General features: G+C 47.4%; 49 protein-coding genes, 13 tRNA genes and 1 rRNA gene (1 of these 63 running past the window's edge). 6 read left to right on the top strand and 57 right to left on the bottom strand.

Features of this window, described 5'->3' with window-relative positions:
• The 8 genes from NO352_RS03095 to cymR all read right to left on the bottom strand — a co-directional run.
• Nucleotides 1-3,209, bottom strand: partial view of a SwmB domain-containing protein gene (locus tag NO352_RS03095; protein WP_289354881.1) — the 5' portion only. 130 nt of this gene lie to the left of the window's left edge; only the first 3,209 of its 3,339 coding nucleotides appear in the window; the start codon lies at nucleotides 3,207-3,209; the stop codon falls past the left edge of the window.
• Between the two features lie 223 nt (nucleotides 3,210-3,432).
• Nucleotides 3,433-4,497: an AI-2E family transporter gene (locus NO352_RS03090; protein WP_005547498.1), complete on the bottom strand. Its 1,065-nt coding sequence runs from the start codon at nucleotides 4,495-4,497 to the stop codon at nucleotides 3,433-3,435.
• Between the two features lie 68 nt (nucleotides 4,498-4,565).
• Nucleotides 4,566-5,099, bottom strand: a complete 534-nt coding sequence (gene nrdG / locus NO352_RS03085) for an anaerobic ribonucleoside-triphosphate reductase activating protein (RefSeq protein WP_289354880.1) — start codon at nucleotides 5,097-5,099, stop codon at nucleotides 4,566-4,568.
• The gene (locus tag NO352_RS03080) at nucleotides 5,048-6,928 is read right to left on the bottom strand and encodes an anaerobic ribonucleoside triphosphate reductase (RefSeq protein ID WP_262866978.1); all 1,881 of its coding nucleotides are present in this window, start codon (nucleotides 6,926-6,928) and stop codon (nucleotides 5,048-5,050) included. Before NO352_RS03080 ends, nrdG begins: the two co-directional genes overlap by 52 nt.
• 256 nt (nucleotides 6,929-7,184) lie before the next feature.
• Complete coding sequence (locus NO352_RS03075; protein ID WP_040735985.1) at nucleotides 7,185-7,400, bottom strand: hypothetical protein; 216 nt, start codon at nucleotides 7,398-7,400, stop codon at nucleotides 7,185-7,187.
• A 47-nt stretch (nucleotides 7,401-7,447) separates the two neighbouring features.
• The gene (locus tag NO352_RS03070; protein ID WP_005547490.1) at nucleotides 7,448-7,930 is read right to left on the bottom strand and encodes a PRC-barrel domain-containing protein; all 483 of its coding nucleotides are present in this window, start codon (nucleotides 7,928-7,930) and stop codon (nucleotides 7,448-7,450) included.
• 149 nt (nucleotides 7,931-8,079) lie between these two features.
• Complete coding sequence (locus NO352_RS03065) at nucleotides 8,080-9,264, bottom strand: cysteine desulfurase family protein (RefSeq protein WP_289354879.1); 1,185 nt, start codon at nucleotides 9,262-9,264, stop codon at nucleotides 8,080-8,082.
• Between the two features lie 83 nt (nucleotides 9,265-9,347).
• Complete coding sequence (gene cymR / locus NO352_RS03060) at nucleotides 9,348-9,767, bottom strand: cysteine metabolism transcriptional regulator CymR (protein ID WP_005547485.1); 420 nt, start codon at nucleotides 9,765-9,767, stop codon at nucleotides 9,348-9,350.
• 303 nt (nucleotides 9,768-10,070) lie between these two features.
• Between cymR and mnmA the strand changes: the two genes are divergently transcribed.
• Complete coding sequence (gene mnmA / locus NO352_RS03055) at nucleotides 10,071-11,177, top strand: tRNA 2-thiouridine(34) synthase MnmA (RefSeq protein WP_005547481.1); 1,107 nt, start codon at nucleotides 10,071-10,073, stop codon at nucleotides 11,175-11,177.
• Nucleotides 11,178-11,267: 90 nt separating this feature from the next.
• Here the strand turns inward: mnmA and NO352_RS03050 are convergent, their stop codons facing one another.
• The 10 genes from NO352_RS03050 to NO352_RS03005 form a co-directional block, all read right to left on the bottom strand.
• Nucleotides 11,268-12,620: a hemolysin family protein gene (locus tag NO352_RS03050; RefSeq protein ID WP_262866977.1), complete on the bottom strand. Its 1,353-nt coding sequence runs from the start codon at nucleotides 12,618-12,620 to the stop codon at nucleotides 11,268-11,270.
• Between the two features lie 230 nt (nucleotides 12,621-12,850).
• A complete protein-coding gene (locus NO352_RS03045; protein ID WP_005547475.1) occupies nucleotides 12,851-13,159 on the bottom strand; it encodes an ArsR/SmtB family transcription factor in 309 nt (102 codons plus the stop codon).
• A 179-nt stretch (nucleotides 13,160-13,338) separates the two neighbouring features.
• On the bottom strand, nucleotides 13,339-13,896 hold the full coding sequence (locus tag NO352_RS03040; RefSeq protein ID WP_289354878.1) for a PCYCGC motif-containing (lipo)protein: 558 nt from the start codon (nucleotides 13,894-13,896) through the stop codon (nucleotides 13,339-13,341).
• A gap of 56 nt (nucleotides 13,897-13,952) precedes the next feature.
• A complete protein-coding gene (locus tag NO352_RS03035) occupies nucleotides 13,953-15,281 on the bottom strand; it encodes a replication-associated recombination protein A (RefSeq protein WP_040735984.1) in 1,329 nt (442 codons plus the stop codon).
• A gap of 14 nt (nucleotides 15,282-15,295) precedes the next feature.
• Nucleotides 15,296-16,039, bottom strand: a complete 744-nt coding sequence (locus NO352_RS03030) for a tRNA threonylcarbamoyladenosine dehydratase (protein WP_289355164.1) — start codon at nucleotides 16,037-16,039, stop codon at nucleotides 15,296-15,298.
• Nucleotides 16,040-16,324: 285 nt separating this feature from the next.
• Complete coding sequence (gene aspS / locus NO352_RS03025) at nucleotides 16,325-18,133, bottom strand: aspartate--tRNA ligase (protein WP_268620193.1); 1,809 nt, start codon at nucleotides 18,131-18,133, stop codon at nucleotides 16,325-16,327.
• 60 nt (nucleotides 18,134-18,193) lie between these two features.
• The gene (hisS, locus tag NO352_RS03020) at nucleotides 18,194-19,444 is read right to left on the bottom strand and encodes a histidine--tRNA ligase (RefSeq protein ID WP_268599149.1); all 1,251 of its coding nucleotides are present in this window, start codon (nucleotides 19,442-19,444) and stop codon (nucleotides 18,194-18,196) included.
• A gap of 705 nt (nucleotides 19,445-20,149) precedes the next feature.
• Complete coding sequence (locus NO352_RS03015; RefSeq protein WP_005547463.1) at nucleotides 20,150-20,293, bottom strand: hypothetical protein; 144 nt, start codon at nucleotides 20,291-20,293, stop codon at nucleotides 20,150-20,152.
• Between the two features lie 73 nt (nucleotides 20,294-20,366).
• Nucleotides 20,367-20,813, bottom strand: a complete 447-nt coding sequence (gene dtd / locus NO352_RS03010; RefSeq protein WP_005547461.1) for a D-aminoacyl-tRNA deacylase — start codon at nucleotides 20,811-20,813, stop codon at nucleotides 20,367-20,369.
• Nucleotides 20,814-20,981: 168 nt separating this feature from the next.
• On the bottom strand, nucleotides 20,982-23,162 hold the full coding sequence (locus NO352_RS03005; protein ID WP_163977437.1) for a RelA/SpoT family protein: 2,181 nt from the start codon (nucleotides 23,160-23,162) through the stop codon (nucleotides 20,982-20,984).
• A gap of 356 nt (nucleotides 23,163-23,518) precedes the next feature.
• Here NO352_RS03005 and uraA point away from each other — a divergent pair, with 356 nt between their 5' ends.
• Nucleotides 23,519-24,781 carry a uracil permease gene (gene uraA / locus NO352_RS03000; RefSeq protein ID WP_005547458.1) on the top strand — a complete coding sequence of 421 codons (1,263 nt, stop codon included), beginning with the start codon at nucleotides 23,519-23,521 and terminating at the stop codon, nucleotides 24,779-24,781.
• Between the two features lie 99 nt (nucleotides 24,782-24,880).
• Here the strand turns inward: uraA and NO352_RS02995 are convergent, their stop codons facing one another.
• The 6 genes from NO352_RS02995 to NO352_RS02970 form a co-directional block, all read right to left on the bottom strand.
• Nucleotides 24,881-25,399, bottom strand: coding sequence for an adenine phosphoribosyltransferase (locus NO352_RS02995; RefSeq protein WP_005547456.1), 519 nt, complete (start codon nucleotides 25,397-25,399; stop codon nucleotides 24,881-24,883).
• Between the two features lie 39 nt (nucleotides 25,400-25,438).
• A complete protein-coding gene (recJ, locus tag NO352_RS02990; protein WP_268599150.1) occupies nucleotides 25,439-27,868 on the bottom strand; it encodes a single-stranded-DNA-specific exonuclease RecJ in 2,430 nt (809 codons plus the stop codon).
• Between the two features lie 19 nt (nucleotides 27,869-27,887).
• The gene (locus NO352_RS02985; RefSeq protein WP_005547453.1) at nucleotides 27,888-28,841 is read right to left on the bottom strand and encodes a cation diffusion facilitator family transporter; all 954 of its coding nucleotides are present in this window, start codon (nucleotides 28,839-28,841) and stop codon (nucleotides 27,888-27,890) included.
• Between the two features lie 142 nt (nucleotides 28,842-28,983).
• A complete protein-coding gene (gene secF, locus NO352_RS02980; RefSeq protein WP_005547451.1) occupies nucleotides 28,984-29,895 on the bottom strand; it encodes a protein translocase subunit SecF in 912 nt (303 codons plus the stop codon).
• Nucleotides 29,885-31,165: a protein translocase subunit SecD gene (gene secD, locus NO352_RS02975; RefSeq protein WP_005547448.1), complete on the bottom strand. Its 1,281-nt coding sequence runs from the start codon at nucleotides 31,163-31,165 to the stop codon at nucleotides 29,885-29,887. Before secD ends, secF begins: the two co-directional genes overlap by 11 nt.
• Nucleotides 31,166-31,269: 104 nt before the next feature.
• The gene (locus NO352_RS02970) at nucleotides 31,270-31,527 is read right to left on the bottom strand and encodes a post-transcriptional regulator (RefSeq protein WP_005547446.1); all 258 of its coding nucleotides are present in this window, start codon (nucleotides 31,525-31,527) and stop codon (nucleotides 31,270-31,272) included.
• 127 nt (nucleotides 31,528-31,654) lie between these two features.
• Between NO352_RS02970 and spoVB the strand changes: the two genes are divergently transcribed.
• Entirely contained in the window at nucleotides 31,655-33,343 is a 1,689-nt protein-coding gene (gene spoVB, locus NO352_RS02965; protein ID WP_289354877.1) for a stage V sporulation protein B, read from the top strand.
• Nucleotides 33,344-33,345: 2 nt separating this feature from the next.
• Here the strand turns inward: spoVB and NO352_RS02960 are convergent, their stop codons facing one another.
• Together NO352_RS02960 and NO352_RS02955 are read right to left on the bottom strand one after the other, a co-directional pair.
• Complete coding sequence (locus NO352_RS02960) at nucleotides 33,346-34,107, bottom strand: YetF domain-containing protein (protein WP_268599152.1); 762 nt, start codon at nucleotides 34,105-34,107, stop codon at nucleotides 33,346-33,348.
• 141 nt (nucleotides 34,108-34,248) lie between these two features.
• Nucleotides 34,249-35,562, bottom strand: a complete 1,314-nt coding sequence (locus NO352_RS02955; RefSeq protein ID WP_005547439.1) for an ArsB/NhaD family transporter — start codon at nucleotides 35,560-35,562, stop codon at nucleotides 34,249-34,251.
• Between the two features lie 172 nt (nucleotides 35,563-35,734).
• Between NO352_RS02955 and NO352_RS02950 the strand changes: the two genes are divergently transcribed.
• Together NO352_RS02950 and NO352_RS02945 are read left to right on the top strand one after the other, a co-directional pair.
• Nucleotides 35,735-36,133, top strand: coding sequence for a TIGR04086 family membrane protein (locus NO352_RS02950; RefSeq protein WP_268599153.1), 399 nt, complete (start codon nucleotides 35,735-35,737; stop codon nucleotides 36,131-36,133).
• Between the two features lie 112 nt (nucleotides 36,134-36,245).
• Complete coding sequence (locus NO352_RS02945) at nucleotides 36,246-37,103, top strand: phosphatase PAP2 family protein (RefSeq protein ID WP_289354876.1); 858 nt, start codon at nucleotides 36,246-36,248, stop codon at nucleotides 37,101-37,103.
• A gap of 114 nt (nucleotides 37,104-37,217) precedes the next feature.
• On the opposite strand, the gene yajC is transcribed toward NO352_RS02945, so the two are convergent.
• From yajC to NO352_RS02860, 17 genes are all read right to left on the bottom strand, one after another.
• A complete protein-coding gene (yajC, locus tag NO352_RS02940; RefSeq protein WP_005547434.1) occupies nucleotides 37,218-37,532 on the bottom strand; it encodes a preprotein translocase subunit YajC in 315 nt (104 codons plus the stop codon).
• A 103-nt stretch (nucleotides 37,533-37,635) separates the two neighbouring features.
• Nucleotides 37,636-38,772: a tRNA guanosine(34) transglycosylase Tgt gene (gene tgt / locus NO352_RS02935; RefSeq protein ID WP_163977342.1), complete on the bottom strand. Its 1,137-nt coding sequence runs from the start codon at nucleotides 38,770-38,772 to the stop codon at nucleotides 37,636-37,638.
• A 20-nt stretch (nucleotides 38,773-38,792) separates the two neighbouring features.
• The gene (queA, locus tag NO352_RS02930) at nucleotides 38,793-39,839 is read right to left on the bottom strand and encodes a tRNA preQ1(34) S-adenosylmethionine ribosyltransferase-isomerase QueA (RefSeq protein ID WP_268599155.1); all 1,047 of its coding nucleotides are present in this window, start codon (nucleotides 39,837-39,839) and stop codon (nucleotides 38,793-38,795) included.
• 12 nt (nucleotides 39,840-39,851) lie between these two features.
• Nucleotides 39,852-42,038: a SpoIID/LytB domain-containing protein gene (locus NO352_RS02925; RefSeq protein ID WP_289354875.1), complete on the bottom strand. Its 2,187-nt coding sequence runs from the start codon at nucleotides 42,036-42,038 to the stop codon at nucleotides 39,852-39,854.
• Nucleotides 42,039-42,102: 64 nt separating this feature from the next.
• Nucleotides 42,103-43,113 carry a Holliday junction branch migration DNA helicase RuvB gene (ruvB, locus tag NO352_RS02920; RefSeq protein WP_005547426.1) on the bottom strand — a complete coding sequence of 337 codons (1,011 nt, stop codon included), beginning with the start codon at nucleotides 43,111-43,113 and terminating at the stop codon, nucleotides 42,103-42,105.
• Nucleotides 43,114-43,127: 14 nt separating this feature from the next.
• Nucleotides 43,128-43,754, bottom strand: coding sequence for a Holliday junction branch migration protein RuvA (gene ruvA / locus NO352_RS02915; RefSeq protein ID WP_268620197.1), 627 nt, complete (start codon nucleotides 43,752-43,754; stop codon nucleotides 43,128-43,130).
• A complete protein-coding gene (gene ruvC / locus NO352_RS02910) occupies nucleotides 43,751-44,254 on the bottom strand; it encodes a crossover junction endodeoxyribonuclease RuvC (protein WP_289355163.1) in 504 nt (167 codons plus the stop codon). Before ruvC ends, ruvA begins: the two co-directional genes overlap by 4 nt.
• Nucleotides 44,255-44,392: 138 nt before the next feature.
• Complete coding sequence (locus tag NO352_RS02905) at nucleotides 44,393-45,568, bottom strand: cation:proton antiporter (RefSeq protein ID WP_040735981.1); 1,176 nt, start codon at nucleotides 45,566-45,568, stop codon at nucleotides 44,393-44,395.
• Between the two features lie 170 nt (nucleotides 45,569-45,738).
• The gene (locus NO352_RS02900) at nucleotides 45,739-46,479 is read right to left on the bottom strand and encodes a BofC C-terminal domain-containing protein (RefSeq protein ID WP_005547418.1); all 741 of its coding nucleotides are present in this window, start codon (nucleotides 46,477-46,479) and stop codon (nucleotides 45,739-45,741) included.
• Nucleotides 46,480-46,650: 171 nt separating this feature from the next.
• Entirely contained in the window at nucleotides 46,651-46,857 is a 207-nt protein-coding gene (locus NO352_RS02895; RefSeq protein ID WP_005547416.1) for a hypothetical protein, read from the bottom strand.
• Nucleotides 46,850-47,284 (bottom strand): YxlC family protein, encoded by a 435-nt coding sequence (locus NO352_RS02890; RefSeq protein ID WP_005547414.1) that lies wholly within the window; start codon nucleotides 47,282-47,284, stop codon nucleotides 46,850-46,852. The genes NO352_RS02895 and NO352_RS02890 overlap by 8 nt, the downstream gene beginning before the upstream one ends.
• A complete protein-coding gene (gene sigY, locus NO352_RS02885) occupies nucleotides 47,277-47,801 on the bottom strand; it encodes an RNA polymerase sigma factor SigY (protein WP_005547411.1) in 525 nt (174 codons plus the stop codon). Before sigY ends, NO352_RS02890 begins: the two co-directional genes overlap by 8 nt.
• A gap of 181 nt (nucleotides 47,802-47,982) precedes the next feature.
• Nucleotides 47,983-48,059: transfer RNA gene (locus tag NO352_RS02880), tRNA-Pro, on the bottom strand.
• Nucleotides 48,060-48,065: 6 nt separating this feature from the next.
• Nucleotides 48,066-48,148: transfer RNA gene (locus NO352_RS02875), tRNA-Leu, on the bottom strand.
• Nucleotides 48,149-48,175: 27 nt separating this feature from the next.
• Nucleotides 48,176-48,252: transfer RNA gene (locus tag NO352_RS02870), tRNA-Arg, on the bottom strand.
• Nucleotides 48,253-48,260: 8 nt separating this feature from the next.
• Nucleotides 48,261-48,335: transfer RNA gene (locus NO352_RS02865), tRNA-Gly, on the bottom strand.
• Between the two features lie 214 nt (nucleotides 48,336-48,549).
• Nucleotides 48,550-49,569: an asparaginase gene (locus NO352_RS02860; RefSeq protein WP_005547409.1), complete on the bottom strand. Its 1,020-nt coding sequence runs from the start codon at nucleotides 49,567-49,569 to the stop codon at nucleotides 48,550-48,552.
• A 163-nt stretch (nucleotides 49,570-49,732) separates the two neighbouring features.
• Here NO352_RS02860 and NO352_RS02855 point away from each other — a divergent pair, with 163 nt between their 5' ends.
• Complete coding sequence (locus NO352_RS02855) at nucleotides 49,733-50,599, top strand: AraC family transcriptional regulator (RefSeq protein ID WP_005547407.1); 867 nt, start codon at nucleotides 49,733-49,735, stop codon at nucleotides 50,597-50,599.
• Nucleotides 50,600-50,659: 60 nt separating this feature from the next.
• On the opposite strand, the gene NO352_RS02850 is transcribed toward NO352_RS02855, so the two are convergent.
• The 14 genes from NO352_RS02850 to rrf form a co-directional block, all read right to left on the bottom strand.
• Complete coding sequence (locus NO352_RS02850) at nucleotides 50,660-51,943, bottom strand: MFS transporter (protein ID WP_268623171.1); 1,284 nt, start codon at nucleotides 51,941-51,943, stop codon at nucleotides 50,660-50,662.
• Between the two features lie 45 nt (nucleotides 51,944-51,988).
• On the bottom strand, nucleotides 51,989-53,689 hold the full coding sequence (locus tag NO352_RS02845) for a ribulokinase (protein ID WP_289354874.1): 1,701 nt from the start codon (nucleotides 53,687-53,689) through the stop codon (nucleotides 51,989-51,991).
• A 16-nt stretch (nucleotides 53,690-53,705) separates the two neighbouring features.
• The gene (locus tag NO352_RS02840) at nucleotides 53,706-54,815 is read right to left on the bottom strand and encodes an MDR/zinc-dependent alcohol dehydrogenase-like family protein (RefSeq protein ID WP_268599161.1); all 1,110 of its coding nucleotides are present in this window, start codon (nucleotides 54,813-54,815) and stop codon (nucleotides 53,706-53,708) included.
• Between the two features lie 252 nt (nucleotides 54,816-55,067).
• Entirely contained in the window at nucleotides 55,068-56,189 is a 1,122-nt protein-coding gene (locus NO352_RS02835) for an ROK family protein (protein ID WP_289354873.1), read from the bottom strand.
• 248 nt (nucleotides 56,190-56,437) lie between these two features.
• Nucleotides 56,438-56,513 (bottom strand) — tRNA-Lys (locus tag NO352_RS02830).
• A gap of 14 nt (nucleotides 56,514-56,527) precedes the next feature.
• Nucleotides 56,528-56,602 (bottom strand) — tRNA-Glu (locus NO352_RS02825).
• Between the two features lie 33 nt (nucleotides 56,603-56,635).
• Nucleotides 56,636-56,712 (bottom strand) — tRNA-Asp (locus NO352_RS02820).
• 5 nt (nucleotides 56,713-56,717) lie between these two features.
• Nucleotides 56,718-56,793 (bottom strand) — tRNA-Met (locus tag NO352_RS02815).
• Between the two features lie 6 nt (nucleotides 56,794-56,799).
• Nucleotides 56,800-56,875 (bottom strand) — tRNA-Val (locus NO352_RS02810).
• A gap of 62 nt (nucleotides 56,876-56,937) precedes the next feature.
• Nucleotides 56,938-57,013: transfer RNA gene (locus NO352_RS02805), tRNA-Val, on the bottom strand.
• 3 nt (nucleotides 57,014-57,016) lie between these two features.
• A tRNA-Glu gene (locus tag NO352_RS02800) sits at nucleotides 57,017-57,091 on the bottom strand.
• Between the two features lie 7 nt (nucleotides 57,092-57,098).
• Nucleotides 57,099-57,191: transfer RNA gene (locus NO352_RS02795), tRNA-Ser, on the bottom strand.
• Between the two features lies 1 nt (nucleotide 57,192).
• Nucleotides 57,193-57,268 (bottom strand) — tRNA-Asn (locus NO352_RS02790).
• A 5-nt stretch (nucleotides 57,269-57,273) separates the two neighbouring features.
• A 5S ribosomal RNA gene (rrf, locus tag NO352_RS02785) occupies nucleotides 57,274-57,390 on the bottom strand.
• Between the last annotated feature and the right edge of the window lie 281 nt (nucleotides 57,391-57,671).

Genomic DNA, 57,671 nt, shown 5'->3' with positions numbered 1-57,671 from the left:
CTTACGCCGTCGCGCGCATAGCCGCTTACCTGATTGCGATCGTTGAACTTATTAAGCGAACTTGGATTGGAAGCAACATCGCGTCCTGTATATTCCATCGCTCGAACGAGCATAACAGCCATTTGTTCACGGTTGATCGACTCATTTGGACGGAACATGCCATTTTCATAACCGCCAATAATTCCCGCTTTGGTTGCAGCCCCAATATAAGGAGCCATCATGCTGGACAGATTCACATCACGATAGGCGGAAGCTCCAGACGCATCAGCTTGAAGCCCAAGCGAGCGTGCCAGCAAGATCGCGAACTGTCCGCGTGTAATGTTGGCATTCGGTGCGAATGCGTCATTACTAACACCCTCAATAATATACTTTGATGCCAATTCGCGAATAGCGTCGCGTCCCCAGTGGCTTTTAATGTCAGAGAAATCTTTCGTACGATCCATCATGGCCACAGAACGATTGCCTTTGAACTGGAAAGCGTACACCGTAACGCCAAGTTCCTGCTTCGTTACCGTTGGCACATATCCCGCCTTGTTCAGCACGGAATCATAACGGACGGCTGATGCATTTCCTCGTTGTACCAATTGTACGTTGCGCACCTTGTATTTCAAATTCGCCTCAATCGTACGCGGCGTGGCGGAGCCTGCGAATGCCGACAAGCGGAATTCAATCGGATTGACTCGTACGCGTGCACCTGTATCATTCAGGCTGCGCAGCAATGCACGAGAATCCGATCCAGATTCCGATTCTGCTTGGAGCAGCAGGTATGCCTGATTGTTCCCCCACTCCCGCTCGAGAGCACGAAAGTCCAACTCTCGCAACGGAACCGACATCAGGATATCTCCATAACGAATAGAGAATACCGCATCATTTGCCTTACTGTATACCTCATTCAAGGTTTGCAATGGAACAGCGACCACCGCTCCGCGTTCGGATGTCGGAACATCGAACGCCAGATGATTGCGCGTACCGTTTTGGAGTACATATTCAAAGGATGATTTCAACTTGTTTGCCGGTATCGTATAACGCTTAACAGAACTGCCGCTTAATGAACGATCAGAGCTAGTGTCCGCTGACGAGCTCGAGAGCAAATACCAGCCATCATCCAAAAACCAACGGAAGGAAGCAGGTTGTATATCGCCCGGGCGTGTGGTGGAACCATCCGTTTTATTGGTCACAGCGGTAGATGCGAACGACTGCAAGGAATTGCCTGCCAAATCTTTAATCGGGTTTTTCCCTTGCAAATAAGCAACGGTTACCGTGCTGTAGGCATTGACCGCTTCGTCCAGTGTCAAGGTAACCTCTTCGTTGCGAGTAGAAGCACGCTTTACTTTAATTGTCCGGTTGTCTGACTGTACCACAAATTGTGATGCGTCAGGAGAAGGAAATTCCTTCAGCCGCTCGGAAAAGACAAGCGTTATCGCACTGCCCTTCACTGAAGCCGAACGCAACGTTGGCGCGGTTCGGTCAGAACGGTTATCAGCCTTCATCAATGCGAATCCGGATGCCTTATTTCCAGCCAAATCAGAAATTCGAGGCTCCCCTGGCAAGTACGATACTGTGACATCATCGTTGTCGCCAACACTGGAGCTTAAGACGAGATGAACCTCATTATTTCGCACTTGAACAGAATCGACACTTTGGGATGAACGATTGACATACACCGAGAAATGAGTGCGAGGCGGTACCTTGCTCGTATCCAATGATTCATTATAAGTCAACGTCAGCAGGCTCCCGCTAACCTCTGCCCTTTGAACCACAGGCGCCTTCGTATCTGCATCATTTCGCGCCAAAAGATCCGTAAATGCCTCAAGCTGGTTGCCACTGCGATCTTTCAATGGATAACGATCCGGCTTATAGCTCACTCTTACCGTTTGATTGTCGCGGATCAGATAAATAAGCGACAATGTAACTCTAGAACCATCCACTGAAATACGGCTTACCGACTTTTCCTTCCCATCCACGGTAACCTTGAACTGTTCATATGCACGGGCAGATACGGTATCCATCGGATTCGACATGTCCAGAATTACCTTCATTCCTTCCGCACTAGCCTGTTTAACGATAGGTGGAGTACGGTCAACATCATTACTGACTGCCGCCTTCTCGAATGCGGCTGCTGGATTGCCTGCCGTATCCTGTATTGGCTTGCGTTCAGCGCTCGGACGATAGGAGATGAGCACATTTTGCCCGGCTGCAATCCCGCTTTCTACGCTGACATCGACATAATTGTCCCCCATAGCTGTCCCCGTAACGCGGCGTAAATTTCCATTCACCGTTACTTCGAAGCTGGCGGCTGGCGGCTGTGAGTTCTTATTCAAACTCTTATTGAACGTTAAACAAACGGTATCCAGCTTACTAAGTGCAGCAGACTTCAAAGTAGGAGCCCCTGCGTCCTCATTGCCCGTTGTGAACTTCCATGTATTCAATCCCGGGTAAGACTTTCCGCTTGCATTGCGCAGGGAATCTGCCGCGATTTCTATCGTATACTCTGTGCTCGGCTTCAATTGCTGTACCGGATCAATCGTAATCGTATTTGTGCCGTCACCAGCAACACGATTGGAGGACATCGGCAGCGCCTCAAACACTTTGCCATCCTTCGCCTGCTTCATGATGATACTTCCGCCGGATTGCTTCCATACCTTCTCCTTGAAGGTCAACACTAGCTTAGAGTCCACACGGACATCTCGCTGCCCAATCGATGGCGCCAGTACATCCAGTTGAGGGGCACCAACATCGGCTGCAGTCGTGAAGGTCCACTCCGTTGGATCATAAACACCGAGGAACTCTGAAGTGCCTGATTTGAAAGTACCGAAATCAACCTGTACCCGGTAAGCATTCCCAGCCTCCAACGGCTTTGATAACGTAATCGTCGCTTTTTTCTTCGACTCATCCAAGCGAACTTGGTTGCTGTCTACTGCAATATCCTCAACCTTGTCACCATTCTTCTTCCGCAAGGTGATGTTTCCGCTTCCTTTTTCTACTTCAGTATTGAACGCAAGAATCAACTCAGTTCCGACGTTGACATCTGTCGCCCCTGCGGCAGGGATCATGGACGACACCTTAATTGTTTTCAAGCCTTCTATTTTGTCTTTCCATGCATCTTTAAGCGTTGTGCTTGATCCCGTCTGCGGCAATGCCATCGCGGCATTCGCAGAAAGTTCCATTGCTAAAGCAATAGTCAATAATATCGCAAGTGTTCGTTTCACGTAAGAACTCTCCTCCTAATCATTCCTATTTCATTTCGCAGGACGCGACATCTGCAATCATTCACGAATAAAATAACGGCGTCCAATATCCTTAAACGCCGCATCCACTTCTTTAAACGCGCCTGACAACGAATTTGTTGTTCAAGATTGCGAAACTTTCTGAAAAATAGGACTAAAGTAGGGGTTTTTATCTTTAACATTTTCCTTGATTATCCAAATTGATTTACACGGTTTTGCGGCGAATCTGATAAGCTACAATGTGCTGACAGATTACTTTAATCACTGCAAAAAAGGGTACTGCAAGGATAAGCCCTACAACGCCAGCAAGCTCGCCGCCGACCAGCAGAGCGAAAATAATTGTGAGTGGATGCATATGCAGGGTTTTGCCTACTACCTGAGGCGAAATAATATTGCCCTCCACGATTTGACAGATTGTATTGACCACAATGACCAAAATAATCATCTTGATCGATACAGTCGCTGCAAAAATAAGCGCAGGGGCTGCACCGAAATATGGCCCGAGATAGGGAATAATGTTGAACACCGCAACACATAAGGCAAGCAGCAGTGCATAAGGCATGCCGATGATCCAGTAGCCAATATAAGCAAGCACGCCAATAATGACGCATACAAGGAACTGTCCCCGTATGTAGCTGCCCAACGCCTCATCGATTTCCCGGAACAGCAGTACCGTGTGTTTCCGATGCGAGCGCGGCACATAGGCGATAACAGCACGCTCGAACACATCGAAATCCTTTAATATATAGAAAATGAGAAAGGGAACGATAAGCGCAATGAAGAGCATATTAATGGCAGCTCCGATATTTTCCATAAAGTCTGAAATCGTCTTGCCGATGCGCTCCTCAAGCGCGTAAATCGAGTTGTTTAATCCAGAACGTACGGAAGGCGGCATCGTTTTTCCTACACCATCCATCATCTGCTCCGCCTTCGCATTCAGATGGGGCATCTGATTGTTAAGCTCTGCAAGCTGCTTCACCAGCATCGGGATCATATTGACTAAAATGACTGTCACGACTGCAATGAATACCGCATAAATAAGCAAGACCGCCATTGTGCGGGGAACTTTACGCTCATTGAGCAGGGTTACGATCGGATTGAGCACGTAAGCAATAATCATCGCCACGAAGAAAGGGGCAAGTATAGCTTTAAGAAAGCCATAGACATGCCCAATTAGAGGTTTCATCATAAACAATAAATAGAGGATGATAAGACCTAGCAGACAATAGATGCTCATGACGAATAGACGGTTTTTCCAAAAACGCTCCACTGTACCATACACTCCGTTCCAACTAGCTAGTATGTAGAATGCTTGCAATACAGTAAAGTATGTGTAGCCTAGGGAAAAATTAATCCAACAGGAGCTCCATCTTCTATTCGCCAGATACGCTGATTGTCGCTGCCGCGGAAAGGGAGTCCGGGACAACGGCGCTCTGCTATGAAAGGCCCGTCGACCAGGACATCAATACTGTGAAGCAGTTCCTGTTGATCTGGAGTACCGTGCTCCATCAACCGCTCGACCGTATACCCTGTATATGACCATATATGTCGGCCAGACTGACGCAGCAGCCGGGCCAACTCCGACACTTCCTTTGCCTGCATGAACGGTTCTCCGCCGGATAGGGTTACATCTGTAAGCGGATTGGACAGCACCTCGGCTGCCACCTCCTCTACAGTCATCTCCGTACCGTTCATCATGTTCCAGGATTGCGGATTATGGCATCCTTTGCACTGGTGGGGACATCCGCTGAAGAAAATGACTGTGCGCAGACCCTCCCCGTCAACAACACTGTCGTGCAAAATGGATAGAACGCGCAGGCTCATTGATGCTTCACCCGCTCCGACTCCTCTGTCCGCTTTGCGGTATTCCATTTGTTCATATCCCCAACCAGATATCCAGTAATGCGGCGAATGCGCTCGATTTGGTTGCCAGAGCTTCCGCATACCGGACAGCTGTCCTCAATTGTATCTTGATGGCCACAAGTGCGGCAGCGGTCGACAGGATGATTAAGAGAGCCATAGCCAATTCCGCTGGCCGCCATCGCACGCACGATTCGGTCAAGCGCCTTTGGATTAGCCTTGGCACTGCCGTCCAGTTCCACATAAGTAATATGTCCTGCATTGCACAGCTCATGGAAAGGCCCTTCAATCCGGATTTTATCGATCGCCTTCACGGAGCAATATACAGGCACATGAAAGGAATTGGTGTAATACTTCCGATCCGTAATGCCCTTTCTTACACCAAAATCAGCCCGATCCCGGCTTGTAAATTTCCCAGATAGTCCTTCTGCCGGTGTCGCGATCAATGAGAAATTAAGACCTGTCGCTGTAATTGCCTCATCCATTCGCATACGCATATGAGTCACGATCCGCATTCCTAGCTTGCGTGCTTCCTCAGACTCGCCATGATGGGTACCTGTAAGCGCGACCAGAGCTTCTGCAAGTCCGATAAAGCCAACGCTAAGTGTCCCTTGCTTAAGGATTTCCCCAAGCTCATCCTCTGGCTGCAAGTTTTCACTGCCACGCCATACACCCTGCTTCATCAAAAATGCAAAGTCTCTTACCTGCTTCTTTGATTGATACTCCAGCCGCTCCGTCAGCTGCTTGACCGTCAGCTTCAATATAGTGTCCAAGCGAATAAAGAAATCATCTATACTGCTTGACAGCATAGCAAGACGAACGAGATTCAACGAGGTGAAGGACAGGTTCCCTCTGCCGATCGCCGTTTCCTCTCCGTTCACATTCCCCATGACGCGCGTTCTGCAGCCCATATAGCAGGCCTCACTTTCTGGCGTACCGTTATCGTACTGTGCATTAAACGGAGCATCGAGAAAGGCAAAGTTCGGGAATAACCGCTGCGCTGTCGTTTGCAGTGCAAGCTGATATAAATCGTAATTCGGATCAGATGAGTCAAAGTTGACTCCCTTTTTCACTTTGAAAATTTGAATAGGGAAAATAGGCGTCTCCCCTCTGCCTAGTCCAGCTTGTGTCGCCAGCAGAAGCTGCTTCACAAGCATTCGTCCTTCCAAGGATGTATCCGTGCCATAGTTGAGCGAGATGAAGGGCACCTGCCCGCCGCCTCTGGAATGCATGGAATTCGCATTATGAATGAATGCCTCACAAGCCTGATATACATCCCGCTCCGTTAATCGCCATACTTCTGCTGCAAGATCGAAATCCTCTGGCAGCGGCAGCGATTCCATATAACGAAGATGCCGGTTGTAAGTTTTGCGTACATAAGGGGCTACATCATAATCGAACATCGGATATGCTTGCCCGCCGTGCTGCTGATTCTGGTTCGCCTGCAATATAATCGACGCCAGCGCAAGCGCACTCTTAATATCCTGCGGCTCGCGCATATATCCATGACCCGTGTTGAACCCTTGCTTTAACAGCTTGCCAAGCGGGATTTGGCAGCACGTTGTCGTACCGGAAGCATAGAAATCGAGGTCATGCGGATACATCAGGTTTTGTTCCACTGCCTCTCTTACGTCAGCAGACAGCAGATGCTGAATCGTATACCAACGCGCGCTCTCGCTTGCGATTTTACCCATCATCCCCATAGGCGAACGTCCATCCACATTCGCATTTTCCTGCATCAGATCCTGATTTCCGCCGTCTACGATGTCATGCAGCGATGCCGTTAACCGCTCCGTGCCCGTCGGCTTGCTCCGTTCCCATACCGTGCTTGTTCGTTTCATGGATACCATCGTCATATCAACTCAGTCCTTTCACATTATGTACCTTCATTTTCAGTGCAAATCGTCTATGTCAACTATATCTAGTGTGTTTGTTTGAAAATGAGCACAATATGTATTATGAACGAACTCTTTTTCTCACAATATGAGATTCATCACGGACAAAATGACGAGCGTGCAAAAAGCGCCCGTTCTCGCCTCTACGAAGCGATTACGAGCGCCAATGTTCCATATGATGGATATTTGTTCTGCCCAATCCTTAGGACGAGGCCTGTGCTTCCGGGAACGCAGGCGACGCAAATTCATCGCCAAAAAATAAATCATCCAGAGAGCTTAATGTACCGTCCTCTTCGACCTGGTACACGGACATCTTGTCTCCGTTCACCGTCAGCTCTATATAACATCCCCAGCAATAAAATTGGTGGGAGCCAATCTTCCCGATATCTTTGGAATTGCAGTTCGGGCATCGCAACATCGTTCTCACCATTCCGTCCGTTGACTAATTTGTTCGTACCGTGCAGGCTATCCGCTATCCTCGAAGACAATAACATCAGTCCCCCATTTCAAGCGGCTTGTCCCATCTATCCGCCGTCTGCCCTCCAACAGGTCAGACAGCAAACCGTCTGAAATTTCCAGACCTGTTACTTGGTTACCCATATTTGGCTGAAAATAAACATCAGCGACCCATCCTAATTGCGATCCTTCACTTGTCATGACAGGCAAATCCTTCAACGCTCCATTCCCTGTCAAGAAAGTCCTCTCTATATGGATAGCCTCCGTCTGGCGGATGGCTGTATCATTCGCGATCATTATTGCGTCTTCTCCGCAGGCAGTTACCTCTTCCCAGCTAACCGATGGAGGAGGCGAACCCTTACGGGAACGACCATCAAGCTCTATATGCGTTATAGTCCAATCATTCGAAATGCGGATATCCTTCACCTTGGCCAATCGCTTCCCCGTCTCAATTGCATACACGGGAAGGCCGATCAGTTCCAACAGCTTCATATCGGGGCCCCCTCTTCAGCTAACGGCATTTTACAAAAATCATGCAGGTCGTTCTAGGTTCGAAATTGATGAAACCCTTCTTCGAGTACGACCTCGGCTAGCATGCCGCGTTATCTCAATCGCCCCTCCTTTCACGCTGTGACAGTCCCTTACTGTCTAGTACGAACACGTGATACGATGGTTGCAATTTGTTGCGCAGCGCAAGCAGCCTCTTCATTAGTATTGCCCAATCCGAAGCTGAATCGTACAGCCGTTCTCTTGCGCTCATCCGGTAAATCCATAGCTTCAAGCACATGCGACAATTCCAGCGAACCTGAAGTACAGGCGGATCCACTTGAGGCCATAATGCCAGCCAAGTCCAAGTTCATCAGCATTGTCTCGGTTGGCACGTCCAAGAAGCTGACATTCAGTACATGCGGCAAGTGCTCAGTAGGATGCCCGTTCATGACCACGCGATCCCCAAGTGCCAATGACAGCTCCATCCACAATGTATTGCGAATTTGTCCGAGCCCCTCAAGCTTCTCACTCAGCGAAGCATTCGCCACTTCCAGCGCCTTGGCCATACCAGCGATACCCGCTACATTCTCTGTTCCCGCTCTGCGCTTGCGTTCCTGGCTTCCTCCATATAACAGCGGATCCCAATGCACACCCGAACGCACATATAGAACACCCACGCCCTTAGGACCATTAATTTTGTGGGCAGAGAAGCTTGCGAAATCTACGGGGATCTCGCACAATCGAAATTTCAAATGACCCAGCACTTGCACAGCATCAGTATGCATAGCAATTCCACGCTCACGAGCCAAACGCCCGATTTCCTCAATTGGTTGAATTGTGCCTACTTCATTGTTGCCGTACATGACGCTTATAAGACAAGTATGGGGCTTCAGCGCAGCCTTAATTGCTTCAACCGATACTTTCCCAGTCTGATCCGGCGCCACATAAGTCACTTCAAATCCGAATTGCTCCAATCGCTCGCACGCATGCAACACCGCATGATGCTCAATTTGCGTCGTCACGATATGCGGCTTGCGAGCGGATGCTGGTTGATTGTGATCCGAACATTGCTGCAGCCAAGCAGACCATGCGGCACCGAAGACGGCAGCATTATCCCCTTCCGTCCCTCCGCTCGTGAAGATAAGCTCCTGAGGCTGGCACCCGAGCTGCGCGGCAATGCGATCACGAGCTTGATTCAAAGCGAGCTTCGCTTCGCGCCCGAACGCATGAACGCTGGAAGCGTTTCCGAACACTTGATGCATACTGTCGGTCATCGCTTGCAAGACATCCGGATGAAGTGGGGTTGTTGCTGCATGGTCGAAATAGATGCGTTCCATTGTATTCCCTCGTTTCTACTAATCCATATATCCTTATCAAGCTTATCTATTACGATAAGAAACTTGCTGTTTATCTTTCAATATTAAATATAGAACATATAGCTGTCTTGGCTTCCCTCATCCTTGTAGTTAACCAAATCAGCCAGTGTCGTGGAGTCCAAAACCTGTGCAATGCTGTCACGAATACGCAGCCACAAATCACGCTTCGCCGGATCGTCCTCTTCTGTAAAATCGACTGGCGAGATTGGACCCTCCAGCACGCGAATAATTTCACCTGCTGTAATATGCTCAGGCACTCCAGCTAGCACATAGCCGCCATAGGCTCCACGAATACTTTTTACCAATCCTGCATTACGCAGCGGAGCGATCAATTGTTCTAAATAATGCTCAGAAAGTTGGTTTTTCTCCGCAATGCTCTTTAGCGATGTTGGACCTTCTCCACAACTCCTTGCCAACTCCATCATAATGGTAAGGCCATAACGACCCTTTGTTGAAATTTTCATATTGTACACCTCATTATTTAATATCGTATCAATCCAATGTATTCCGATTAAGGCACCCTGTATATCGTAACATAACTCTTCCCTTTATGGACAATATTCTGCTTCGGCATTCACAAATTATTTCCATTTGCTTGAAATTTTCTTGACAACATGTCATATTTCCGGTATATACCCCCTTATGGTATAATACAAAAGGATGTGAATAAGGCGTGCCTTTGTAGCAATCCTTTATTATAAATTCGCGAGCCGACAGCCTTCAAACGGGCCGCAATTGCCACAGCTCGCAGCAAAGACGGTGATACAATGACAAAATCTAATGCGGACACTCGCGTCGTCGTCGGCATGTCAGGCGGCGTAGATTCCTCGGTGACGGCTCTGCTGCTCAAGCAACAAGGCTATGATGTCATCGGCATATTCATGAAAAACTGGGATGACACGGACGAATTCGGTCAGTGCACAGCCGAAAGCGATGCGGAAGATGTACGCCGCGTCTGTGAACAGATTGGCATCCCTTATTATACGGTGAACTTTGAGAAGGAATATTTCGACAAGGTCTTCACCTATTTCTTGGACGAATATCGTCGCGGCCGTACGCCAAATCCAGACGTTATGTGCAACCGCGAAATTAAGTTCGGTGAATTTTTGCAAAAAGCACTCGACCTAGGCGCGGATTATTTGGCGACAGGCCATTACGCTCGCGTCCTCCACGAGGATGGCAAGCATACCCTGCTGCGCGGTGTTGATAGCAATAAGGATCAAACATACTTCCTTAATGCCTTGAATCAGGAGCAGTTGGCAAAGGCGATGTTCCCTATTGGACATTTGCCGAAGCCGGAAGTTCGCCGTATTGCCGAAGAAGCAGGGCTGGCCACTGCCAAGAAAAAGGATAGCACCGGCGTATGCTTTATTGGAGAGCGCAACTTCAAGCAGTTTCTAAGCCAATACTTGCCTGCACAACCAGGTCAAATGATCGATATTCGAACACATGAGGTGAAAGGCCGCCACGACGGACTCATGTACTACACCCTAGGTCAACGCCAAGGCTTGGGCATTGGCGGCTCAGGTAGCGGAGAGCCTTGGTTCGTAGCAGAGAAAGACTTGACTAATAACGTGCTGTATGTCGTGCAGGGTGACGATCATCCTAGCCTCTACTCTACAGGACTTGTCGCTTCTCAAGTCAACTGGATTGCTGGCGACATGCCAAATGAGCCAATCCGCTGCACAGCCAAATTCCGTTACCGCCAGCCGGATCAAGGTGTCACACTCCAAAAGAACGCGGACGGAACGGTAGAGGTTACCTTTGATATCAATCAGCGTGCAGTAACCCCTGGACAAGCTGTCGTTTTCTATGATGGGGACACATGTCTAGGCGGCGGCACAATCGATATCGTTCACAAATTAAAGGCATAACCAATTCATATTCATAGGAATCAACAACAAGGGGGTTATCCCGCAGCTGCGCTTTAAAGCCTGCTCGGGATAACCCCCTTCGTCATTATGCTATATGCTTGAAGCTGTATTCATCATCGAATCATGATTGCTCGCTGCCCCCAGCTTTTTCACATGGAGACGCGCAATCCGGAAATGATCGGTTTCTTCAACAATAAATTCATACTCAAAAGCACCTTCGACTCGAGTACGTTGGCCAACCCGTGGCGGAACCTCGACCATGGCATACATCCAGCCACCAATCGTGTCGTAGTCTTCAGAACTGATCTCTGTGCCGAAATAAGCATTGACTTCCTCGATCAGCAACCGTCCGTCAATCGAAAAGTTTGTTTCGTTTTTCTTCTCGATTTGTGGCCTTTCCTCATCGAATTCGTCCTGAATTTCGCCTACGATTTCTTCCATAATATCTTCTAACGTGACCAAACCCGCTGTTCCACCAAATTCATCGATAAGCAGCGCGATCTGCACCTTATTTTTCTGCATTAATTTCAACAATGCGCTAATGGACATTGACTCCGGAACACTTAACATCGGTCGTACGATGGAACGAATGCTGTCCAAGTTTTCTGGCGCCTTCACAATGTCACGGATATGGATAAAGCCGATAATATTATCCTTATCGTTATCGCACACCGGATAGCGTGTGTGCATTTCCGTAAGAACCTTCGTCTTGTTCACCTCAAACGAATCCTGTACATATAAACAAATCATATCCGTTCTTGGTATCATAATTTCACGTGCATGCGTTTCCGTAAAATCGAAAATGTTGTCCACAAGTGCCAGTTCAGTATTATCAATGTACCCACTCTTATGGCTTTCCTTGACCAAGATACGAATTTCCTCTTCCGTATGTGCCGATTCATGCTCTGAAGCCGGCTCAATACCGAACAACTTCAGTACCAGGTTGGCCGTACCATTTAATAGCCAGATGAACGGATACATCACCTTATAGAATAAGCTTAATGGACCGGCAGTCCATAACGCTACTCGTTCAGACTTGCGTATTGCCAGAGTCTTCGGCGCAAGTTCCCCAAGAACGATATGCAGCACCGTGATGAAAATAAACGCGATAGCAGTTGATATGGAAGTGATAACCGCTGTTCCTGCCCCTAATGCCGTCAATGGCTTATACAGCAGTTGAGCAACTGTCTTCTCCCCGATCCAACCAAGGCCAAGCGAAGCAAGCGTAATGCCTAATTGGCAGGCTGACAAGTAAGCATCCAAATGCTCTGTCACATGCCGCGTCAGCTTTGCTTTTGCGTTCCCCTCCTGCACGAGTGTATCAAGACGACTCCCGCGCACCTTCACCATCGCGAACTCCGCCGCAACGAAAAAGCCATTCAAAAATACTAACAGCAGAACAAACAACATTCCCCAAAATATCGGTAACGGATCACTACTCACCCGATCTCCTGCCCACTCCCTATTCGAAACGGACAGGAACACCTCCCCATACAATAAAATAAAGACATACATCTATTATATAAGAAAATACATAAGAATCCTACTCTCATCCACCCAGTCATTGAACATATGAATATTAATGGGATTTTCATTATGTATATTCTTTCTTTATATCGTCCTATCACCAATTTTGTTGAAGATGAATCGGAACATAAAGTTTAATACATTCACTATTGTTCGGTCGCGTATCGAACCGCCTCATTTAACAGTTCGATAATATAGGCATCATCGCATGTGTACAAAATGTTCTGTCCTTCCCGGCGATATCTGACAAAACGATATGCCCGCAGTGTCTTGAGCTGATGGGATACTGCAGACTGAGATAGCTGCAGCGCGTCTGCCACTTGGTTCACAGCACATTCTTCACGCGCAAGAAGCGACAAAATTCGAATACGTGTTGGATCGCCCAGCGCTTTGAACGTTTGCGATACCCTTTCCAGCACTTCTGCATCCAAATCTTTTCCCAGGAAATAATTCATCTTCTTCTTCTCCTTTGTGTTGTTCATCCATATCTTGCTGCTATGCGTGAGAACGAGATGAACATACCTACATATGTATGGCACTGTTGCCAGTAGGTTATGACAAAGCGAAGAAAAATAAACATGGATTCCTTAGGAATCCATGCCAATTGGAAATTGGGCATGCATGAATTCTTCTTCTACACGGAAGGAAGCGGTGTAGGAGTAGGTTCTGCATAACCCTCTTTGTATTTAGTATCAATCGTTTGACGGATATCCTTCATCGACTTGCCATCACGGAGCATCAGGGAAGCTTCAACGGCGATATCAAGGCATACGCCACAACGAGTGCCATGATCATCCCATTCAATCTTTCCTTCTTCCTTCGATACAACGAAGCAATTCAGGTTGCTCTTATGTCCAGCCACTTCTCCACAGCCGCAATAACAAGGCATATATTGCAGCAGTTCACTGTTCGTAGCTGCAAGCTGATAAATTTGCTGCATTTCCTTCTGCTTATCCTTCAAGAATGGCGGAAGCTCATCAACAGACGCCGTAATTTGACGCAAATCACCATTTTTCATCAACCGATCATGCTGTCCTTTCGAAATATCCGCATGACTTTCCGCTTCCTTGCTATCAGAGGAGTTCCCACAGCCAGTTACAATTGCCAATACCAGTAAACTAATAACGAGTGCCAGTTTCGGGATTCGATTGCGACTTTGTTCTTTGTTAGCTCTTTGCCTGTGACTGAACATGAAAATACCCCCCACCAAAGTATTCATTTCAAATTCAATATAAAGGTCTGTCTAAACTAAGCGTCGCCTCGACCATGCGAGCCCCTTCTCCGCTCTTGGTTGATGCGCATTTTGGCTTCTGTCCCCTGCTCGTTCGCCATAAAGAATACCCGCTTCTTTATTGCGTCAGGCAGGTATTGCTGCTCCACATAGTGTCCTGGAAAGTCGTGTGGATACTGATAGCCCTTGTGTCCGAGCTTGTCCGCGCCTTTGTAATGCGTATCGCGCAAATGCAATGGCACTTCAGCCGTCTTAATATCTTCAAACGCCTGCATGACGCGAGCAATGGCAAGCGGGATCGAGTTGGACTTTGGACTTTCAACCGCGAATAAAATAGCTTGCGCCACGATGTACTTCGACTCCGGCCAGCCTATTCGATGATAGGCCTCCAGCGCACTAACAGCCTGCACCATTGCTTGCGGGTTCGCTAGTCCGATATCTTCGCTGCATGCAACGGTTAATCTGCGAATGAATGTCATTGGATCCATGCCCAGCTTCTCGACCGCATACAGGAACCAGAACAGGGCCGCATCACTTGATCCGCGAATGCTCTTGTGGAAGGCAGACAATACATCATACTGTACCGATTCATCTGCCTGTACAATCGGCCTTCGAACAGATTCTTCCGCCACTTCCAATGTAATGTGGACTGTCCCGTCTTCCCTCGGTGTCGTCGTCATTGCCGCCATCTCCAGCGCGTTCAATGCACGGCGTATGTCGCCATTCGCCATGGAAGCAATGTGTTCAAGCGCATCCGAGTCTGCCTGAACCGGCATGAATCCAAGTCCCCGCTCCTTATCAACCAAAGCCCGCTTCATCGCAATTAGCGAGTGCTCCTTCGTGAGCGGCTTCAATTGGAACAAGGTCGAGCGGCTGATTAACGCCCCATTTACATGATGGAATGGATTTTCCGTCGTTGCGCCGATGAATATAATCGTCCCCTTTTCAACGGCAGGCAGCAATGCATCCTGTTGTGATCGATTAAAGCGATGAACCTCATCCAAGAACAGAATAGTCTTGGTATTGTACATCTTCTTATTCGTATCAGCTTGTTCAATAACTGCTCGAACATCCTTAACTGATGCATCGACTGCATTTAAGCGAACGAATTCACCCTTCGTCTGCTCCGAGATGATATTAGCGAGCGTCGTCTTGCCGCAGCCTGGCGGCCCATACAGCAATATCGAGGAGACTCGATCCGCTTCAATCGCTCTTCGCAGCAGTCTTCCCGGCCCTACTATATGTTCTTGGCCAATATACTCTTCCAATGTTTTTGGCCGAATTCGATCAGCCAGCAATCGCATCGTCGGATGCTGCTGTTCTTCCCCATAAGAGAATAAATCCATATCTGTCACCCAAATTACAACTCTGCCAGCATGTCGCGGATCACGACACTGACCATAATAAGCCCAGCCACTGGCGGCACGAATGCGTTACTGGAAGGTGGCTGCTTCGCCTTGCGAATATCAGGGGCAGTATCCGGTACGATGCGCTCCGTAACATCCTCACGCGGCTTGATTGGCTCCTCTGTAGAGAACACAACCTTGACCCCTTTTCGAATGCCATCCTTACGCAGTTTTTGCCGAATAACGCGAGCAATCGGGTCGTAAGACGTCTCCGAAATATCAGCCACTTGGAAACGCGAAGGATCCATCTTATTCGCCGCACCCATACTGGAAATAATAGATATTTTCCGCTTTAAGCATTCTTTGATCAAGTGAATTTTATATACAATCGTATCCGATGCATCGACAACATAATCCAGTTCATACTTAAATAATTCTTCGTATGTTTCTTCCGTATAGAACATGTTAAGTGCAATCGCATCACAATCTGGATTGATTAGCTTAATCCGATCACGCATCAATTCCGCCTTCTTCTGACCAACAGTAGTCGTCAAGGCGTGAATTTGCCGATTAATGTTCGTAATATCGACTGTATCTTTATCAATGAGAATAATTCGACCTACACCGGTGCGTGCCAATGCCTCTGCAGCCATTGAGCCAACACCGCCGATTCCTAGAACGGCGACTGTGCTGTTTTTAAGCTTCTCCAAGCCTTCCGGCCCAATCGCAAGTTCCGTACGTGAAAATTGATGCAGCATAACGTCCTTTTCCTCCTGCGTCTCATTATCCATGCATGGTTTATGCATCGTGTCATGTGCAAATTTGCCCGTCAATTGGCACACTTCTGCACAAATGGCAACACTCTTCTGCACAAAAAGCCATCATGCATCAAGTTCGCATCCTAGATGCTTAATCTTCTACTCTATATCGTATCATAGACAGGCCCAAGAACATAGCGTAACGCCCCTTGCCCAAGCATCCGCTAGATAGGAATTTCGGGCGAGGGGCGTTATGTGCTAACAGCTTCTTTTCAGCCGTCCGGCTTATTGCTCTTCGTTATTCTCTTGTGTCTTCTCTTCTTTTTCTTTTTTCTTGTACGTCGACTTAATATGCAATACGTCCAACTGAGACTTATCAACGACGTTAGGCGCATCTGTCATCAAGTCTGTCGCACTTGCCGTTTTCGGGAATGCAATCGTTTCACGCAAGTTCGTACGACCTGCAAGCAGCATCACGAGACGGTCTAAGCCAAACGCAATACCGCCATGCGGAGGCGTGCCATATTCGAAGGCATTCATCAAGAATCCGAATTTTTGCTGTGCTTCTTCTGGTGTGAAGCCAAGCGCCGCGAACATCTTCTCCTGTACATCGCGGTTGTAAATACGCATCGAACCACCGCCGATTTCATAGCCGTTCAAGACAAGGTCATAAGCTTGAGCGCGAATTTGGCCTGGATCTGTATCGAACAATGCCAAGTCTTCGTCTTTCGGACGTGTGAACGGATGATGTTCAGCCACATAACGCTTCGCTTCTTCGTCGTAGCCGAGCAGCGGGAAGTCAACAACCCAAGCGAACTTGAACACACTGTCATCAATCAGGTTCAAGCGGCGGCCAATCAAGAGGCGAAGGTTGCCAAGCACATCGTATACCACTTTACGCTTGTCCGCCGAGAAGAGCAGCAAGTCTCCTTCTTCTGCGCCTGTGCGCTCACGAAGAGATGCGATTTCTTCCTCACTCATGAACTTCACGATTGGACCGCGGAATTCGCCGTCCTTCACTTGAATCCAAGCCAAGCCTTTTGCCCCGTAGCGTGCTGCAAACGGCGCCAAATCGTCAATGTCCTTGCGGCTCCATGTTCCGCAGCCTTTGGCATTCAGCACTTTTACAACGCCGCCCTTTTCGATCACTGACGCGAAGACCTTCACACCGCTGTTTTGTACGATATCGCACACATCCACAAGCTCAAGACCGAAGCGAAGATCCGGCTTATCGGAACCGTACTTCTCCATTGCGTCTTGATACGTAATGCGTTGGAATGGCGTAGGGATATCTACACCAACCGTTGTTTTAAACAAGCGAACCATCAATTGTTCCATCATCTCGTGCAATTGCTCGGTAGACATGAAGGACGTTTCGATGTCCACCTGAGTGAATTCTGGCTGACGGTCTGCACGCAAGTCCTCATCGCGGAAGCAACGCGCAATTTGATAGTATCGCTCAACGCCGGATACCATAAGCAACTGCTTAAAGATTTGCGGAGATTGCGGCAGCGCGTAGAATTCGCCTGGATGCACACGGCTCGGTACCAAGTAGTCTCGCGCACCTTCTGGCGTGATCATCGTCAAGATAGGTGTTTCTACATCGATGAATTCATTCTCTTCCAGGAAATCACGGAATACTTTCGTCGCTTTGGAACGAAGCATCAGCGTCTTCTGCATTTCCGGACGACGAAGATCCAAATAACGATATTTTAAGCGAAGGGATTCATCAATTTCGATACCGTCCTCAATGAAGAACGGTGGATTCTTCGCAGCATTCAAAATTTCAATTTCCGTTACACGAACTTCTACTTCGCCAGTTGGCAGGTTAGGGTTCACTGTTTCAGCATCACGCTCAACAACCGTACCGCGTACAGCAAGCACATATTCGTTGCGAGCACGATCTGCGATATCATGCGCTTCTTGAGAAAAATCTGGGTTAAATACGATTTGGACAAGACCACTTCTATCGCGCAAATCGATGAACAATACGCCTCCCAAGTCACGGCGACGTTGTACCCAACCATTCAGGGTAACCGTTTCACCAATTTGATCTCTTGTAATCTTTCCGCACTGATGCGTTTTGTACATCATAGGATGCACGCTCCTCACTTCAATATAGTCAGTCCATTAAACGAATGGAATCGAGCCTTGTTAAGCTCGTACGATCGCTTCAGCCAATTCTTCCAGCTTCACGAACTGCTGCTCGCCAGTAGCTAGGTTCTTCAATGCGATTTCACCGCGCGACAGCTCGTCGTCGCCGAGAATCCCTGCATATCGAGCCTGCATCCGGTCAGCAGACTTCATTTGCGCCTTCATCTTACGGCCTTGGTAGTCCTTCTCGGCGGCAATCCCGGCTGTACGCAATGCGTACAATACCTTCGTCACCTCATCCTCGGCCTGTTCACCCAAGCCGACAAGATAAATATCAAGCGGAGGCTGCTCATTGCAGGCAATGCCTTGCTTATCAAGCAGAAGCACAATTCGCTCCATCCCGATACCGAAGCCGATACCTGTCTGCTCAGGCCCGCCAATTTCAGAGACAAGACCGTTGTAGCGACCTCCGCCGCCTACGGTGTCAATTGCTCCAATACCTTGCGCTTTATATTCGAATGCCGTATGCGTGTAGTAATCCAACCCGCGTACAAGACGGTGGTTCACTTCATAATCAACGCCCATCGCCGTTAAATGCTGCTTCACCTTCTCAAAGTGTGTCGCGCACTCTTCGTCCAAGCTGTCTAGAATGGATGGTGCATTCGTGAACTTGTCCTGATCGACCTTACAGTCAAGCACACGCAGCGGATTACGCTCCATCCGGGACTGGCAATCCTTGCACAGCGTCTCCTTCATCGGCATCAGGAAGTCGAGCAAGCGCTCGCGGTAAGCCGCACGGCTTGTTGCGTTGCCGACAGAATTAATCTCGACGCGTACACCGCTTAAGCCAATATCTTTCATAAACTGATAGCCAAGCGCAACAATTTCGGCGTCTAAGCTAGGATCAACAGACCCGAAGGCCTCCACACCGAATTGGTGGAACTGGCGATAACGTCCCGCTTGCGGGCGTTCATACCGGAACATTGGACCAATGTAATACAGCTTCGTCAAGTCAGGGTCGCCATACAGCTTGTTCTCTACATACGAGCGAACTACGCCTGCTGTATTTTCCGGGCGCAGCGTCATGCTGCGGTCACCCTTATCACGGAACGTATACATTTCCTTTTCAACGATATCCGTTGTTTCACCAACACCGCGCTCAAACAACTCAGTCTGTTCGAAGATCGGAGTCCGGATTTCTTTAAAGTTAAAGCGGCGGCATATATCCCGAGCTTTTTGCTCGACCGTTTGCCAAATTTCAACCGTCCCTGGCAGCAAATCCTGCGTACCCGTAGGTTTTTGATATGCCATGAGCGCTAACCTCCTAATTGTTTTGTCTGTAAAATAAAAAAATCTCCCGCCCCGCAAATGATTCATTTGCAAAGGGACGAGAGATGGTATGTTCCATTCACCCGTGGTGCCACCCACATTCCGCAATCGTAAGCATCAGTGCTCTAAAAACATGTGCACACAGATGTAATCTCCGATCACGCTTCATTCACGTGTAACGTACGTCATACGCCGTACGGCTACTAATTTGGACATCACTATTGTCCTAACACGAAAGCTTCGGTTCGATAAGTCCGATGCATTTCCGTTCGCCGCAGGTTCTCGAGGATGTCATTCATCCGTCCATCAGTAAGGTTCTTCCAGCCGTGGAACCTCTCTCTGCACATGTGGGTTCGAATTACTTGTTCCTGTCATCAAATCATCATTTTCATTTTACATGTAAAGTCGGAATATAAAGAACATTGTAATGATGTAGCACGCTAAAGTCAAGAAAAAAACCTACATCACTGTAGGTTTATCAATAAGATATATTTTTAAAAGGGGGTCATGTCTGTTATTATAGGTATCCAATGTTAAAGAAACATGAAACAAAGATTACAATCAGATTACAAAAAATAAAGCGCTTTATTTTTTCTATCTCCTCCGAAAACATACGCGCTCTAATGGGCACAGTGCATTATCCAGAAGTTTAGAAGTAAAGCTGAGATTGCAATTGGGCATGGGCCACTATCGCTTCACCCCTGCCCCATCCCGACGCATCGCTTGCCGATGCTCTTCCTCCTGCTGCAATGCCGCAGCGGATTCACGCATTGATTGCATTCCTGATAAACAACTATACTGTATTGCTAACTGATGCAATGACTGGCGCATCGAATCGCTCCTCTGCCTAGGACGTCAAATAAGTACATAAGTACCAGTCCTAGTATAGCCAGCCAGGAAGCTGTTATTCAGAGCGACTGTCGAGGACAAGCGTAACCGGCCCATCATTGATTAAATGCACGTCCATCATAGCGCCGAACTTCCCTGTCGCAACCTCTAAGCCAAGCGTGCGAAGGCGCTCATTGAACGAATCATACATGGGTTCTGCCTGCTCAGGACGAGCCGCTGCCATAAAGTTAGGACGTCTGCCCTTCCGGCAATCCCCGTACAATGTAAACTGCGACACCGACAAAATTTTGCCGTCTACGTCCTGCACAGAGCTGTTCATTTTCCCCGTTTCATCTTCGAAAATACGAAGACCTGCTAATTTTTCCGCCATCCATTCGATATCACGCTCTGTATCTTCATGAGTAATGCCAACTAGCAGCATTAATCCATGCTCAATTCGGCCAACCGTTACTCCGTCAACATCTACATGCGCCTCTTTACAGCGCTGCACCACTACCTTCATATCGCTTCCTCCTTGTAATTCCGCCATACAATGCCAACCGAATACTGTTCTAACCAAATAACTTCTATCGAAGCAATTTCATCGCTTGGCTTACCTGTTCATCTTGCAGATGCATCACAGTTTGTCTGCGCAATGTCAACTTCCCCTACATGACAAAAAGGCAGCGAATTATTGCATAATTCGCTGCACCGTATATACATCTTTTACTCGTTTAATCTTCTCCACTACAGATTGCAAATGATCCGTATTCCGAATCAAAATTGTCATATGAATCATTGCCAGCTTATTGCGGTCAGAACGACCGGATACCGCCGCAATATTTGTCTTGCTTTCCGACACAGCCTGCAGCACTTCATTCAGGAAGCCGCGACGATCCATGCCTGTTATTTCAATATCGACACTGTAGTTCGCCTCAGCAGACTCTCCCCACTCTACATCAATCATGCGCGCAGCGTCTTCGCCGTCGGTTGTCGATACGACGTTCACGCAATCCGCACGATGAACGGATACGCCTCTCCCCCGGGTTACATAACCAACAATGTCATCACCCGGCACAGGATTGCAGCATCTTGCAAAGCGGACAAGAAGATTATCGATGCCCTTGACCGTAATTCCGTGAGTCGGCCGATGTTTGCGAACCGGCTCCTTCTTCACTTCCTTCACTTCATGCGTCAATTCAATCTGATTTGCTTCCTCGGCCTCTTTGCGCATCTTCTCTGTCATACGCGTACAGACCTGCGCTGCAGTTATCCCACTGAAACCGACAGCAGACATCATATCCTCAATATCGTTGAAGTTGAATTTCTTAGCTGCTTCCATCAGCTTCTCATCGCACATCCATACGAATGGCTCGAGTCCAAGACGCTTCAGCTCACGCTCAATCGCTTCCCGGCCCTTCTGCACATTTTCTTCCCGCTTCTCCTTCTTGAACCACTGCTTAATCTTGGAGCGCGCATGTGAGGACTGGGCAATCTTAATCCAGTCTGGGCTAGGCCCATAGGAATGCTTCGAAGTCAAGATTTCAACAATATCTCCGGTCTTTAGCTGATGATCTAGCGGTACAATCCGCCCATTCACCTTCGCACCGATTGTCCGATTTCCGACCTCTGTATGGATACGGAATGCAAAATCAAGCGGTACAGATCCGGCAGGAAGCTCAATGACTTCCCCCTTAGGCGTAAATACGAATACGAGATCTGAGAAGAAATCCATTTTAAGCGACTCAACAAATTCCTGAGCATCCTTGGTTTCCTGCTGCAAATCCAAGATCTCACGCAGGAAGTGCATCTTCTCTTCAAAGCTGCCGCCAATCGTACCATTGCCTTCTTTGTAAGCCCAGTGAGCCGCGATACCATACTCAGCCGTACGGTGCATATCCCAGGTGCGAATCTGCACTTCTGTTGGCTCGCCCGTAGGCCCAATGACCGTGGTATGCAAGGATTGGTACATATTCGTCTTCGGCATCGCAATATAATCTTTGAAGCGACCCGGCATCGGCTTCCACAATGTGTGGATAATCCCCAAGGTCGCGTAACAGTCTTTAATATTGTCGACGATAATTCGAATCGCAAGCAAGTCATAGATTTCATTAAATTGCTTGCTCTTCGCCGTCATTTTTTTGTACACACTATAAATATGTTTTGGACGTCCAGACAAGTCAGCCGTAATGCCCATCTCATCAAGCTTTTCCTTAATTCGGGAAATGACATCCGAAATATATTGCTCTCGCTCTGCCCGCTTCTTATGCATCAAATTGGCAATGCGATAATACTGCTGCGGATTCAAATATCGAAGCGCAATGTCCTCCATCTCCCATTTGATCGCGGAAATACCGAGACGATGCGCAATCGGACAAAAGATTTCCAGCGTTTCGTATGCAATCCGACGCTGACTTTCCTCCGACTGATATTTGAGCGTTCTCATATTATGGAGTCTGTCCGCAAGCTTAATCACGATGACTCGAATATCATTCGCCATAGCTACGAACATTTTACGATAGTTTTCATTTTGCTGCTCTTCTTTGGAGCGGAATTGAATGCGTTCCAGCTTCGTCAGCCCGTCAACGAGCATCGCGCATGTTTCCCCGAATTTAGCACGCACTTCCTCCAGGGATACGGATGTATCCTCGACGACATCATGCAGCAAGGCGGCAACGACAGAGGTAGGATCCATCTGCATGCCCACGACAATGTCTGCAACAGCCAGCGGATGCAATATATAAGGTTCACCAGATTTCCGGACTTGTCCGGTATGCGCTTTGTCCGCAAAATCGTATGCTTCGCGGATGCGATCGAGATCCGGTTCTTTCATATAGGTCGCAGCTTTCTCAATTAATTGCTCGATACCCATTGGAGTCGACTCGGTTCCTTTCTTCATCCGGGGGCACCTCCCCTAGATTACAGAGTATCCTATAATTATGCCTTTATTCGGTGTCACTCGTCAATGGTTTCCGATCTTCATCGTTCATAGATCTTGCTTATATATGTCGAAATTTGTAGATTATTCTCGAATTTTATGGGCATTTGACGTTTTTTTATGCAAAACGAGTAAAATGTTGTTGAAATGAAGGGGCCTTAACCTGTAAATTATATAGTTGGGTCTGTAAGCGGTAGTTCAAAAAGTCCATTTTGATTACAAACTTTTGAACATTGATTGTAAAACACGTCCCTGTCACAACTACATATCTGAAAAAGGAGTGCATTCGCTTGCAACGCGAAATTCAAGTGCATGAAAAACCTGGCTTCGCTCCAGGACTGCTGCTAAGCATTCAACATTTGTTCGCCATGTTCGGCTCAACCGTGCTCGTACCTAACCTGTTCGGAGTCGATCCAGGGATTGTGCTGCTGATGAACGGGCTAGGCACATTATTCTATCTCATACTGTGCCGCGGTATGATTCCCGCTTATTTGGGATCCAGCTTCGCCTTCATTTCGCCGGTCTTAGTTGTTCTCGCTGGTCATGCGGAGAACTATGCGCAAGCATTGGGCGGCTTTATCGTATCGGGCATTATATTTATCCTGGTGTCCCTCATTGTCAAAATGGCAGGCACCCGCTGGCTTGACGTATTGTTCCCCCCTGCAGCGATGGGCGCCATTGTTGCGGTTATCGGATTGGAACTTGTGCCGGTTGCAGCCAACATGTCTGGCTTCATTCCTGCGGGCCCAGATGCCGCGTTGGATGGAAAAGCGGTAACGCTCGCATTGATCACATTGGGTGTAACCGTAATCGGCAATGTCATGTTCCGTGGATTTTTCAAAATAATCCCGATACTGATCGGCATTATTTCTGGTTATGTATCAGCTTACTTTATGGGCTACGTGAATATGGATAAGGTCGTTGAAGCATCATTTATCTCACTGCCTACGATTACAACTCCAGAATGGAATATGACTGCCATACTTACTATCGTTCCAGCAGCGCTCGTCGTTGTCGTGGAGCATATCGGTCACTTGATGGTAACGAGCAACATTGTTGGCAAAGACTTATCCAAGGAGCCTGGTCTGCACCGCTCCTTGCTTGGCAACGGAATATCGACGGTCATTTCCGGATTCTTCGGTTCTACACCAAATACAACATACGGTGAAAATATCGGCGTTATGGCGCTGACTCGCGTCTATTCGGTCTGGGTTATCGGCGGCGCTGCTGTATTTGCGGTAATCCTGTCGTTTTTCGGCAATGTATCCGCACTAATTGCGAACATTCCAGTTCCCGTTATGGGCGGCGTTTCCCTGCTCTTGTTCGGGGTCATTGCCGCATCAGGTCTCCGCGTTCTGGTGGACTCGAAGGTTGACTTCAGCAAGCCGAAAAACCTGCTGCTAACAACACTCGTCATTGTCATCGGTATCAGCGGTGCCAAGCTACAGTTCGGTGCTGTAGAATTGAAAGGGATGGCGCTTGCAACTGTGCTCGCGATCGTACTGAACGTGTTCTTCATCATTTTGGACAAGCTGCATCTGTCTAACGAATAATATGAATGCAAAAATCCCCTTGCTCACCAAATCTCCATCCTGTAACGGATGAAGAAGGTAACAAGGGGATTTTTATGACTTTTTTGTCAGTTATGCATATTAATATTTCACAAGAGAAATAATGTCGATATCCTCGCCCAATTTTTCACGGCCGTTCAAATGACTGAGCTCAATCAAGAAAACTGCACCAACCACTTCCCCGCCCAATTGACGAACAAGGTCGATCGACGATTTGATTGTTCCGCCTGTCGCAAGCAGATCATCAGCGATGAGCACTTTTTGGCCAGGCTGAATCGCGTCTTTGTGCATAGCCAGCTTATCCTTGCCATACTCCAGATCATAGCCAACCTCAATTGTCTCACCCGGAAGCTTGCCGCTTTTACGAATCGGAATGAAGCCAGCACCGATAGACAACGCCAATGGAGCGCCTACTACGAAGCCGCGAGCTTCTGGTCCTGCTACGAGATCAACTTGTTTGTCCTTTACGAGTTCATGCATCGCTTCAATTGTCTTCTTGTATGCTTGACCGTCCTTGAGCAATGTCGTAATATCCTTGAAGCTGATGCCTGGCTGCGGGAAATCAGGAATCACCCGAATATACTGTTTTAATTCTTCCATGTAAAAATCCTCCTTCATAATCATCCAACTTAAATATCGTTACTTGTAACGCGCTTCATCCCAATATGACCATAGCCATGCTGCCAATTCTTCAGTAACCGGCTCATACCAGCGACTTTCCCATGCAGCTGCGGTCATCCAATCCTGATAGCGCTGTGATTGTTCAAGTGATGTACGGTTCGGCTGCTGTACAATGCTGTAAACGGTATTGTGCGTAGAAGATGTACATGTAATAAAGTCCAATTCCTTGAACACCTCCATCAGCATCAGCAGTTCTCGTTCATTCATGCGCAATCGCTTCACAAGCGAAGACTGTGTGGACTTCTCCATATTCCAAGAGCCGATCCGCTTGAGCTCGGTATATGCGTAGCCCATTCGATCACGGCTTGGCGTGAACAGTCGTCCGCCTTCCGGCTGTCGAGGGAGAATGGCATATATTCTGCCTACGTTCGGGAGCTGCTCCGCCAGCCGCTTCAACTCCCACTCGGATGGAGGGATGCTGCACAGCACCAACTCATGAATATGCTTAGACATATTCCCGAGCATCGATTTATCCGCTGTCCATCCCCAAGAGCTCGGTATTACAGTTGGCCCTTCTAATTCATCACTGTATAGCCACACGAACGGTTCGGCGGCATATACACCTGCTTGTTCCCGTGTCATGAGCAGTGCGCTAGTTTGCGGTTCATCCTGCTCCAATGTTCTTGCCAGCTCTATCGCCGATTCAAGCGGACGTGCTGTCGATCGGTGATCGAATAGCTGTCGTTTCGTGATGCGGATATCCTGCATCATCAGCTGTGGCTTGCGCTGTCCATTCCATTCATTGATTGACAGCTCCCCAAGCACATCAGCTTGTACATCAGTGGCAATTCGGTGAGACAGTGCCCCTTTGTGAAAAGCCACCGCATCCAATGTAGCACGCTCTTTGCCTAACATCAACTTTAAATGTTGTCCTTCTTTCCCCATTGTGCGCTTGTCACGCACTACCGCGTTGCGAATGACCACACGGGGACTAGGATTGCCCATTCCAAATGGAGCAAGACGGTCTAGCTGTTCAATGACTTCCAGCGGCACATCTGCAAGTTCACATTCCGCATCGACTTCCGTGCAAGGAATATAGTCCTCTTCCGTCAGCTTATCCGCCGCCATCTGGTTCAAGCTCTCCTCCAGCGCAGACAGTCGGTCTCGATGCAGCGTCATGCCAGCAGCAGCTTGGTGTCCGCCAAAATGTTCGAACACTTCTGCGCAATCTGTCATCGCTTCATACAAATCAAAACCTGCAATTGAGCGAGCCGATCCCTTGCATAAACCAGATTCTTCATCAATCCCAAGCACGAAGGTAGGCCGATAGTATCTTTCAACTATTTTGGAAGCGACAATGCCGATAACCCCGACATTCCAGCCTTCTGCTGCAAGAACGATAACATTCGGAATTTCTCCCGTATCTGCCATTTTCTCTGACAGCAGCACCTCTGCTTCCTTCACGATGCTTTCGACGATCTTCTGACGCTCCTTATTCAATCGATCCAGTTCCGTTGCATAAGCAATAGCCGTCTCGTCATCATCAGCCGTCAATAGCTGCACTGCAATATCCGCGTGATCGAGCCGGCCGCTTGCATTAATGCGCGGAGCCATCGAGAAGGCAATGCTTGTCGATGTTACATCTTTCGGATCTATCGCTCCAATTGTCATCAAGGCGCGAATGCCCGCATATTGCGATCGCTTCATGCGATTCAGCGCTTCTTGTAAAATGACCCGGTTTTCTCCAAGCAGCGGCATTAAGTCGGCTACCGTCCCAATAGCAACAAGCTCCAGCCATTGCTGCGGCACCTCGCCTATAAGCGCATGCGCCAGCTTGAAGGCAACACCTACACCTGCCAGTCCCTTAAATGGGTAAGGGCAATACGGAAGCTTAGGGTTAACGAGAGCGTATGCTTCAGGCAGCTGCTCAGGAGGCTCGTGATGATCCGTTATGACGACATCGATGCCAAGCTCCTTTGCATAAGCCACCTGCTCAACAGCGCTTATTCCGGTATCTACCGTGACGATAAGCGTACAGCCTTGCGCCTTCGCATCATCAATCGCCCCATTGTTCAGTCCGTAGCCTTCATTGGCACGGTGCGGGATATAATAATCAAAGTTCGCCTTTAGCTCCCTCATGAGAAAAATCATGAGCGAGGTGCTCGATACGCCGTCCGCATCATAATCGCCATAAATTCGGATTTTCTCCCCGTTTTTCAGCGCCCGTTGTATCCGTTCCACCGCTTCTACCATCCCTGCCATGAGGAACGGGTCATGCAGGTGGTTGACATCAGCATATAAAAACTGATGGATCTGCTCCGCAGTGTCAATCCCGCGTACGACCATCATACGAGCCAGCAATGGTGAAATGTTGGCCTCTTCGGCTAATTGACTCACACGCTCATCTGACGTTTCCGCGCAAATCCACCGTGAACGTGGATGAAGCATTCCTTCTCTCCTTTATTCCTTATTGCAGCAATGTGGATGTATCCTCGCCGACACGCGCTTCCTGTGGTCGATAAGGGAATCCGGGATCAAATGGATTCACATGCACGAATACATCTGCCACATGAATAAACCGCTGCATTAAATGTTTTTTGACTCGCTTGGCGACTGTATGTCCTTCCGCCACAGTCAAGCGAGGATTGACGCTAATTTTGACATCTACAATGACGTAATGCCCATGCTCACGGGCCCGCAGCTCATCGATAGTTATGACCCCATCGACTGACTGCACGGCACGAATGAGCGGATTCGCATCTTCGTCATGCAGCACATGATCCATTGTCGAGTGTATGGAATCAAGCACAAGCCGATAACCCATTCTCAGGACAAGCAGAGCCACTACAGCGCCTGCCACCGGATCCATATACAGCAACCAGCCGATTCCCAGCTTCCCGCCTATCATCGCTGCGCCAACACCAGCCAGCGCTGCTATGGATGAATATACATCGGAGCGATGCTCCCATGCATTGGCAATCAGTGCCTGCGAAGACAATCGCTTTCCTAATCGGAATTTATATTGGAACATGCCTTCCTTCACTGCAATAGACAAAATAATAGCTGCTAGTGCGTACCATTCCGGCACGACGACACTCCCATGCCATATGGACTTCACTGCCGAAATAGCTAATTCGATGCCGACAACTAATAGCAATACCGATACTACTATCGCAGCAATCGTTTCGGCTTTCCCGTGACCATACGGATGATCCTTGTCTGGAGGCCGCTTAGCCGCCTTCAAGCCGACTAGAACAGCAAATGAGCCTGCTACATCTGAGGCGGAATGAAAAGCATCTGCGATCAGCGCCTGACTCCCGGAAAAAAAACCAGCAATTCCCTTGACTCCAGCTAATAAGATGTTCCCGATAATTCCTACCCAGGCTCCCATCTCCGCCTTGGCAAATCGATCAGTAGACATGCAGCATCCCTCGTTTGGTCATCATAGTGATCATGGCGGCTTACACAACGCCAAAACCGCGTCACAAACGGACGCGGCTTTATCGTATGTTTCTTAACTCCAGATTATGAGAGAAAAGAAAAACAAATGGGTTCTTAACGCATTACTTCGCTTCCTGCGGTTTAGCAGCAGCTTTTGGCTTCTTGTTTTCCTTGTTCTTTAGTACGACCCACAATGGGCTCGCAATGAAGATAGAGGAGTAAGCACCAAAGCCGAGTCCGAACAAGATCGCAAGTGAGAACATCCGAATAGACTCACTGCCGAAGATGAACAAGCAGAGCGCCGTTACCAATACGGTCAATACCGTGTTGATGGAACGGGTCAGCGTTTGGTAAATACTATCATTTACCAAGTGAGCCAAGTCGTCCATGCTCTTGATCTTTGAGAACCGCAAGTTTTCCCGAATCCGGTCAAAAATAACGATCGTGTCGTTAATGGAATAACCGATAATCGTCAGCACCGCAATAATGAATGGGAGCGTGACCTCCAATCGGAAGATAGAGAACAAGCTGATAACCATAAAAGCATCATGCAGCAGGGCGACTACCGCAGATACGGCAAAGCGCCATTCAAAGCGAATGCTGACATAAATAATAATGCCGATACTCGCAATCAATACAGCAAGCAGTGCATTACGTTGCAATTCACGCGCAATTTCTACATCAACCGTATTGACTTCCATCGAAGAGCCTTGATCGAGCTTCTTCATATCAGCTTTGAACTGCTTCTCATGCTGTTCATCAAGAACCTCTGTGAAACGGATGGTAATACGCTCCGTCCCCATTGTGATCGTAGGTTCTTTTTTGAAATTATACGTTTTCAGCAGATCTTCCACCTGTGACTTCTCAATTTTCTTGGTCAGGTTGATATCCACATTCGTACCAGAGCTGAAATCAACACCATAATTCAATCCGAATATCGATAGAGACAACGCACCGAGAATGGTAATCACGATCGAGAAGATAAAGAAATATTTACTCTGATGAACAAAGTTGAATGTTCCTTTAAAGCGCACGGATTTCACTCTCCTTTACGCCGAAATATCCTGGCTTGCTCAATAGCTTCGATTTCGCAAGCAGATGCAGGAACACACGAGATAAAAATACGTTTGTAAAGATACTGCAGATAACCGTCATCATCAAGATAAGTGCAAAGCCTTTAACAGAGCTTTCACCCATAATGTACATAACGACACCCGCAATAATGGTTGTTACGTTCGCATCCATAATCGTTCTGAACGAGTTCTTGGAACCTGCCTTGAGAGCAGAGTTAATCGACTTGCCGCTGCGCAGCTCCTCTTTGATCCGTTCATAGGTAATAATGTTCGCATCGACTGCCATACCAAGACCGAGAATGAACGCTGCTATCCCCGGCAATGTCAATGTAATGTCAGCCAGCCAGAACAGCACGAGCAGAAGCCACGTGAACAAGATGAGCGAGAAGCTCGCAATTACCCCTGGCAAACGGTAGACTAGAAGCATGAACACGAGAATGAGTGCCGATCCGATCAATCCGGCTTTTACCGTTTGTTCCAACGATAGCTTACCAAGTGTAGCAGCTACACTTTGCGAATATTTCTCGGTCAGCTTCAGCGGCAATGCGCCGAGGTTAATCGTATCGCGAAGCTCATTTGCTTCTTCATTCGTGCGTTGACCCGTAATCGTTGCTTCGCCACCTGGAATCTCGTAGTTGACAGCAGGATCAGAAATCATTTGCTCGTCCATGTAAATAGCGAGATGATTGCGGGCTTTAGCAGGGTCAGGATCTGCAAGTGAAGCAAGTCTCTTCGTAATCTCAGAGAATTTCTTCGCATCCTTCAGCTTGATTGCTACGATCGGACGTTGCAAATCATCAAACACGACGCTAGCGCCGCCTTCTTTGAAGTCTGTACCTTGCAACTCAATTTTGCAATAATCCGTTGCATTTTTACAGCCATCGCTGCTGCGGAACGTCAATACAGAAGGTTCCTTCAATTTTTTACGCACTTCTTCTTCATTTTTCACATCGGCCAGCTTGACGCGAATCCGATCCGAACCTTCAATCGTAATTTCTGGTTCGCTAGTACCTTGAGCATCAATACGCTTACCCAAGCTCTTTGCCGTTTGTTTCATCGCCTCATTTGTAATTTTCCCACCCGACTCAAGCGGCGATGCTTGATACAATATTTCAAAGCCGCCTTTCAAATCGAGTCCAAGACGTATGTTGTTGACGATCGAAGGGCTTGTCCATAAAATGACGCCTAGCGAAACGACAACGATGAGCAGGAATGCGATCACCCTTTTCATATCGTCCCTAGTCCCCTTTCATATTCAATATTCCTATTATATCGGCGCTTATTTTTCGAGTCAATTTTAAGAGTCATGGCAAAAAACATAAAAAAGGCCTCGCCTTATAAAAAAGGAGAGCCCCGATATGCGGCAATTGTCATATAATTCATGAATTGCGTTGCTTTCAGCGATAAAATATCATTCACAACTTTATGCAGCGCCGGCTCACTTCCGCTTTTTACATATTTCGAACTTACACACTCCCATACATCTTTTCCGGTAACATGCTCGTATCCAATAAGACGAAGCTCTTCTGCTTTGCTTTCACAGCACAGCTCAATTGCCTCAATACGATCTGCATCACTAATCAGTTCTGTCATGCCGCTTAACTCCCTTCTCCTCGTCAGACATAATTCGACCTGCCCTTTATAAATTCCTGCTAACGCTGAGCTCCAAAGGCTGAAAAATCTCTATCATGTATCCGGTATGGTTTGTGGACAACCGCATATGAATGATATTGGGCGGCAATCATGTGCTGAAGTTCGCGTGAGAAGAGGGATACCATTGTTAAAATCTACTTTACAAAAGCAAACATTTATTCAAGGCACACTTATTTTATTGGCTGCTGGCATTGTTAACCGTATCCTAGGATTTATCCCGCGCATTATGCTGCCTCGCATCATCGGTGCAGAGGGCGTTGGTATTTATCAACTTGGATACCCTTTCCTAATCGTGATCATTACCCTAATTACAGGTGGGATTCCCCTTGCAGTGGCCAAGCTTATCGCCGAAGCAGATGCCGTGGGCGATCAGCAGCGAGTAAAACGGATACTGTCATTGGCACTTAAAATAACAATTGGTGCCTCTATTGTATTTTCAGCAGCTCTTCTGATCCTTGCACCATGGATTACAACACACGTCTTAACTGACAGCAGGGTGTATTATACGTTTTTAGTAATGACTCCGATTATCATCGTTATCGCTGCCTCATCCGTGTTTCGCGGCTACTTCCAAGGCATGCAGAACATGATACCAACCGCAACCTCTCAGGTGGTAGAGACCATTATTCGAATTTTCACGGTTATTGCATTTGCTTATATGTGCTTGCCGTATGGCTTGGAATGGGCAGCTGCAGGCGCCATGGCAGGTGTCGTGATTGGGGAAATCGGAGGATTTGCAGTTCTGGCATGGATGTATTACACATCTCGGAGACGTAGTACGAACAGTACATCCGAGCCTACAGGTATGGTTTTGAAACCAGCTAAAAATGGACATGCACCAACTGCCCCTCCGCCAAACGTCCTTCGACGCTTGTTGCAAATTACCCTCCCTGTTACAGGAGGAAAGCTCGTCGGATCTCTGTCATATTTATTGGAATCGATCACGATCGCACGCAGCCTCGCTGCCGCTGGTGTCATTACCGCAATTGCCACTGCCCAATACGGGGCGCTTCAAGGTATGATTATTCCTATCCTAACATTGCCGGGAGCCCTTACTTATTCTCTTGCCGTGTCACTCGTTCCCGCCTTATCTGAGGCGTTGGGCCGCAATGATACCATTACGATCCAGAAGCGTATTCATCAAGCCGTTCGGCTTGCACTTGTAAGCGGAGCTCCTTTTGCCGTTGTTATGTTCGTACTGGCCGTTCCCTTGTGCGCTCTGCTTTACAATGACGCAACAGTTGCCCCTATGCTGAAATGGATGGCCCCTGTTGCCATTTTCATTTATTTGCAGGCGCCGCTTCAAGCTGCTCTTCAAGCATTGGAGCGCCCTGGAACAGCTCTCGTCAATACATTTATAGGAGCCATCCTCAAAATTGGGCTAATTCTATGGCTTGCCTCAAATCCACAACTCGGCATAACAGGAGCGGTCATTGCCATTAATGTGAATATCGTTGTCGTTACAACTTTACATGCATTCAGTGTAGTTCGTCATATCGGCCTTAAGCTTCCCTGGATGGACTTTATTAAGGTTGGAGCCGCGATGGTGATTACTGCTGGTTGTATCCAAGCCGTTTATATCCATTTGTCCAGCTCTACGGATGAGCATATTTTGCTTCGGTTTATTCTTTCATGCATAGTCGGGATTATTGTTTATATTTTACTGCTCATACTAATGAAATTAATTAACCGCAGCGATATTGCCCGTTTCCCGATCTTTCGTCGATTCTTTCCAGCTAAGCCCGATCCGAAATAAGGTTATTGTTTCATTTTACTTGGGTTGCTATCGACGTAGATATTTCCTTTGTGGTCAATGGAGCAAAAGAAAACTTGCTTAAAATCATGAGCGCCTTTTTGCTGAATTTGATTTTTTAGCCAAAATCGTGTCTTGTCAATGCTATGCAAATTGTGATCTTGAACCTTGCCCTCCATAATGAGCGGCAATGGAAGTGAAGTAAAACGATAGTTCTGTGCTTCGGGCAGGGCGGGCTTGGCGTTGGATGACTTACTTTGCTTTTGCCCCTCCTGCTTATTTGCGTCAGCACCTGACGAATTTTGCTGTGATTCATCCTTGCTCACCTCAAATATTGACAATTCCCCCGTAGATTCCAAAATGGCATAGGCCACATCATTGATGTTGTCGATTCCTTGCCCTCGAAGCTGCAGCATTAAATCATCCAAATTGTATCGCTGCTTTTTCATCGTCTCCTGTTGCAGCACTCCATTTGCGATAATAATGCTCGGAGTTCCGTCAAATACTTCTCGCATTTTCGGACTTTTCAACGTCACAAAGGCCAGCGTAACTTGAATAACCGTCAGCACTATAATAGGTGCAAATTCCACAAGGATAGGGCGTTCAGAATCATCAATCGTCATAACTGCAATATCTGCTATCATGATCGAAATAACGAGGTCAAATACAGACAACTTGCCAATTTCACGCTTGCCCATTACACGAAGAACGATAAAAACCGCAAAATACATTAATATTGTACGAAAAATGACGGTCCAAATATCCATATGTAACGCCTCCTTCGCTGCCGATTGTCGGATTACGATAGTCGCATTCATTGGTATTCTGACCGCCATGATCGTGAAGCATACTGCTTCATTGTTATCGAATTGTTCCCATCCTGTATCTTACAACTCTTCCTGTTGCAATTAAAGGATGAACAGCAAAATGTAGCCTGTTGAAATCAACAAGGAAATGATCGTAATTGGTGCGCCTATTTTTAGAAAGTCCATATAACCGAACCCGTTGCCTTCACGCTGCGCCATACCTGCAACAATTACGTTTGCAGATGCGCCAATCAAGGTTCCGTTGCCACCCAGACATGCTCCAAGAGCAAGCGACCACCAGAGTGGATTCAACTGATTTGGGTCTGTAATACCCATTTGTGTGCCGATATCCTGCAAAAGCGGAATCATCGTAGCTACGAACGGAATATTGTCGATTGTAGCTGACGCAACACCTGACACCCATAATACAAGCATGGAGGTCTTCGTCATATCTCCATTTGTCAATCCGAGTGTCAGTTCTGCAAGACGGTTGATTATACCTGCTTCGATTAAGCCACCGACAAGAATGAACAAACCGATAAAGAATAAGATTGTAACCCACTCCACCTGATGGAGCGCTTCTTCGAGTTCTTCCTCACTTTTCAACCCAATGAGCATCAAAATCGTAGCCCCTGCCATTGCGACTACGGCTGCCTCCACGTGAATAACAGAATGGAGTGCAAAGCCAATGATCGTAAGAATAAGCACCGTAAGAGACTTCTTCACTAGCTTGGCATCTGTAATATAAGAGGCTGCCGACAGCTCCATTAGCGCTTGCCGCTGCTCATCTGATACCTGCAGCTGCTTACGGTAAATAAACAGCAGGCATACGATAATAACGAGTGCGATAACAAGAACAACTGGTGCCAATTGAGCCAAAAACATATTAAAAGTCAAATGCTTATTAGCTGATCCAATCATAATATTAGGCGGATCCCCGATAAGAGTTGCAGTACCGCCAACATTTGATGCAATGATTTCGGCGATAAGAAACGGCACTGGATTCATCTTCAGCATACGAGTGATTGAGAATGTAATAGGCACCATAAGCAGCACCGTCGTTACATTATCAAGAAATGCAGATCCTACTGCAGTGAGCAGAAACATAATAAGCATGATGCGCTTCGGATATCCCTTAGCTCTTTGTGCGGCCTTAACAGCAGCATATTGAAAGATACCGCTTTTGTTGGTAATCCCAACCAAAATCATCATCCCAACGAGTAGGAACAACGTATTCCACTCGATGTGTGTTGTAAATGCTGTATGTACATCTACAATTTGCAGGACGAGCATAACAACTGCGCCCAACAACGCAATGACTGCCCGGTTAATCTTCTCTGAAATAATGATGGCATACGTGATTAAAAACACAATGACCGCAGCGGTCACCTGCCAGCTTGCTAATGTATGTCCCACAATACTCCATCCCTCTCTACATTATTAAGGCTCTATTTGCACTTTCCACTCATGACCTTTTGTTCACACATTATAACGCCGTCTTTTTTTTTCGTCTATGCCTTGTACTAAATTGGATAGCTTGCCCATACGATGATTACTAATCAAATAAATGATGGGAGGAGCGTGTAAAATGAATGCGATCCAGAATGTGACGCGTTGGAAATTGGGTCACCCGCTGCTGGCGGGAATTGTCTACGCATTTGTATGGATGGCTCTCGGAGCACTCGCCTTATCAGTCTTGCTGTATTCCAGCTCAGCTAGTGAAGACGAAATGAAAGGCTATATTTATATTGTCCATTGTATCGCACTTTTTATCGGTGGTTGGATTTCTGGCAAAAGAAGCGGCAAAAAAGGCTGGTACTATGGAGGAATGACAGGAATTGCGTATGCTCTGCTCGTTATGTTAATTGGATTTTTAGCGATGGATGCAGGGGTCAGCCTACAAAAATTCGTCCAAACGATAGCTGCCTTTGCAGTCAGCGCTATCGGGGGAATTATCGGTGTAAATATGAGCAAATCCGCCCAGTAAGGGAGGCTATAGCTTAAGGGTCGGATAATCGCACCATGTAATCCCCACCCAATTGTGTTATACTATTGGAGTTTACAAAATGGCAATATGACCTAACATTAGGGGGATTCTCGTGGTTCTATTTCAATCCATGCAGACTGTCACGCTGTGGACCATTGTAACCGTCATTGCACTCGTATGGTTCGGTTCACGCACACAGCCGCTAGCTGTCGCTGGAGCATTTCTTCGCTCGTTGTGGACATCACGTTCTTTTCTCTTCGCCTTCATTGCGATGGTGCTTATTCTCATGGTTAACGGCATGGAACTTACGCTTGAGAAAATGCTGCAAATCAATTGGGATTTTACTCCCAACATTCATCAACTTGAAGGACAATTTGTATACAGTGTACAGCAGATCTTTAACCATCCGTTATTAACGCAATTTGTATCCTTTTTCTATATTGTTGTCTTTCAAGCACTTATTGTAGCTTCACTTGGGATTTATACAACGAATGGGAACCTACGTATGGCGCATGCTGTGTGTTATGCTATTATGATCAATTACATCGTGGCCATTCCATTCTATTTGTTTTTCCCAGTCAACGAAGTATGGTCTTATCCGCCATCCGGCGTCAACTTCCGCATGCTGGAGGTATTTCCGAACTTTGAGGAGCAATACCGCGCCTTCTCTGGCATTGACAACTGTTTCCCTAGCTTGCATACGTCCATCTCGATAACGGTTGCATTGCTGGCTTCTCAGTCCGGCAATCGCAGATGGGCCATTTTCACGGCTGCAAGTGCTGTTATAATCGTATTTTCTATCTTCTATCTAGGCATTCACTGGCTGACAGATATGCTTGCTGGAACCGTTCTTGCAACAGCAGCGTCATGGGCTGGCTTGAAGCTTGCGGGTGTTCAGCCCAAGCACAGCTTGTTGCCAGATCGCCAGAAGACGTTCAGCAAATCTTACTCTAAGTCCAATGAAATGTAAAACTACGATGGCATCACCCTCTTACTTTCTCACGAGGGATGATGGTACATGAAAAAGGGCTGTCCATTGCTTTTCCTGCAATGGGCAGCCCTTCTTCTATGATTTGGCATCGTATTAGGATGCACTTGCGGATTCTTCTGCTGACACAACTTGGCTAATCGCACTGCGATCGAATGTCATTTTCGTAACATCGTTAACACGCAATACAATTGTATCGTCTGTAATCTCAACGATTGTACCATGCAAACCACCAATCGTTACGATTTTATCTCCTTTTTTCAATGCACTAAGCATTGAGTTCCGCTGCTTTTGCTTCTTCTGCTGAGGACGGATTAACAAGAAATAAAATACAGCAAACATCAAAACGAACGGCAATAACATTTGAAGAAACCCGCCAGTTCCTCCTGCCTCTGCTCCTGCAATCAACATGTATGTATCCCCCTTTCATAAAATGAAATCAATTATGTATAGACTGCCGAACGAGCTGAACAGTCCACCCATGTGGACAATCCAGCAGGCAGCATGTCTATCGTTAGAACCCGCTCTCGTTGCGATCCATGCCATAGGCTTCGAAAAATTCGTCTCTGAAGTCACGAAGTCGATCTTCACGAATTGCCTCGCGCACTTGACTCATCAAATTCACCAAGAAATACAGGTTATGATACGTTGTCAAACGAAGCCCAAATGTCTCATCAGCCTTAATAAGATGGCGCAAATACGCACGCGAATAGTTCCGGCAAGTATAGCAGTCGCACTTCGGATCAAGCGGCCCGAAATCCCGAGCATACTTCGCATTGCGTACGACAAGACGGCCTTGGCTTGTCATGGTTGTACCATTGCGAGCGATGCGGGTAGGCAGTACGCAGTCGAACATATCCACTCCACGCATAGCTCCTTCGATTAATGCATCCGGTGATCCAACCCCCATCAAATAGCGAGGCTTATTGTCTGGCAGCAATGGAGTTGTGTAATCCAGCACCTCATACATCAAGTGCTTGGGTTCGCCCACACTCAGTCCTCCAATAGCATACCCCGGGAAATCCATCGAAGTCAAATCCTTCGCGCTCTGGCGACGAAGGTCTTCATACATCCCGCCTTGGATAATCGCGAACAAGGCCTGATCATGCGGTCTAGTATGACTTTCCAAGCAACGTTCCGCCCAGCGTGTCGTACGTTCCAATGACGGCTTGACATATTCGCGTTCAGCCGGATATGGAGGACATTCATCGAATGCCATCATTATATCCGATCCCAGTGCATTTTGGATCTCCATTGCCTTCTCCGGCGACAGGAAGAGCTTGTCCCCATTTAAATGAGAACGGAAATGAACCCCTTCCTCTTCAATCTTACGCATATCGCTAAGACTAAATACCTGGAATCCACCGCTATCAGTCAAAATTGCGCGATCCCAATTCATAAACTTATGAAGCCCGCCAGCTTCTCGAATAATGTCATGACCTGGTCGAAGGAAGAGGTGATACGTATTGCTCAAAATAATTTTGGCTTCCATCTCCTTCAATTCTTCGGGACTCATCGTCTTGACTGTCGCCAATGTCCCAACGGGCATAAAAATAGGTGTCTCAAAGGAGCCATGGGGTGTATGCACCTTTCCAAGCCGAGCACCCGTCTGCTTGCAAGTCTTGATTAATTCATATGTTACTGCTGCCATAGTCTTATCTCATCCTTGTATTAGGTTTCCTGTGCATGATCGTAAATGAACATTGCATCGCCGAAGCTAAAGAAACGATATTCCTGATCAATCGCTTCCTGATAAGCAGCCATGATATGATCGCGGCCAGCCAGTGCGCTGACGAGCATCACTAACGTTGATTTCGGTAGGTGAAAATTCGTTAAGAGTGAGTTCACAAGCTTGAATTCATATCCTGGATAAATAAAAATGTCTGTCCAGCCTGAGCAAGGCTCGATTGGCTTGCCATCAAATCTCCCTGCAACCGTTTCTAACGTTCTAGCTGATGTAGTTCCTACTGCAACAATACGGCCGCCCTGCTGTTTCGTTTCATTAATTATTGTCGCCGTGTCTGCACTCATTTCATAATACTCCGAATGCATGACATGCTCTTCAATCGTATCGGAAGACATGGGACGGAATGTGCCTAACCCAACATGAAGGGTAATGTAAGCAACGTGAACGCCCTTCTTCTCAACCTCTGCCAAAAGCTCCTTCGTAAAGTGCAACCCAGCCGTAGGGGCTGCAGCAGAGCCTTCATGCTTCGCGTACACCGTCTGGTAGCGTTCGCGATCATTCAACTGCTCCTTAATGTATGGAGGAAGCGGCATTTGTCCGAGTTCGTCCAGAATCTCATTAAATATGCCTTCGTATGTGAACCGAAGCAATCTTGCTCCCATCTCACGCTCTTCCAGCACTTCTGCTTTAAGCTTGTCGCCAAACAATACGGTCATTCCAACCTTGACTCTCTTCCCTGGCTTAACGAGCGCTTCCCAACAGTCATCCTCTTCTTGCTTCAGCAAAAGAACCTCAACTTTGGCCCCCGTATCCTCTTTAACACCGAACAAGCGTGCAGGGATTACCCGCGTGTCATTCAGCACAAGCAAATCGCCTGGCTGCAAATAGGAAAGGATTTCGGGAAAATTGTGATGCTCCACCTTCCCAGTATGGCGATCCAATGTTAATAATCGAGATGCAGTCCGATCTGTCAACGGTGTCTGCGCAATCAAATGCTCTGGTAAATGAAAATCAAATAAGTCCACATTCATCTGCTATCCGTCCTAACGCTTCACTAGCTCTACATTTTTGTAATAGTATTGCAAAATCGCTTTATAGTCATACCCTTGATCAGCCAATCCCTTAGCTCCCCATTGCGACATCCCAATCCCGTGCCCGTTGCCTTTGCCGACAAACAAGAATGAATTCGCTTCGACAACAGGCTTCTGCTCGACCTTATCCGATCCTACTTTGCCGGTTGTTCCCTTCCCGTTCACAGCAGCAATGCTGTTTGGTAGCTTCTCGCCTGTCTTGCTGCTGCCGCTTACGACACGAAGCTTGGAGGAGTCTTTGACAGACTGCAATTTTCCATCGGCTCCTATGATCGAGATGGATGACGAGCCTGAACCTGTTCCACTGCCACTGCTCAGAACATTTGATACAACACCCGTTCCATTTGGAACAATATCAAATAACGTACTTGGCAAACCGCCAAACGCATATCGGAAGTTATCCGGGTAACTTACCTCGACCGGCTTGCCATCTGCTTCAATCTTGATCGCACGTCCAGATGGCCCTCTTTCTGTAACTGCAAGCGTCTTTATTGTCCCACTCAATGCTGTATCTGTGCGCTCCTTCAGCCAGCTTGTTATCTGCTCAGCCGTATAAGGGCCGCGTACCCAATTCATTTCGTTGTTTTCAAACACGGTTTCCAGAACCGTAAGCTTGGTGCCTTTGTCCACTTTGCCAACAGGCTGTACACCTGTCTGAATAGCTGGTGTTGGACGGACGTTGGTTCCGTTCTCCAATACGGTCGCTGTCTGCCCTGAGAGCTTCACGACATCCTCACGAACATATCCCGTCTTGCCGTCAGGAAGAGTTACACGGTACCAGGACTTTGCCCCTTCCTGGGCAACATCATCAGGGCTGTCTACCACTTGGAAATAATCATAAGATCCGCCCCATACTTCCATTGGATCAGCTGTTTTGCCCCCCGCACTGGAATTAAAGATGGCTTCAATCAGCTTGCCATTTTGCATGAGAACTTCGCCGGCTGTTGCTTCAACAGCCTTTTTAATGTCTGGATGCTCCTTCTCTACGCCAAAGTAGGCTTGGCTCAGTGTCGTATCCACAACATTGGCGATTTCAAATTTATTGCCTTGATACAAGGCAAATGTACGAGCGGCTACCGCTTGCGCTTTCAACGCATCCATCGGCCAACTCGAGTATACTTCGCCGCCAACCACAGACAGCAAATACTCTTCGAGCGGCACCTCATTAACAAGCGCCAACTTATCCTTATAGATGCTTACCTCCATGATTCCACGATAAGCTCTGCCGCTGCGTTCGTTCACTTTAATCGTGGTTTGCGTGCTTGGCTTGACTACCCATTTCGCATTCCCGAACACTCGATAATGTGGTGTAGTGTTATTCCCAGCTACTTCAACGGTATGTATGACAGCGCCTTGAGCTTGTACAGCACCTGCTGTATACCCCTTTGACGCAACTACCTTCTTAATCCCGGTTAATTGCGTATCAGAGGCTGCTTGCCCTGCCCACACCGCTGTTCGCACCCCGCTGTCTGTTGCCAGCGTTACCACATATGCATCTAAGTCGGCATCCAGCAAAGCTTGCTGAACGGATTTAGCCTCGTCTCGCGAGCTGAACGTGCCAGCTTGTACATATTGAGGGCCTACTACGGACGGCTCATACCCTTGGAGTAATGAGCTCATGCCCGATGCTCCGCGAAGCTTGTCCGCTGCTTGACTAGCCGATTTGTTGCTGGCATAGCTTCCTGCATATACAGCAAAAAATGTCGTCCCACGTCTTGGGATCTGAATGATGTACGCCGATCCTGAAGCCTGCGCCTTCTTTAATGCAGATTGCGCCGCTGACAAGTCATCGGTCTCTAGCAGTTTCACTTTATAATCATCGGCACTAAAGCGAGCCTGTTCTCCGCCTACTTCAACACTGCCCTTCGAGCTTGATCCCAATCGTGCTTCTAATTGGAGAGATGCTGTTGAGGCAAGTGAGAGCAGTTCCGTTTGTCCAGGAGAACCCTTGCTCAAATTCGCGAATAATGCCACACGAATATGATTATTGACTATTGATTGCTCAGGCCTTGCATCATTGCTTGCTGCCGCATACGCGACGTTAGCTGGCTGCATAAGCGCATACGGAGCTCCGCTTAGCAGCAGAACTCCCGTAAGTACACTAGCAACGGATCGGATAACGTTCCTGTTGTTATTCATGTTTCCCCATTCCTTTCTCTTCTGCCACGTCTCCTCTGCATACGTCAATTTGTACGCGTTTTCCTTAACTTTGTTCCGGTATAGGCAATCCTAAATGAGTATAGGCTTGGGGGGTAACCATTCTTCCCCGCGGTGTTCGTTGGAGAAATCCAATTTGCAACAGGTACGGTTCATATACGTCCTCGATGGTTTGACTCTCCTCGCCAATCGTAGCCGCAATCGTATCAAGGCCAACCGGCCCTCCGCGGAAATTCGTTATCATTGTGCGTAGCATCTTATGATCAATCTGATCAAGACCAAGCGGGTCTACTTGAATGAGCCGCAGCGACTCTTTCGCAATGTCGGCTGTGATCACGCCATCTCCCCGTACTTGAGCGAAATCTCTCACCCGCTTCAGCAAGCGGTTGGCAATCCGTGGTGTCCCCCGTGATCGAACCGCAATCTCATCGGCGGCATCGCCCACGATTTGAACCTCTAATATGTCTGCTGCACGAGAAACGATGTAGCTCAATTCATCCTTATTGTAGAACTCTAAGCGACTGACGACACCAAAGCGATCACGAAGCGGCGCCGAGAGCAAGCCTGCTCTTGTCGTAGCACCTATTAAGGTGAACTTTGGCAGGTCGAGCCTCACGGATCTGGCACTTGGACCCTTGCCGATAATGATATCAAGCGCAAAGTCTTCCATTGCCGGGTACAGCACTTCTTCAACGGTACGATGCAGCCGATGAATCTCATCAATGAAGAGGACATCGCCTTCCTGCAAGTTCGTAAGCAGTGCAGCGAGATCTCCAGGTCTCTCAATTGCGGGTCCCGAAGTCGTCCGTATATTAACACCGAGCTCATTGGCAATAATATTCGATAGAGTCGTCTTGCCAAGGCCTGGGGGACCATAAAGCAATACATGGTCAAGCGCTTCCTTCCGGAGCTTTGCAGCTTCGATAAATACCTTTAAATTGTCTTTCACCTGTGATTGGCCGATGTACTCGGACAAATAACGCGGTCTCAGGCTTAATTCGACTGCCTGATCTTCCATCATGCAATTGGCTGATATGATGCGTTCGTGCTCTTCCATCTTAACCGCCTTTCTTATCCTTTAAACAACGCCTGCAGCGCCTTCTTCATTAAAGAATCTACACTTTCATCCGCATGAATGCGATGTTGCAAGTCTTTCCATACACGATCAAGCTCTGCTTCCGTATAGCCCAATGCTTTGAGCGCTTCTCTCGCCTCAGACCAAGCGCTTCCATCTGAACTGTCCTCATCTGCTACCGTAACACGTGTGAACAACGAATCCGGATGGATATCCAATCCAATGCCGTCCAGCTTGTCTTTCAAATCTAAAACGATACGCTGAGCCGTCTTCTTGCCAATCCCCGGCAGCTTCGTCAAGAATGTAATATTCTCTTGCTGAATGGCGGTAACGACTGCCTCTGGCTTGCCGCACCCAGCCAGGATGCCTAGAGCAACCTTCGGCCCTACCCCGTTCACATCTATTAACCTGCGAAATAGCTTCTGTTCCTCTCGCGTGCTGAATCCGAACAGCAGCGTTGCATCTTCACGTACATGATAATGGATAAATGCCGTTACTGCTCCGTCTTGCTTCGCAAAAGCATAGGGATTCGGTGTAAACACTCGATATCCGACCCCCTGGACATCCAAGACGATATATTCTGTTTCTAAGTGAGCAACTTGTCCACGCAAAAAATCGATCATGATCGCCATACTCCATTCAATTTGTCATTAAGCCCACTCGAATGCGCATGGCATATCGCCACCGCAAGCGCATCCGCCACATCGTCCGGCTTCGGTATTTCCCTCAGCTTTAAGAACAGCTTCACCATTTCTTGAACCTGCTTCTTCTCTGCCTTTCCGTATCCAACAATAGCCTGCTTCACCTGCATGGGGGTATATTCTGCAATCGGTATGCCGCGCTTGGCAGCTGCTAATATGATGACACCACGTGCCTGTCCCACAGAAAACGCATTCGTGACATTTCGATTGAAGAACAATTTCTCAATCCCCATTGCATCCGGCTTATATTTGTCAAGCAATTGCTCGGTTGCTTCATACACTTGAAGCAGCCGCATCTCTGGCGCAGTCGAAGGCTCTGTCTGAATACAGCCATATTGTACAGGTACAATCCGGCTCCCCTGCTTATCTACAAACCCAAAACCTGCAATCGCAATCCCTGGGTCTATTCCTAAAATACGCAAAAAAAATCTCTCCCTCACCGCATCCATGTACCAGTAAGCGAACATATGTGTTCACTCCATTATAACATAGATCGTGAAGAAGAGAATGAGTCAATCCTATGATGTTTGCAGGGAATACAGCCTAATTACAGCGATTACTTACTTCCCTGCAGATACTTGATTAGCTGCCGGCACTTCCGTAGACTGACGAAAAGCAGCCTTCAACATCGGCGGCGTTACCAGTGTTGTTAAAATAATGACAATGACGAAAGGTGTGAAATACACTTTATCGAACAAAGCGCCTTCGAGCCCCGTTGTCGCTATAATGAGTGCAACCTCGCCGCGGGAGACCATCCCTGAACCGATACCTATGGCACTCTTGCGATCGAATCCAGTCAGTCGAGCTCCCAATCCGCACCCAAGCAGTTTGGTCAGAATCGCAATGATCGTAAATAACACGATAAACCACACATATTCTCCAATACCATCGAAGCTAACGTTAATTCCTACGCTGACGAAGAATATCGGCACGAAGATACCGTAAGCAATCGGCTCAAGACGATGCTCGACTTCATGCTTGAACTTCGTTTGTGAAATAGCAATGCCGGCGGCGAATGCACCGATAATGCCTGCAACACCCAAGTAGTCCGCAAAATAAGAAAATGCAAAGCATATAATGAGCGCGGCACTAATTATGGCCTCCGTAACACGCAGCGGCGCGAGCCATTTCATGATTTTCGGCACCACATAAATGCCTGCAAGAATAACGACTACAAAGAATAGAACTTTTTTACCAATAATAAGTCCGAGGGACGCGCCTCCGCCTGTACCGAGCAAGCTGAGCATGAAGGCAAGAAGTATGACTACAAGTATGTCATCCACGACTGCTGCACCAAGAATGGTCGTACCTTCTCTAGTGCTGAGCTGTCCTAGATCCTTCAGCGTCTGCACTGAAATACTTACCGAAGTAGCACACAACAGCAAGCCGATAAACATCGATTGGTTCGAATCTAGGCCTAACATCAGACCACCACTATATCCGCCAATAAACGGAAGAATGACGCCGCCAACTGCTACTGCGAATGCCGCCTTCCAGTTTTTCTTCAATTCTTCTAAATCCGTTTCCAAACCAGCGATGAACATCAGCAAAATGACGCCAACTTCCGCCATTTCCTTGATCAGTTCGCCATCCGTAACCCATCCAAGCACAGCTGGACCGATAATAATCCCTACAATTAGTTTACCTAATACGGCTGGCTGACCCAATCGTACAGTGAGATCACCTGCGATCTTTGTCGAAGCCAAAATGATGAGCAACATGAGAATAAGTTCCATTGGCATTCCCCTTTCCGCTGTACAATTATTATGACCGTAAACCGACATTTCTTTTGTAGGTGGCTAAGGGCAATCCATACCTTCATTCTCTATTTCTTACATTACATGACCTACCCCGCTGTTCAAAAAAAGAAGGACGTCGGTTACGGCGTCCTACTCGTTACTGCTTCTTATTTTGTAATACGTTCATTAGGAGGGGTTGGTTTCATGACTTTCTTCGTTTCTTCTATTGCATAATCGCTAAATGTAGACAGCACACTATGATAAGCATCGACATCTGTAATGCGAATCCCTTGGTACAACTGCTTCATCACCTTTGGCGGAAGCGAGCTCTCCATGGACTCCACGTCTAATTGGAAAAAAGTACGTATCACTTTGCCATCTTCCGGAGGCCCATCATACAAGGTCAGATTCCCATCCTTATCAAGACTAATATGCGCTCTATCCTTGCATGTACCTGATAATTCTTCAATCTGCTCCTCCAAAATAACTCGTCCATCCGCATCCATGGAAACGGACCAGTCTGGGTGATTCAGCACAAGCTGAATAATGTCGCGCGTGGGCTTAATACCCAGCACTTCATCATTTTTTCCACATATATATTGCTTGCGAGCAATGACCTCACGCTTAATATCCTCTTGAACCAACTGTGCAATTACAAACTGAGCTGTTTCATTAAGCTTGGCCTCATTATCCTTCCAGAGGGCGAACGTTTCAATTGAAGTCGGTTTATCATATTTCGCCATCAAATTCCGTACATGATCAGACAGTTGTATGCCGACAGCTATGATCACAACAAACAGCACAATTGCAGCTAAAGACCATATTGGTCTACGTAAGCGCCGCAGACGCTTCATCCATTGCTTCACTCGAAAATAGAACCAAGAGCCGGTACGGTGTTCTCGAGCCATAAGTAATCCCCTCTAACTGCTTATTTATTTGAGCGAACAGACTCTTTCCGATGATCCATCATCTGTTCTCTCGCATATAAGAAAAAGCCGCCAGATGTTATTATCCATACTGAGTAGCTTTTCTTATAGTGTGGCCCAGAAAAAGGGGATGTTATACACGTTTTAACCTACTTAGCGGGATTTTCTCCACGGTCGTATCACAAAACAAATATAGAGAACAAGCGGGAGGGGGGTATTCAAAAATCCCCATATCCCCCAGAACCATGGATATTTGTTGCGATTGCGCGCATCCAGGAACAACCACGTTCCTTGAGCAAGCAGAATACTTCCAAGAAGAATCCATGCCCACCAAGGCAAATTTCCCGCACCATTATTCATGCCGCTCACTCTCCTTGCTTGGTTGGATGCATGTTAACCAAATGATAACTGCTCCGCTTAACAGGAATACTTGGGCCCATACGTATACCTGCCAATTTGTTGCTGCAAGGCTGCAGCCGCCGCCAACGAGCAGCAAAGCAATGCTCCATAAGCCAAGCAGTTCCTTCCATAGCCGCCTACGGTTTTTCATCTTAGCCTGAAGCAGTACCTGCTGAATTTGAGCTGAACTCGGATGAGGAGCATGGACATTACTCCAAGCGTCTAAACGTTCCCAGTGGGGATGCAGCATTTTATCCCATTCCAGTTCTTGTGAAGGAACTTCTACATTTTCTGAATGTTTTGGGTGAGATGCATCTCCATCAGATAGAGATGACTCGCGGTTTGAATCAGCATTCCCTGCTTTCTTCTTATTTTCTTGTTCACTCATCTTGCTCCCACTCCTTCCGCAGCTTCTCCAAGCCGTAATGTAGGCGTGATTTGACAGTCCCAGCTTGCACGTTCAACATATTTGCAATCTCATTCACCTGATACCCATAATAATGTTTTAACACTATGGGAGCCCGCTGCTCATAAGTCAGCTCTCCCAATAGCTCCATGGCAGTTGTCCATTCGATATTGCAAGATTCCATTTGATATCGCAGCTGCCGTAACCCCTGCTCCTGTTCCCGCCATCTGTTCTCGACTTTCTTGCGGCGCATCATATCATAATATAAGCGTGTTGCAATGGTAATGAGCCATGATGAAAAGCGTGATTCTCCGTTGTACGTATGGATCTTTTCCATACAACGCACCATCGTATCTTGAACCAAATCCTCTGCACAGGCGGAGTTCATCGTTAATTTCAAGGCATATTTAAATAGGAAGGAGTAATTTTCATGCAGCAGCACAGCGAGTTCATTCATATCTCCTCGTACTGCCTGCTCTATTCGATGCTGCTCAGACATGCATTCGCCCCTTTCCTTGTCATCCGTTCACAAAGAACTTTGCCGTCAAGCATTAATATTACGGTTTACACTGATAAATCGTTCAAATGAAATCAAGGAAATTATAAGCAAATAATAGAAGGAAGAAAGAGGAAGGAACATAGCAAAAAACCGCCGGCTAATAACCAACGGTTAATGATAATGGTCGGGACGACACGATTTGAACATGCGACCCCCTGGTCCCAAACCAGGTGCTCTACCAAGCTGAGCTACGTCCCGAATGGATGGTGCCGGTGAGAGGACTCGAACCTCCACGGTTTCCCTCACGATTTTGAGTCGCGCGCGTCTGCCAATTCCGCCACACCGGCTTAGTAGATATCCATTATGAAATTAAGTGGCGCGCCCTGAGAGATTCGAACTCCCGACCTTTTGATTCGTAGTCAAACGCTCTATCCAGCTGAGCTAAGGGCGCATATATAATGGAGCGGACAACGAGATTCGAACTCGCGACCCTCGCCTTGGCAAGGCGATACTCTACCACTGAGCTATGTCCGCATATTTCCTCATCTTATACAAACTTGACGACTTCATTCACTTCGTTGTCGTCGTTTCCGTTCAACAAGGACAAGTAATAATATATCAGACTGAATATCGAATTGCAAATGTTTTTTAAAGATTTTATGATGGTATTTTTTTCTTGCAGCAAAACCTGCTTAACAAGCCATTTTTCAGCTCGTATAAGCAGGTTCTAATAGTATATTCTTGTATTCTATTTCTTTATCCATTCAAGCGTAAAGACAGGCTTACGAAGTCCCACTACCCTAGCATTATCATTTTTCGTTTCGGCAGGGCTTAGCTTTTTCAAACGTTCGATGGTTGCTTTTGTCGGGTACTCGAGCTGCTGTAAGATGTCAGCTGCAATCATCGGCCATTGGTCTTCTGAACCGTCCATTACCTTAAAAGCGATTCCCATTCTCTGTTCACGCAAGCCGAAGCAATAAATGCCCTTGGCTCCTCCCTTGGCAACGATATTCGGGTCCTGCAACAATGTAGGACAAATAAGCTCTGTGCCTGACACATAAAGTGGATGCTTGTTCATTAGGCCCGTTAAGCGTGTAATTGCTCTGCGTACTTGCTCATCTGCTATTAAATCAGGACAAGCCAGTCTCAAATACAAGAGGGCTATATTGCGAATTGGAATCGCATATACCGGGAATCCACAGCCATCCGTTCCTAGTTTAATTTGCTCTACAGGAACATCAGCAAGTTGAGACATCAAGCGCAACACCTGCTGTTGAACGGGATGCTCAGGCTCAGCGTAATCATGGGTCGACCAGCCCATCATTTTGCATAACGAAAGTACGCCCAAGTGCTTGCCCGAACAGTTGTGATATAAGGAACGCGGTGGTTGCCCATTGGCAATCCGCTCGTCTCTAGCAGCACTATTGAGCGGATAGGTTGGTTTGCACACAAATTGCTCCTCAGTGATCCCAGTCTTCTTCATGAACGATTCGAGGGCTTGGACATGGAACTGCTGTGCACGATGGGATGCGGTCATCAGGACGATTTCTTCCTCATTTAGTCCATAATGCTCTGGCACACCAGCCATCAAAGCAGGAAGTGCCTGCACTGGCTTAGATGAGGAACGCATAAAGCTCACATAGTCGGGATTACCGACATGGAAAAGCGTTTCTGCTTGCTCGTTCACCCCCACAATGTGTCCTGTATATGCACATTCCAACCAACCGCCTCGTGATTCTTCTACTAACACCTTGCCCAAATCAACCATGATTGTTCCTCCTCGTCAACACATGCTGTCATCATTTTCGTTTGCAGACTTCCCCTATCATGACATAACTCTGCAAACATAGTATCATGTTCCTAGCTGCTCGTATTTATAACAAGTTCCTGTCAGTTATAAAAATTTCCGCTAACGAACCGGAGGGATAGGCATGAATACCATTGCGGATATAAGGCCATACATCCGTGCAGCGCATATGTATAATTATCGGGGAACGCGAGAGGAACAGCTGCGCAGAGGATACAGCTATGCATTCCACTTATTCTTGGACGGCCATGGGCACATGACGATAGATGACCATCGATATGCGGTCTCAAACGGCACGCTCATCTTTGTCCGTCCTGGCCAATGGCATTCCTTCGAGCATGCACCAAATGAAACGATGAATGCATGCAATATCTACTGCGATCTCTGGGAGGCTCCCCCACCAAACCAGCCTACCTTTGCTTATGAATGGGATGAATTCGATCCGAAGTGGTTAACCGCACAGAAGCCTTGCACAGAACTGGAATCATTGCCGACCTGCACTTCGCTTCGCCCTTATCCATACTTCATTGAGTTGGTGAAGCATGTGCTTGCCGCATATAATCGGCGCGGCTGCTATACGAAGCAGGCTGCATCAGCTAGCTTTTACTCCTGGTTGATCCAATGGTACGATGCTAGCAGATTGCCCAATCCTTCGGATTATCGTATAGCTCGAATCTTGGAACGCATGGACGAGCATCCCGAGCAGCGGCATTCGGTTGATTACTGGTGCAGCGAATGTGGATTGGAAAAATCCCAATTTTATCGGCTTTTCAAGCAAGAGACAGGAATATCTCCTAAAACGTATTTGCTGCAGGCTCGCATGAAAAAGGCAGCCGTTCTGCTGATGGAAAGCCGCCAATCGATTACGGAAATCGCGCTGATGCTGGGGTACGATTCAATCCATTACTTTTCAAACCAATTTTCCTGCGTGTACGGAATCAGTCCTACCCTATACCGAACAAACAATAGTTATCACAAAATGGATCGCTAGCATTATGATGAAAGCAGCCCTCTACCAAGTGAAGAAGAGCTGCTTTTTTAGATTACATTATTAAGCGCTTACAATTTTGGTGTGTGCACTCGCGTCCTTTGTTGTTTTTTTCTCAGCAGGAAGCGTTACAAAGATCATCATAATGCCTGCCGCCGCAAACAGCCCAGCGAAAAGCCACGTAATGCCAGCGTAACCAAGGCTTCCAATAAATAAAGCAACAAGAGCCGGGCCAACGAATGCACTCAATCCCGCTCCTAGGTTCAAGATTGACATCGCTGCACCCTTTTCTTCCTTTACCAAAGACGGGGCTATCGCGGACAATGGCACAAATCCTGCCAGACATCCTCCCCACAATATCCCGACAATTTGCACAAGCCATACATTTCCTGCCGCAAATTGAGGAACGTAAAAGAGCACAATCGTAAAGAAGGCCGAACCCGCGCATCCAAACCACATCACCGTATTTCGCCAGCCAAGCTTGTCGCCCACAATGCCGAACAGCAGGTTAAACGCAATATTGCCAATAAAGATCATTGCCCATAGATGCAGCCAAGATGCAATGCTTATGCCCTGACTCTCCATGTACAGGGGCATATATACAGGGAAGCCGAATTGTGCTGCCGTATTAATAATACGAACCAAGCCGACCAATACGATTTTCGGTTCCTGTTTGACAATTGCCAATCCTTTTGCAAGCTCTTTTAATTTGTTGTTGTCGTGCTGCTCTGCCTTAGTCTTATCCAGCTTGCCGCCGGGATTGATAACCAGTGCGAACAATGCCCCAAGGAGTACCCATACGATTGCGCTCCATAGTGTGTTAATATGCCCCAAGTTCTTCAATGCCCAGGTGGAATAGTATGCGCCGAGCACGTTCATGCCACCAGTGAACACGAACCAGAACCAGCCGACAGCCGTGCCCAGCTTCTTCTGCGGTGTCCGATAAGCGATCCATACAAGAAACGAATAGGCAAACAAAGGATAGCCTAGTCCTTTAAACGCATACGTCGGCAGCATCGTTGCAAACGAAAGTTGGGTAATTCCTAAACCGATAAAGCCTACGGATCCGAGAATATATAGGATTAACCCGGTCAACATTGCTTTTTTAGGGCCTATCGCGTCAACGAATAATCCGGACAGGAAAGAAGACAATGCAATCGTAACCCCGTATACCGTAAATAAAATTCCAGATTGTTGTACGGTGAGACCTTGTTCAACCAGATATGGGCTTAACCATCCCTGCTCCAACCCATCCCCCATCATAAAGATCAGAATGCCGAGATAGCCCCAAGCTAGAGAAGAAGGAATACCTACTTTGTCCAAAATATGTCTGCCTTTCAAGTGCATCACTTCTTTCCTGAATGATCATTTCCTTCTTTGTCCGCAATGCAGTTAATCAATAGAGGTCTTAATTGAACGATCCTTACTCATCACTTCTAATTTAATCGCTTTCAATTGTTTGATCGGACTCTGCTCATTGCGACCGAAATAATCATGCAGCCGCACATACTGGGCATAGAGTCGATTATAAATGTCCCGGTGCTTCCTTTGCGGCTCATACGTTTTCTTAATGCCTCCGCCCATTGATTTCCCAGCCTGCTGAATGGAATCATATCCCCCATTAGTACTGCCTGCTGCGACGGCTCCGAGCATGGCGGCCCCCATCGCTGTCCCTTGCTGAGTTGCCGCCACGTGAATCGGCATGCCGATAATGTCCGCGAAGGTCTGCATAATGAATGGGCTTTTTTCCGCAATCCCGCCTGTAGCCATGATTTTGGTGATCGGAACTCCGTGCTCTACAAAATTCTCAATAATCATCCGCTTCCCAAACGCAACGGCTTCAACCAATGCTTTGTACATTTCTTCGGCTGTCGTAGCCGTCGTCATGCCGAACATCGATCCTGTCAGATCCGCATCCACCAGAACGGAACGGTTCCCATTCCACCAATCCAGCGCAATCAAGCCGCTGGCGCCTGGCTTAATCTTCTCAGCCTTCTCATTGAGAAGCTGCAGCACATGCTTGTTCGCTGCTCTTGCCTCTTGCTCCAGGCGCTCTGGCACACAATGGTTCGCAAACCATGAGAAATGGTCTCCCATGCAAGATTGTCCTGCTTCATAGCCGTAGAACCCAGGCAAAATGCCATCCTCGCAAATGCCGCTAATGCCCGGCACCTTTACTGCCGTTTCACTGACCAGCATATCGCAGCCGGAGGTCCCCATTACCATCAATAAAATATCGGGGGTCGTAATCCCGCAGCCGATTACGGCACAGTGGGCATCGCCTATTCCTACGGACACCGCTGTCCCTGCAGCTAGTCCCGTCCATTTTGCACTTTCTTCTGTAATTGATCCTGCTTTGGTGCCGACCGGATAAATGGTTCTCGACATTTTCTCGTCAACGACGTATTCCAGCCTTGGATCGAGCGATTTCAGAAATGCATTCGATGGAAATCCGTTCTGTTTGTGCCATATGGCCTTATATCCAGCTGTGCAGCTATTCCGTGTTTCTGTACCAGTAAGCTGCAGTGTGATCCAATCGGCAAGCTCCATAAAGCGATCTGCAGCATCATATACTTCAGGTGCCTCATTCAGAATTTGCCATATTTTTGGAAACATCCATTCTGAGGAGATTTTCCCACCGTAATAATCCAAAAATTCCTCGCCCCGCATACGGGCTATTTCATTGAGCCGATCGGCTTCCTCTGCCGCCGCATGGTGCTTCCACAGCTTCACATACGCATGCGGATTGTTCTTGTATGCATCCAGCATGCACAGAGGTGTTCCATCCTTCTTTACGGGAAGCATTGTGCATTCCGTAAAATCGGTGCCGACGCCAATAATCTGCCTAGCATCAATGCTGCTCGTTTCTAGAACCTTTGTTAGCGTTGCAGAGGTGCATTGTATATAGTCCTGCGGATGCTGCAAAGCCCAATCCGGCCCCAGCTTCGTTACGCCGTCCGGCAGCACCTGATCCATTACGCCGTGAGGATAGCTCATCTCTGCAGAAGCGCATATCTCTCCGGTGGATACGTTAACAAGTATCGTACGGGCGCTTAATGTGCCATAATCAATTCCAACTACATATTTCTCCATTTAGCATTCACCCTTTTTAGAACGTAATCGCGACCTTGAAATCACCATGCTTCCCGGATGCATATTCAAAGGCTTCTTCCCATTGCTCAATCGGGAACTTGCGAGTCACAATGCCGTTCGTTTTCAAATTGCCGTTCGCAACATTTTCAATGACGAATGGGTAACAATAGGGGCTCAAATGTGAGCCTAATACATCCAGTTCCTTGCGGTCGCCAATGATGGACCAATCTACGGTAGTCGGCTCCCCGAACACGCTAAACTCCACGAAGCGTCCTAGCTTGCGAATCATGCTCAATCCTTGCGTCACGCTGGATGGATGCCCTGTCGCTTCAATGTAGATGTCGCAACCGTAACCTTCCGTCATATCCAAAATCGTTTGAACCACATCCGTCTCTTTCGGATTGAGGACGATATCCGCGCCGAATTCCTTCGCCTTTTCCAAACGGTTCTCGATCAAATCCAGTACAATCAATTTTTTTGGATTTTTCATTCTCGCATACGTGATCATTCCTAAGCCCAGAGGCCCTGCCCCAGAGATCACGACGACATCTTCGCATCCGATTTGCGCCCGATCCACGGCATGCTTCGAGCAAGCATAAGGCTCAATCAGCAACGCGGACTCCAATTCCATCTGTCCAGGCACCTTATGGACAACCGCCGTTTTCGGGTATCGGACATATTCCGCCATTCCCCCGTTGTTTGTACCTTGGAATCCGAAAATATTATGGGGCTGGCACATCCAGTACTCCCCTCTTTTGCAAAATCTGCATTCTTGACAAGGAACGATCTGATCCGCAGTTACTCGATCGCCTATTTTGAAATCGGTTACATTTTCACCAATTTCTACGATCGTTCCTAAAAATTCATGACCCGGAATAAACGGTGGCTTCACCCATTCCGGCTGTGTCTCATCGCCCCAGAACATTGCTGCCCCGTGCATGCACTTAAGATCTCCTGCACAAATGCCACAAGCTTCCGTTTTAATAATCATATCGTCTGGCCCGCATTCGGGTGTAGGATAGTTGGCTTCAAAGCGGTAATCATGCTTCCCATAGGCTACAAGCGCTTTCATAGTTGCCGGTACGTTTCCTGTTGTGGCTTTTAAGCTGGTAGATTGTTGATTCATTATGCATCCGCCTTCCCCATAAGTAAACTAGTTTTGTTAAACTATTTTATAAAACTACTTAATGCAAGGATATTCCCTCTCGTCGTTCTTGTCAATATGCTTTAAAAAAATAATTTATTTTGGAGAACAAGATCCGAAGCATTTCCCTTCTTGTTCAGCCGATTGAAGGATAAAAAAATCGCATGAAGCAGGTAAAGGAACTTGGTTCCATTTGACCGACTCCATGCGATATGCTGTAAGCTTGGCATCTTCTTATATTTGATTAATGAACCGATCGATGAAAGGCAGGGCAGCCCCTGCGGCAATAGCCTCCGTTTTATAATTGCATATGCGAACATAATCTGCATGATCTTCGAACGTATTGCGGCTGGCCACCAGCTCCTTCAACGTATCAATATAATCCTCCATATAAGCCCCTACGTAACCGCCAAGGATAATGTCACAGTCGAACAGCATACGAATATTATTAATGGCGATTGAAAGATGGCGCAAATAGTTGTCCCATACGATCTGCTTTTCACGGTCGCTATTCTGTACCCCCTCAAAAAAACGTGCCAAACTCCCATCAGCTGTATCTGCTAATAAAGAAGCCGAGCAATAAGCCTCTAGGCACCCCTTTTGACCGCAATAACAAGGGAGACCGTCCGGAATAATCGTAATATGTCCGATTTCTCCGCTCTTTTGATTCTCTCCGGCAAACACCTTATTTCCAATATAAACGGCTCCGCCAATATTATTGCTAAGTGAAATATAAAAAGCATTTTGCGTATCCGGCGTTGCCCATATTTCTGAGTACCCAGCTGCATTCGCATCATTCACAAGAATGGCGGGATATGGTATGTACTTGGCGAAGCGCTGCAGCGTCTCTCCAGTGAAATTCAGGATCTTCCCATAAAAAACAGTTTGATGATCTTCCGTAATTAATCCTGGCACCCCGATACCGACACCTAATATTTTCGAATCGTCAATATCCAGTTCCTTTACGTCTTCCTGAATGATATTTCCCAATAGTTGAAAATAAGGGTCAGAGGTTTCAAATTTTTGTCTTCTTCTGTTGATACGGATAATATCCCCATTTAAATCAACAACCACAGTTGTGACATGGTTCCGCGTAATGTCTAAGCCAATGGCCACTTTGGCATCGCTGATATAAGAATAAACCTGTGCATTGCGTCCTCCGGTATTGCCGACGGTTCCCGTATTCGCGATCAGCTTCTCCTGCAGCAAATAATTTAAATTCTGCGTAATCGTTGGCAAGCTAATCTGCAAAAGCTGCACAATATCTTGCTTAGATAAGTTTTTTTCTTGCCGCAGCAGCTTATATATTCGATTTCGATTGAATTCCTTAATATTAACGGTTTTGTCTCCCATCATAGCGTCCCACCTTATTGAAACCCTTTTATAAAAGGAGTTAGTTATCTATTCTTTTTATCATAATGTCTTTAGAAAAAAACATCAATAGAGCATGACACTATCATAATTCTAAGGGTAGTACTAATTGACACCCATACATCAAATATTGCCTACTCATAGCATCTTACGCTCTCTCGAATCAGCTCTTCTTGTCCGAACAACGACAAAAAAGCCTGACGCTTCCGCATCAGACTGAATATTGCACAAACTGGTGAGCCATGAAGGACTCGAACCTTCGACACCCTGATTAAAAGTCAGGTGCTCTACCAACTGAGCTAATGGCTCTCATAAGAGAGAAATGGTGACCCGTAGGGGATTCGAACCCCTGTTACCTCCGTGAAAGGGAGGTGTCTTAACCCCTTGACCAACGGGCCTTATTCTATTCTTTCATTTCTCAAAAGAGAAAATGGCGGAGCTGACGGGATTCGAACCCGCGGTCTCCTGCGTGACAGGCAGGCATGTTAGGCCTCTACACCACAGCTCCATATTTGGTTGCGGGGGCAGGACTTGAACCTGCGACCTTCGGGTTATGAGCCCGACGAGCTACCAACTGCTCCACCCCGCGATATGATGGTGGACGCTGACGGGATCGAACCGCCGACCCTCTGCTTGTAAGGCAGATGCTCTCCCAGCTGAGCTAAGCGTCCATATACTAGTTCATATAAGTGCTATGTATCTTAATCTATTAACCATTATTCATAGCTTTTTATGGTGGACACTAACGGGTTCGAACCGCTGACCCCCACCCTGTCAAGATGGTGCTCTCCCAGCTGAGCTAAGTGTCCATATGGTGACCCGTAGGGGATTCGAACCCCTGTTACCTCCGTGAAAGGGAGGTGTCTTAACCCCTTGACCAACGGGCCAGATAACTGGCGGAGAGAGAGGGATTCGAACCCTCGAGACGCTTGTGGCGCCTACACGATTTCCAATCGTGCTCCTTCGACCAAACTCGGACATCTCTCCATGGCTCCCCGAACAGGACTCGAACCTGTGACAACTCGATTAACAGTCGAGTGCTCTACCAACTGAGCTATCAGGGAATATTGCTTGGCGGCGTCCTACTCTCCCGGGACCCTGCGATCCAAGTACCATCGGCGCTGGAGGGCTTAACGGTCGTGTTCGGGATGGGTACGCGTGGAACCCCTCCGCCATCGCCACCAAACAGCATTGGCTTAGTGCCAATATTTAATTCAGGTTCAGCACGACCAAGTGCTGTGTGCGTTTCTTCATCTGCACTAGTCAGACTCCAAAACATTGCACCCTGAAAACTGAATGCGAAAGTTCGTGTTAAGATGTTCATCCGGGGCCCCCAAAAAGTAATCGGTGTTGCTGCAAAGCTTCACGTCACTTTTTGGGGTATATCTTTTAGGATAAGCCCTCGACCGATTAGTATTGGTCAGCTCCACACATTGCTGTGCTTCCACCTCCAACCTATCTACCTCG

Origin of the sequence: Paenibacillus sp. S-12 (genome assembly GCF_030363895.1) — a bacterium.
GTDB classification, from domain to species: domain Bacteria; phylum Bacillota; class Bacilli; order Paenibacillales; family Paenibacillaceae; genus Paenibacillus_B; species Paenibacillus_B alvei.
Note: the sequence above shows the minus strand (reverse complement) of the source record. Positions and strands in the feature narration are given on the sequence as shown.

Bases quoted from the DNA above. Each gene is read 5' to 3' on its own strand.
- cymR (WP_005547485.1), bottom strand. From the start codon at position 9,767: ATGAAAATTTCAACAAAGGGTCGTTATGGCCTTACCATTATGATGGAG.
- NO352_RS02850 (WP_268623171.1), bottom strand. From the start codon at position 51,943: ATGCACTTGAAAGGCAGACATATTTTGGACAAAGTAGGTATTCCTTCT.
- NO352_RS03030 (WP_289355164.1), bottom strand. From the start codon at position 16,039: ATGCTGCATCAATTTTCACGTACGGAACTTGCGATTGGGCCGGAAGGC.
- ruvA (WP_268620197.1), bottom strand. From the start codon at position 43,754: ATGATCGATTTTTTGCGTGGACAAGTTGCTCACTTAGAAACAGAATAT.
- secD (WP_005547448.1), bottom strand. From the start codon at position 31,165: ATGAAAAGGGTGATCGCATTCCTGCTCATCGTTGTCGTTTCGCTAGGC.
- NO352_RS02905 (WP_040735981.1), bottom strand. From the start codon at position 45,568: ATGGAACTTATTCTCATGTTGCTCATCATTTTGGCTTCGACAAAGATC.
- yajC (WP_005547434.1), bottom strand. From the start codon at position 37,532: ATGTTGATTGCAGGAGCAGAGGCAGGAGGAACTGGCGGGTTTCTTCAA.
- NO352_RS03035 (WP_040735984.1), bottom strand. From the start codon at position 15,281: ATGGATTTATTCTCTTATGGGGAAGAACAGCAGCATCCGACGATGCGA.
- NO352_RS02960 (WP_268599152.1), bottom strand. From the start codon at position 34,107: ATGGATATTTGGACCGTCATTTTTCGTACAATATTAATGTATTTTGCG.
- NO352_RS02900 (WP_005547418.1), bottom strand. From the start codon at position 46,479: ATGGCTCGAGAACACCGTACCGGCTCTTGGTTCTATTTTCGAGTGAAG.
- NO352_RS02835 (WP_289354873.1), bottom strand. From the start codon at position 56,189: ATGATGGGAGACAAAACCGTTAATATTAAGGAATTCAATCGAAATCGA.
- NO352_RS02970 (WP_005547446.1), bottom strand. From the start codon at position 31,527: ATGACAGAACTGATTAGTGATGCAGATCGTATTGAGGCAATTGAGCTG.
- ruvB (WP_005547426.1), bottom strand. From the start codon at position 43,113: ATGGAAGAGCACGAACGCATCATATCAGCCAATTGCATGATGGAAGAT.
- NO352_RS02840 (WP_268599161.1), bottom strand. From the start codon at position 54,815: ATGAATCAACAATCTACCAGCTTAAAAGCCACAACAGGAAACGTACCG.
- NO352_RS02895 (WP_005547416.1), bottom strand. From the start codon at position 46,857: ATGAATAATGGTGCGGGAAATTTGCCTTGGTGGGCATGGATTCTTCTT.
- NO352_RS02860 (WP_005547409.1), bottom strand. From the start codon at position 49,569: ATGGTTGATTTGGGCAAGGTGTTAGTAGAAGAATCACGAGGCGGTTGG.
- NO352_RS03040 (WP_289354878.1), bottom strand. From the start codon at position 13,896: ATGTTCAGTCACAGGCAAAGAGCTAACAAAGAACAAAGTCGCAATCGA.
- mnmA (WP_005547481.1), top strand. From the start codon at position 10,071: ATGACAAAATCTAATGCGGACACTCGCGTCGTCGTCGGCATGTCAGGC.
- NO352_RS03005 (WP_163977437.1), bottom strand. From the start codon at position 23,162: ATGGGTATCGAGCAATTAATTGAGAAAGCTGCGACCTATATGAAAGAA.
- NO352_RS03070 (WP_005547490.1), bottom strand. From the start codon at position 7,930: ATGAAGCTGTTGGAACTGATCGGCCTTCCCGTGTATGCAATTGAGACG.
- tgt (WP_163977342.1), bottom strand. From the start codon at position 38,772: ATGGCAGCAGTAACATATGAATTAATCAAGACTTGCAAGCAGACGGGT.
- sigY (WP_005547411.1), bottom strand. From the start codon at position 47,801: ATGTCTGAGCAGCATCGAATAGAGCAGGCAGTACGAGGAGATATGAAT.
- hisS (WP_268599149.1), bottom strand. From the start codon at position 19,444: ATGGCATATCAAAAACCTACGGGTACGCAGGATTTGCTGCCAGGGACG.
- aspS (WP_268620193.1), bottom strand. From the start codon at position 18,133: ATGATGTACAAAACGCATCAGTGCGGAAAGATTACAAGAGATCAAATT.
- dtd (WP_005547461.1), bottom strand. From the start codon at position 20,813: ATGAAGGTAGTGGTGCAGCGCTGTAAAGAGGCGCATGTAGATGTTGAC.
- NO352_RS03065 (WP_289354879.1), bottom strand. From the start codon at position 9,264: ATGGAACGCATCTATTTCGACCATGCAGCAACAACCCCACTTCATCCG.
- NO352_RS03080 (WP_262866978.1), bottom strand. From the start codon at position 6,928: ATGAAACGAACAAGCACGGTATGGGAACGGAGCAAGCCGACGGGCACG.
- spoVB (WP_289354877.1), top strand. From the start codon at position 31,655: ATGAATGATATTGGGCGGCAATCATGTGCTGAAGTTCGCGTGAGAAGA.
- NO352_RS03075 (WP_040735985.1), bottom strand. From the start codon at position 7,400: ATGTTGCGATGCCCGAACTGCAATTCCAAAGATATCGGGAAGATTGGC.
- recJ (WP_268599150.1), bottom strand. From the start codon at position 27,868: ATGCTTCATCCACGTTCACGGTGGATTTGCGCGGAAACGTCAGATGAG.
- NO352_RS03045 (WP_005547475.1), bottom strand. From the start codon at position 13,159: ATGAATTATTTCCTGGGAAAAGATTTGGATGCAGAAGTGCTGGAAAGG.
- NO352_RS03015 (WP_005547463.1), bottom strand. From the start codon at position 20,293: ATGCGCCAGTCATTGCATCAGTTAGCAATACAGTATAGTTGTTTATCA.
- queA (WP_268599155.1), bottom strand. From the start codon at position 39,839: ATGAATGTGGACTTATTTGATTTTCATTTACCAGAGCATTTGATTGCG.
- NO352_RS02985 (WP_005547453.1), bottom strand. From the start codon at position 28,841: ATGTCTACTGATCGATTTGCCAAGGCGGAGATGGGAGCCTGGGTAGGA.
- NO352_RS02995 (WP_005547456.1), bottom strand. From the start codon at position 25,399: ATGGAAGAATTAAAACAGTATATTCGGGTGATTCCTGATTTCCCGCAG.
- NO352_RS02855 (WP_005547407.1), top strand. From the start codon at position 49,733: ATGAATACCATTGCGGATATAAGGCCATACATCCGTGCAGCGCATATG.
- NO352_RS02950 (WP_268599153.1), top strand. From the start codon at position 35,735: ATGAATGCGATCCAGAATGTGACGCGTTGGAAATTGGGTCACCCGCTG.
- NO352_RS02890 (WP_005547414.1), bottom strand. From the start codon at position 47,284: ATGAGTGAACAAGAAAATAAGAAGAAAGCAGGGAATGCTGATTCAAAC.
- NO352_RS02925 (WP_289354875.1), bottom strand. From the start codon at position 42,038: ATGAATAACAACAGGAACGTTATCCGATCCGTTGCTAGTGTACTTACG.
- NO352_RS02845 (WP_289354874.1), bottom strand. From the start codon at position 53,689: ATGGAGAAATATGTAGTTGGAATTGATTATGGCACATTAAGCGCCCGT.
- nrdG (WP_289354880.1), bottom strand. From the start codon at position 5,099: ATGGAATACCGCAAAGCGGACAGAGGAGTCGGAGCGGGTGAAGCATCA.